The 57671-nt window shown below is 54.4% G+C and carries 51 protein-coding genes and 1 tRNA gene (2 of these 52 running past the window's edge); 41 read left to right on the top strand and 11 right to left on the bottom strand.

Annotated elements, in window-relative coordinates; translation table 11 throughout:
* From BCV73_RS16925 to BCV73_RS16915, 3 genes are all read left to right on the top strand, one after another.
* Nucleotides 1–1117, top strand: partial view of a sugar ABC transporter ATP-binding protein gene (locus BCV73_RS16925; RefSeq protein WP_089547998.1) — the 3' portion only. Its footprint begins 395 nt before the window's first position; only the last 1117 of its 1512 coding nucleotides appear in the window; its start codon lies off the left edge, out of view; it ends in the stop codon at nucleotides 1115–1117.
* Nucleotides 1118–1140: 23 nt separating this feature from the next.
* On the top strand, nucleotides 1141–2169 hold the full coding sequence (gene mglC, locus BCV73_RS16920; RefSeq protein ID WP_089547997.1) for a galactose/methyl galactoside ABC transporter permease MglC: 1029 nt from the start codon (nucleotides 1141–1143) through the stop codon (nucleotides 2167–2169).
* Nucleotides 2170–2426: 257 nt separating this feature from the next.
* The gene (locus tag BCV73_RS16915; protein ID WP_076170958.1) at nucleotides 2427–3176 is read left to right on the top strand and encodes a CAP domain-containing protein; all 750 of its coding nucleotides are present in this window, start codon (nucleotides 2427–2429) and stop codon (nucleotides 3174–3176) included.
* 190 nt (nucleotides 3177–3366) lie between these two features.
* Here BCV73_RS16915 and BCV73_RS16910 read toward each other — a convergent pair.
* Nucleotides 3367–3439 (bottom strand) — tRNA-Lys (locus BCV73_RS16910).
* A 192-nt stretch (nucleotides 3440–3631) separates the two neighbouring features.
* Between BCV73_RS16910 and BCV73_RS16905 the strand changes: the two genes are divergently transcribed.
* The 10 genes from BCV73_RS16905 to BCV73_RS16860 all read left to right on the top strand — a co-directional run bounded on the left by BCV73_RS16905 (nucleotide 3632) and on the right by BCV73_RS16860 (nucleotide 15315).
* The gene (locus BCV73_RS16905; protein ID WP_089550290.1) at nucleotides 3632–4480 is read left to right on the top strand and encodes a GDSL-type esterase/lipase family protein; all 849 of its coding nucleotides are present in this window, start codon (nucleotides 3632–3634) and stop codon (nucleotides 4478–4480) included.
* 33 nt (nucleotides 4481–4513) lie between these two features.
* Nucleotides 4514–5497 carry an ABC transporter ATP-binding protein gene (locus tag BCV73_RS16900; protein ID WP_089547996.1) on the top strand — a complete coding sequence of 328 codons (984 nt, stop codon included), beginning with the start codon at nucleotides 4514–4516 and terminating at the stop codon, nucleotides 5495–5497.
* Nucleotides 5490–6479 (top strand): ABC transporter permease, encoded by a 990-nt coding sequence (locus tag BCV73_RS16895; protein WP_076170962.1) that lies wholly within the window; start codon nucleotides 5490–5492, stop codon nucleotides 6477–6479. Before BCV73_RS16900 ends, BCV73_RS16895 begins: the two co-directional genes overlap by 8 nt.
* A gap of 81 nt (nucleotides 6480–6560) precedes the next feature.
* A complete protein-coding gene (parE, locus tag BCV73_RS16890) occupies nucleotides 6561–8543 on the top strand; it encodes a DNA topoisomerase IV subunit B (RefSeq protein ID WP_076170964.1) in 1983 nt (660 codons plus the stop codon).
* Nucleotides 8544–8554: 11 nt separating this feature from the next.
* Nucleotides 8555–11020 carry a DNA gyrase subunit A gene (gene gyrA / locus BCV73_RS16885; RefSeq protein WP_089547995.1) on the top strand — a complete coding sequence of 822 codons (2466 nt, stop codon included), beginning with the start codon at nucleotides 8555–8557 and terminating at the stop codon, nucleotides 11018–11020.
* A 276-nt stretch (nucleotides 11021–11296) separates the two neighbouring features.
* Nucleotides 11297–11701, top strand: coding sequence for a MarR family winged helix-turn-helix transcriptional regulator (locus BCV73_RS16880; RefSeq protein ID WP_076170968.1), 405 nt, complete (start codon nucleotides 11297–11299; stop codon nucleotides 11699–11701).
* 93 nt (nucleotides 11702–11794) lie between these two features.
* Nucleotides 11795–13015, top strand: a complete 1221-nt coding sequence (locus BCV73_RS16875; protein WP_089547994.1) for an MFS transporter — start codon at nucleotides 11795–11797, stop codon at nucleotides 13013–13015.
* A gap of 200 nt (nucleotides 13016–13215) precedes the next feature.
* Nucleotides 13216–13560 (top strand): YojF family protein, encoded by a 345-nt coding sequence (locus BCV73_RS16870; protein ID WP_076170972.1) that lies wholly within the window; start codon nucleotides 13216–13218, stop codon nucleotides 13558–13560.
* A gap of 20 nt (nucleotides 13561–13580) precedes the next feature.
* Nucleotides 13581–14231, top strand: a complete 651-nt coding sequence (bshB2, locus tag BCV73_RS16865) for a bacillithiol biosynthesis deacetylase BshB2 (protein ID WP_089547993.1) — start codon at nucleotides 13581–13583, stop codon at nucleotides 14229–14231.
* Between the two features lie 226 nt (nucleotides 14232–14457).
* Nucleotides 14458–15315 carry an SAM-dependent methyltransferase gene (locus BCV73_RS16860; RefSeq protein ID WP_256992884.1) on the top strand — a complete coding sequence of 286 codons (858 nt, stop codon included), beginning with the start codon at nucleotides 14458–14460 and terminating at the stop codon, nucleotides 15313–15315.
* A 193-nt stretch (nucleotides 15316–15508) separates the two neighbouring features.
* On the opposite strand, the gene BCV73_RS16855 is transcribed toward BCV73_RS16860, so the two are convergent.
* Both BCV73_RS16855 and BCV73_RS16850 read right to left on the bottom strand, forming a co-directional pair.
* Nucleotides 15509–16240 carry an RluA family pseudouridine synthase gene (locus BCV73_RS16855; protein WP_089547992.1) on the bottom strand — a complete coding sequence of 244 codons (732 nt, stop codon included), beginning with the start codon at nucleotides 16238–16240 and terminating at the stop codon, nucleotides 15509–15511.
* A gap of 3 nt (nucleotides 16241–16243) precedes the next feature.
* Nucleotides 16244–17107 carry a class I SAM-dependent methyltransferase gene (locus BCV73_RS16850; RefSeq protein WP_089547991.1) on the bottom strand — a complete coding sequence of 288 codons (864 nt, stop codon included), beginning with the start codon at nucleotides 17105–17107 and terminating at the stop codon, nucleotides 16244–16246.
* A gap of 139 nt (nucleotides 17108–17246) precedes the next feature.
* Here BCV73_RS16850 and BCV73_RS16845 point away from each other — a divergent pair, with 139 nt between their 5' ends.
* The gene (locus tag BCV73_RS16845; RefSeq protein WP_089547990.1) at nucleotides 17247–17672 is read left to right on the top strand and encodes a hypothetical protein; all 426 of its coding nucleotides are present in this window, start codon (nucleotides 17247–17249) and stop codon (nucleotides 17670–17672) included.
* 84 nt (nucleotides 17673–17756) lie between these two features.
* On the opposite strand, the gene BCV73_RS16840 is transcribed toward BCV73_RS16845, so the two are convergent.
* The gene (locus BCV73_RS16840) at nucleotides 17757–18506 is read right to left on the bottom strand and encodes a GNAT family N-acetyltransferase (RefSeq protein ID WP_143811876.1); all 750 of its coding nucleotides are present in this window, start codon (nucleotides 18504–18506) and stop codon (nucleotides 17757–17759) included.
* Between the two features lie 284 nt (nucleotides 18507–18790).
* Between BCV73_RS16840 and hpaB the strand changes: the two genes are divergently transcribed.
* Nucleotides 18791–20248, top strand: coding sequence for a 4-hydroxyphenylacetate 3-monooxygenase, oxygenase component (hpaB, locus tag BCV73_RS16835; protein ID WP_089547988.1), 1458 nt, complete (start codon nucleotides 18791–18793; stop codon nucleotides 20246–20248).
* A 357-nt stretch (nucleotides 20249–20605) separates the two neighbouring features.
* Here hpaB and BCV73_RS16830 read toward each other — a convergent pair whose 3' ends face one another.
* Nucleotides 20606–21508 carry a glucose 1-dehydrogenase gene (locus BCV73_RS16830; RefSeq protein WP_089547987.1) on the bottom strand — a complete coding sequence of 301 codons (903 nt, stop codon included), beginning with the start codon at nucleotides 21506–21508 and terminating at the stop codon, nucleotides 20606–20608.
* 222 nt (nucleotides 21509–21730) lie between these two features.
* On the opposite strand from BCV73_RS16830, the gene BCV73_RS16825 reads away from it, so the two are divergent.
* The 11 genes from BCV73_RS16825 to BCV73_RS16770 all read left to right on the top strand — a co-directional run bounded on the left by BCV73_RS16825 (nucleotide 21731) and on the right by BCV73_RS16770 (nucleotide 34342).
* On the top strand, nucleotides 21731–22660 hold the full coding sequence (locus BCV73_RS16825; RefSeq protein ID WP_076171734.1) for a carbohydrate ABC transporter permease: 930 nt from the start codon (nucleotides 21731–21733) through the stop codon (nucleotides 22658–22660).
* A gap of 65 nt (nucleotides 22661–22725) precedes the next feature.
* Nucleotides 22726–23592 (top strand): carbohydrate ABC transporter permease, encoded by an 867-nt coding sequence (locus BCV73_RS16820; protein WP_076170988.1) that lies wholly within the window; start codon nucleotides 22726–22728, stop codon nucleotides 23590–23592.
* An 80-nt stretch (nucleotides 23593–23672) separates the two neighbouring features.
* On the top strand, nucleotides 23673–25052 hold the full coding sequence (locus BCV73_RS16815; RefSeq protein WP_076170990.1) for an extracellular solute-binding protein: 1380 nt from the start codon (nucleotides 23673–23675) through the stop codon (nucleotides 25050–25052).
* A gap of 155 nt (nucleotides 25053–25207) precedes the next feature.
* Nucleotides 25208–26179, top strand: a complete 972-nt coding sequence (locus BCV73_RS16810) for a Gfo/Idh/MocA family protein (RefSeq protein WP_089547986.1) — start codon at nucleotides 25208–25210, stop codon at nucleotides 26177–26179.
* Nucleotides 26180–26614: 435 nt separating this feature from the next.
* Nucleotides 26615–27556 (top strand): ArsR/SmtB family transcription factor, encoded by a 942-nt coding sequence (locus BCV73_RS16800; protein WP_076170998.1) that lies wholly within the window; start codon nucleotides 26615–26617, stop codon nucleotides 27554–27556.
* A gap of 297 nt (nucleotides 27557–27853) precedes the next feature.
* Nucleotides 27854–29209 (top strand): ABC transporter substrate-binding protein, encoded by a 1356-nt coding sequence (locus BCV73_RS16795; protein ID WP_089547984.1) that lies wholly within the window; start codon nucleotides 27854–27856, stop codon nucleotides 29207–29209.
* Between the two features lie 82 nt (nucleotides 29210–29291).
* Nucleotides 29292–30173, top strand: coding sequence for a carbohydrate ABC transporter permease (locus BCV73_RS16790; protein ID WP_076171002.1), 882 nt, complete (start codon nucleotides 29292–29294; stop codon nucleotides 30171–30173).
* A 3-nt stretch (nucleotides 30174–30176) separates the two neighbouring features.
* The gene (locus tag BCV73_RS16785) at nucleotides 30177–30983 is read left to right on the top strand and encodes a carbohydrate ABC transporter permease (RefSeq protein ID WP_076171004.1); all 807 of its coding nucleotides are present in this window, start codon (nucleotides 30177–30179) and stop codon (nucleotides 30981–30983) included.
* Nucleotides 30980–31999: a hypothetical protein gene (locus tag BCV73_RS16780; RefSeq protein ID WP_089547983.1), complete on the top strand. Its 1020-nt coding sequence runs from the start codon at nucleotides 30980–30982 to the stop codon at nucleotides 31997–31999. The genes BCV73_RS16785 and BCV73_RS16780 overlap by 4 nt, the downstream gene beginning before the upstream one ends.
* A 29-nt stretch (nucleotides 32000–32028) precedes the next feature.
* A complete protein-coding gene (locus BCV73_RS16775; protein WP_089547982.1) occupies nucleotides 32029–33780 on the top strand; it encodes a glycoside hydrolase family 2 protein in 1752 nt (583 codons plus the stop codon).
* Between the two features lie 247 nt (nucleotides 33781–34027).
* Nucleotides 34028–34342: a hypothetical protein gene (locus BCV73_RS16770; RefSeq protein WP_076171010.1), complete on the top strand. Its 315-nt coding sequence runs from the start codon at nucleotides 34028–34030 to the stop codon at nucleotides 34340–34342.
* 108 nt (nucleotides 34343–34450) lie between these two features.
* Here BCV73_RS16770 and BCV73_RS16765 read toward each other — a convergent pair whose 3' ends face one another.
* On the bottom strand, nucleotides 34451–35095 hold the full coding sequence (locus tag BCV73_RS16765) for a cysteine hydrolase family protein (protein WP_089547981.1): 645 nt from the start codon (nucleotides 35093–35095) through the stop codon (nucleotides 34451–34453).
* Nucleotides 35096–35304: 209 nt separating this feature from the next.
* On the opposite strand from BCV73_RS16765, the gene BCV73_RS16760 reads away from it, so the two are divergent.
* Nucleotides 35305–36273 carry a LysR family transcriptional regulator gene (locus BCV73_RS16760; RefSeq protein WP_179232020.1) on the top strand — a complete coding sequence of 323 codons (969 nt, stop codon included), beginning with the start codon at nucleotides 35305–35307 and terminating at the stop codon, nucleotides 36271–36273.
* 105 nt (nucleotides 36274–36378) lie between these two features.
* Here BCV73_RS16760 and BCV73_RS16755 read toward each other — a convergent pair whose 3' ends face one another.
* Nucleotides 36379–36636, bottom strand: a complete 258-nt coding sequence (locus tag BCV73_RS16755) for a hypothetical protein (protein ID WP_089547979.1) — start codon at nucleotides 36634–36636, stop codon at nucleotides 36379–36381.
* Between the two features lie 82 nt (nucleotides 36637–36718).
* Nucleotides 36719–38113 (bottom strand): amidase, encoded by a 1395-nt coding sequence (locus tag BCV73_RS16750; RefSeq protein WP_089547978.1) that lies wholly within the window; start codon nucleotides 38111–38113, stop codon nucleotides 36719–36721.
* Between the two features lie 375 nt (nucleotides 38114–38488).
* On the opposite strand from BCV73_RS16750, the gene BCV73_RS16745 reads away from it, so the two are divergent.
* Genes BCV73_RS16745 through BCV73_RS16720 form a run of 6 tightly spaced genes read left to right on the top strand, consistent with a single transcriptional unit; the run spans nucleotide 38489 to nucleotide 44983 of the window.
* A complete protein-coding gene (locus tag BCV73_RS16745) occupies nucleotides 38489–39466 on the top strand; it encodes an ABC transporter ATP-binding protein (RefSeq protein ID WP_089547977.1) in 978 nt (325 codons plus the stop codon).
* Between the two features lie 31 nt (nucleotides 39467–39497).
* Nucleotides 39498–41117 (top strand): ABC transporter substrate-binding protein, encoded by a 1620-nt coding sequence (locus tag BCV73_RS16740; RefSeq protein ID WP_089547976.1) that lies wholly within the window; start codon nucleotides 39498–39500, stop codon nucleotides 41115–41117.
* 19 nt (nucleotides 41118–41136) lie between these two features.
* Nucleotides 41137–42081, top strand: a complete 945-nt coding sequence (locus tag BCV73_RS16735) for an ABC transporter permease (RefSeq protein ID WP_089547975.1) — start codon at nucleotides 41137–41139, stop codon at nucleotides 42079–42081.
* A 14-nt stretch (nucleotides 42082–42095) separates the two neighbouring features.
* Nucleotides 42096–42995: an ABC transporter permease gene (locus BCV73_RS16730; protein ID WP_089547974.1), complete on the top strand. Its 900-nt coding sequence runs from the start codon at nucleotides 42096–42098 to the stop codon at nucleotides 42993–42995.
* Between the two features lie 13 nt (nucleotides 42996–43008).
* Nucleotides 43009–44001 carry an ABC transporter ATP-binding protein gene (locus tag BCV73_RS16725; protein ID WP_089547973.1) on the top strand — a complete coding sequence of 331 codons (993 nt, stop codon included), beginning with the start codon at nucleotides 43009–43011 and terminating at the stop codon, nucleotides 43999–44001.
* Nucleotides 44002–44020: 19 nt separating this feature from the next.
* The gene (locus BCV73_RS16720) at nucleotides 44021–44983 is read left to right on the top strand and encodes a carbon-nitrogen hydrolase family protein (protein WP_089547972.1); all 963 of its coding nucleotides are present in this window, start codon (nucleotides 44021–44023) and stop codon (nucleotides 44981–44983) included.
* A 142-nt stretch (nucleotides 44984–45125) separates the two neighbouring features.
* Here BCV73_RS16720 and BCV73_RS16715 read toward each other — a convergent pair whose 3' ends face one another.
* Both BCV73_RS16715 and BCV73_RS16710 read right to left on the bottom strand, forming a co-directional pair.
* Entirely contained in the window at nucleotides 45126–46064 is a 939-nt protein-coding gene (locus tag BCV73_RS16715; RefSeq protein WP_076171032.1) for an aldo/keto reductase, read from the bottom strand.
* A 42-nt stretch (nucleotides 46065–46106) separates the two neighbouring features.
* Complete coding sequence (locus tag BCV73_RS16710; RefSeq protein ID WP_089547971.1) at nucleotides 46107–47105, bottom strand: Gfo/Idh/MocA family protein; 999 nt, start codon at nucleotides 47103–47105, stop codon at nucleotides 46107–46109.
* Nucleotides 47106–47233: 128 nt separating this feature from the next.
* Here BCV73_RS16710 and BCV73_RS16705 point away from each other — a divergent pair, with 128 nt between their 5' ends.
* Entirely contained in the window at nucleotides 47234–48073 is an 840-nt protein-coding gene (locus BCV73_RS16705; protein ID WP_089547970.1) for a helix-turn-helix transcriptional regulator, read from the top strand.
* Between the two features lie 191 nt (nucleotides 48074–48264).
* On the opposite strand, the gene BCV73_RS16700 is transcribed toward BCV73_RS16705, so the two are convergent.
* Nucleotides 48265–49335 (bottom strand): LacI family DNA-binding transcriptional regulator, encoded by a 1071-nt coding sequence (locus tag BCV73_RS16700; protein ID WP_089547969.1) that lies wholly within the window; start codon nucleotides 49333–49335, stop codon nucleotides 48265–48267.
* A 320-nt stretch (nucleotides 49336–49655) separates the two neighbouring features.
* Here BCV73_RS16700 and BCV73_RS16695 point away from each other — a divergent pair, with 320 nt between their 5' ends.
* The 7 genes from BCV73_RS16695 to BCV73_RS16665 form a co-directional block, all read left to right on the top strand.
* On the top strand, nucleotides 49656–50969 hold the full coding sequence (locus tag BCV73_RS16695) for an ABC transporter substrate-binding protein (RefSeq protein ID WP_089547968.1): 1314 nt from the start codon (nucleotides 49656–49658) through the stop codon (nucleotides 50967–50969).
* Nucleotides 50970–50983: 14 nt separating this feature from the next.
* Nucleotides 50984–51859 (top strand): carbohydrate ABC transporter permease, encoded by an 876-nt coding sequence (locus tag BCV73_RS16690; protein WP_076171042.1) that lies wholly within the window; start codon nucleotides 50984–50986, stop codon nucleotides 51857–51859.
* Nucleotides 51846–52685, top strand: a complete 840-nt coding sequence (locus BCV73_RS16685) for a carbohydrate ABC transporter permease (protein WP_076171045.1) — start codon at nucleotides 51846–51848, stop codon at nucleotides 52683–52685. Before BCV73_RS16690 ends, BCV73_RS16685 begins: the two co-directional genes overlap by 14 nt.
* A gap of 30 nt (nucleotides 52686–52715) precedes the next feature.
* Nucleotides 52716–54431 (top strand): glycoside hydrolase family 13 protein, encoded by a 1716-nt coding sequence (locus BCV73_RS16680; RefSeq protein WP_256992883.1) that lies wholly within the window; start codon nucleotides 52716–52718, stop codon nucleotides 54429–54431.
* 50 nt (nucleotides 54432–54481) lie between these two features.
* Nucleotides 54482–55381 (top strand): MTP-1 family protein, encoded by a 900-nt coding sequence (locus BCV73_RS16675; RefSeq protein ID WP_089550287.1) that lies wholly within the window; start codon nucleotides 54482–54484, stop codon nucleotides 55379–55381.
* A 27-nt stretch (nucleotides 55382–55408) separates the two neighbouring features.
* Nucleotides 55409–56482, top strand: a complete 1074-nt coding sequence (locus BCV73_RS16670; protein ID WP_089547967.1) for a BtaManbiosPhlase — start codon at nucleotides 55409–55411, stop codon at nucleotides 56480–56482.
* Nucleotides 56483–56588: 106 nt separating this feature from the next.
* Nucleotides 56589–57671: the beginning of a beta-mannosidase gene (locus BCV73_RS16665; protein ID WP_089547966.1), read on the top strand. The gene runs 1512 nt beyond the window's last position; the window shows 1083 of its 2595 coding nt (coding positions 1–1083); the start codon lies at nucleotides 56589–56591; its stop codon lies off the right edge, out of view.

The following is a 57671-nucleotide window of genomic DNA, read 5'->3' as shown; positions in this document are numbered from 1 at the left end:
CAAGCAGCTGGACATTGATATTGATCCGGACGTGATGGTCGGCAAGCTGTCGGTCTCCAAAATCCAGTCCATCGAAATCGCCAAGGCAGTATCCTTTCATGCGCGGGTCATCATCATGGACGAACCGACGTCGTCCTTGACCGGTGTGGAAGTCGAGCATTTATTCCGCATCATCCGTGATCTTAAGAAACGCGGGGTGGCCATCATTTACATCTCGCACAAAATGGAGGAAATTTTGCAAATTTCCGACGATGTCACGATTATGCGCGACGGCAGCAAAATCGGCACATGGCCGGCCAGCGAGCTGACCACAGAGATGATTATCGCGAAGATGGTCGGACGGGACCTGACACACCGGTTTCCGGAGAAGGAAAACGTGCCTGGCGAAGTGATTTTGAAGGTTGAGGGCGTGACTTCGCCCATTCCGAAATCGTTTAAAGACATTTCTTTTGAGCTGCGCAAAGGGGAAATTCTCGGCATCGGGGGATTGGTCGGCGCCCAGCGTACCGAGCTGATCGAAGCGTTGTTCGGACTGAGGGACATCGCCTCGGGCTCCATTTCCTTGAACGGCAGGCCGGTCAAAATCAAGTCGCCGGAGGACGCGAAGAAGCTCGGTATGGCGCTGCTGACGGAAGAACGGCGGGTCACCGGCATCTTCTCCGTTCTGCCTGTGCACGAAAACGCGGCAATCGCCAATTTGGGGAGATACCGCAAAGCGTTGTTCCTGCTGGACGGCAAACGCAAAAAGCAGGAAGCCGATCAAATGGTGGAGAAGCTGCGCACCAAAACGCCGACCACCCGGGCGCTGATCATGAACCTGTCCGGCGGTAACCAGCAGAAGGTGCTGCTGGCCAGATGGCTTTTGACCGAACCCGAAATTCTGCTGCTGGATGAGCCGACAAGGGGTATCGACGTCGGAGCGAAGTTTGAAATCTATACGATCATCAAAGACCTGGCGAAACAGGGGAAAAGCATCATCATGATCTCCTCCGAAATGCCGGAGCTGCTCGGTATGTCGGACCGGATCATGGTGATGTCCGAAGGACGGCTGACCGGCATCGTGGACGGAAGCAGCGCCACGGAAGAAGAAATCATGCGTCTGGCCGCCCAGCATTAGGGAAAGCCGAAGGAGGAACTAACATGCTGAACACCAATAAAATCAACACAGGCAGGAGATTTCAGGGATTTGCCTCGCAGTATGCGATTTACATCGTGCTGGTGCTGCTGGTCATCGGGATTACGATCTACAATCCTTCTTTTCTGTCCGTAAACTCGCTGCGGGACATTCTGATCCAGTCATCGACCCGCGCCATCATCGCGCTTGGCGTTGCGTTCATTTTGATCACGGCCGGAACCGACTTGTCGGCTGGCCGAATCGTCGGCCTGACCGCGGTTATCTCGGCATCCATGCTGCAGAGCTCGGACTATGCTGCGCGTTTTTTTCCGAATCTGCCGCATCTTCAAGTATGGCTGCCCATTGTCCTGGCGATTATCGTCGGCCTGCTGTGCGGATTGGTTAACGGGCTGGTCGTCTCGAAGCTGAACGTTCCGCCGTTTATCGCAACGCTTGGCACGATGGTTGCCGTGTACGGCCTGAACTCGCTGTATTTTGATATGGAGCCGAATAACTCCCAGCCGATCGGGGGTCTGCGCAAAGATTTCACTGCGATCGGAACGGGATATATCGGCGAAGGGCAGTATTCCGTGCCTTATATCGTGCTGATCGCCATTTTCGTGGCGTTCATCGTGTGGGTCATTTTCACGAAAACGAAGCTTGGAAAATACATGTACGCAATCGGCGGCAACATCCAGGCGGCTAAAGTATCGGGCATCAACGTCGCCAAGTACCTGATTTATATCTATGCTATCGCAGGCGCCCTCTACGGGCTGGCGGGAGTGCTCGAAGCCTCCAGAACCGGCGGCGCAACGAACAACTACGGGAATATGTACGAGCTGGACGCCATTGCGGCCTGCGTCGTCGGCGGGGTGTCGACCACCGGCGGCATTGGCACGGTGCCCGGCGTCATGGTGGGCGTGCTGATCTTCACGATCATCAACTATGGCTTGACCTTTATCGGCATCAGCCCTTACTGGCAGCTCATCATTAAGGGATTGATCATCGTAGCGGCCGTCGCTTTCGACATGCGGAAGTATGCTGCCAAAAAGTAATAGGCCATAAAGGAATCGATCTTCTCGTTATGCAAACAAGCTGCGGCATTTCATGCTGCGGCTTATTTGTGCTGGAGCTGGAGTAGTTCGGCTGAAAGAAGGACGGATGGTTGATGTAAGAAGGTTTACCAATATTTGAGGCGTAGCCAGAAGAAACAAACATGTTACAATGTGAGGGTAGATTGTTTACAACTTTGTAACCTGTGTAAACGAAATCAACTTACGATAATTCACTGCGAAAAGGAGATGTTTGCAAGATGAAAAACAGAATGATGAAGACCATCGCCGGAGGAGCTTTCGCTGCCGTACTGGCTGCAGGACTGATTGGGTCCGGATCTGCATCAGCCGCTTCTGCCACCTCCGCTCCTCAAAAACAAGATCTCGGCAGCCTGCAGGCTTACCTGGAGCAGCTGCTGCAAAATAACGGCGGTTCTTTGAATTGGAACTTCGTATACGAGCTGCCTTCCAATGGGCAAGTAAACGTACCGACAACGGGAACGGACAAGCCTACGACGACCAAACCTTCCACGCCGCAAACAAGCAAGCCTTCGGCTCCACAGACGAGCAAGCCGTCGACGCCAACAACTACGACGCCTTCGACTCCGTCCAACAACAGCGGAAGCAACACGGCGGACAAGTCAGGCTATGCCGCTCAAGTGATCAAGCTGGTTAACCAGGAACGTGCGAAAGCCGGCCTTGGTGCGCTGAAGGAAAATACGAAGCTGTCCGGTATGGCGATGGACAAAGCGAAAGACATGTACAGCAACAATTACTTTGACCACAATTCTCCAACGTACGGATCTCCGTTTGACATGATGAAGAAGTACGGCATTTCTTACAGCTATGCTGGCGAGAACATCGCCAAAGGCCAAAAGGATCCGGCTGACGTCATGAATGCGTGGATGAACAGCGAAGGCCACCGCGCGAACATTTTGAACAGCCATTACACCACGATCGGCGTGGCCTACTATAATGGGGTCTGGGTTCAAGAGTTTATTGCGAACTAATCATTCATATATCATCTAAACAAAAGGGGTGCCCCATGGCCGTTCGGCAGGGGTACCCCTTTTATTTTAAGAAAAGTTCGGTCAATCCCTCGGGAATTTGGAAAACCGGGTCTGGACGGTGAGTCAGATGATTGCATACGAATTGAAAAAAGCAGAACCCGCATGCTTCAGCATACGAATTCTGCTTTGATGGGTTATGCAGGGGTCGAACCTGCGACCTGCCGATTAAGAGTCGGCTGCTCTACCAGCTAAGCTAATAACCCGCGTCGTCTAACAGGGAATATTATAACTCCGTTTCTCCCCGATATCCACTATGTTCACAAAATCGACAAAAAAGGCTGGCGTTAAAACCGGGAATATGGCATGATTTGCAAATTGCCGGGAGAAGTTTTATGTTTATGTACATAACGTTTACGGAAACGACCGTTCAGATTGATCTGTGGAGGGATTATGTCTTGAGTTCATCGAAGTGGATTTGGCGGATTATCGGCATTCTGTCCATCGCGGCAACGCTCCTCCTCATCGCCGGCTTCGCATACGCGGTACAGGATATCAACCATCCCCAAGGCAGCAAGTTAAACCTGTCGGCTCCTTCCGCCAAACCTGAAGGAACGGCACCGGGCAATATTGAACAGAAAAAAGAGCTGAAGGCTGCGGTCATTGGAGATTCCCTGGCCAAAGGAACCGGCGACAGCACCGGGAGCGGCTTCGCGCGGCGAAGTGTGACCAAGCTTGCGGAGGCTACGGGCAAGAAGGTGACCCTGTTGAACAATCTTGGCATTAACGGGCTGACCACATCCGGATTGCTTCCGAAGTTAAAGGAACAAGGGACCCGGTACGTGCTTGGCGAGGCGGACATCATTCTGTTGTCCATCGGGGGCAATGATTTGTTCCAGGGGGCGGATCTGCTGTCAGGCAGCCAGACCGGTACCGCGGGCAACGACGGAGAGGCTGCGGATCTGGACCCTGATGAGCTGCTGGAAGCGCTGCCCCAGGCGAAGAAACAGCTGCAGCAAATTTTGGAGCAAATCCGGAAGATCAACCCGGATGCGCTCATCATTTACGTCGGGCTCTATAATCCGTTTGTAGACGTGACGGATCTTAAAGTGGCCGGTAATCAGGCCGTTTCGGAGTGGAACAGTGCCGCGCTCACGGTCATCAATAAATATGACAACATGACGCTTGTTCCGACGTTCGACCTGTTTCAGCACAGTTTGAACAAGTATTTGTCGACGGACCATTTCCATCCGAACGATCAAGGATATGAGCGGATTGCCGAACGAATTGTACAGGGAATGTTGTGAGAAAGAAGCGGGAAAGGGGCGTCAGGCGCGCATATGTCTGAAGGAAGCATCTTGAAATCGCAGGATGACGTCGTTCTGTCGGTGGAGCATGTGAAGAAGAAGATCGGACGGAAGTGGATCATTCACGATGTCACCTTCGACGTCCGGGAGGGCGAAGTGTTCGGCTTTCTGGGCCCGAACGGGGCTGGCAAAACGACGACCATCCGCATGCTGGTGGATTTGATCAAGCCGACCAGCGGTACCATCCGGGTGTGCGGATACGACGTGAACAAGAATCAGGAGCAGGCGCTCCGGTTCGTAGGCTCGATCGTCGAAAACCCGGAGGCGTATACTTATTTGACAGGATGGGAGAACCTCGAGCATTTTGCCCGGATGCAGCGCGGCATAGACCGTCAGCGTATCCAGGAAGTGGTTGACATCGTCAGGCTCGACCAGCGCATTCATGACAAGGTCAGCACGTATTCGCTCGGGATGAGGCAGCGGCTTGGAATCGCCCAAGCCCTTCTGGGACGGCCCAAGCTGCTGATCCTGGATGAGCCGACCAACGGGCTCGATCCGAAAGGAATCAAGGAGCTGAGACAGTTTATCCGTCAGCTGGCCGATGAAGGGCTCGCCGTATTTGTGTCCAGCCACCTGCTGAGCGAAATTCAGCTGCTGTGCGACCGGGTAGCCATCATCAGCAAGGGTCGCGTACTGGCCGTGGGTCCTGTTGAAGAGCTGGTATCGGAAAATGCCCAATATGTCATATGGGATCTCTCTTCCGTGGGAGAAGGCAGGTCCTTACTCAGCCGGCAGGCAGGCGTAGAGGTGATTTCGGACGCCGAAGAGGTGCTCGATGACGCCATCATCGCCGGTATGGGGCAGGAAGCGATCGTGACCCGGATGGACGAACAGCATGTCGCCTCCATCGTCAGACAGCTCGTTTCAGCAGGGATTGAAGTCAATGGCGTGCATAAAATTAATCCGACTCTGGAACAGCTGTTCCTCAAAATGACGGAAGGTGAGAGCATTGATTAACCTGCTTCCGCTGGTCAAAAACGAAACGATCAAAATTATCAAAAAGAAACGGTTTTATGTCGTATTGCTCATCCTGGTCGTCCTGGTGCCCATGTTCACCTATGCCCAGATGCGCTCGGCCGAACGGACGCGCGAGAAGTTTCATGGCGATTGGCGGCTTGAAGTTCAGCAGCAGATCACCGATAATGAAAATTCACTCAGCAGCGACCGCGTTCCGGATGAATGGAAAAAGTTCCGGAAAATTTTTATCCAGCAGCTGCAGTATTACCTGGACCATGACGTGAACCCGAACGAGCCGAACGGCGTCACCTTTACCCGCGAGTTTTTGGACAACTCCATTTCCTTGTTCATACCTCTGTTGGTAATGGCGATCGCCTCGGATATCGTATCGGGCGAGAGGACATCGGGCACGATCAAAATGCTGCTGACCCGGCCGGTCAAAAGGTGGAAGGTGCTGCTCAGTAAACTAATCGCGCTGGTCATGTACAATTCGTTAATCGTCGTGGCGACGGTCATCATCACTTATTTGATTTCGGGCGCAGTATTTGGCTACAAAGGCTTTACGATTCCGGTGTTCACCGGCTTTCTTATCCGCGGCTCGGAAGTGGATATGACCGCCGTTCATGCCGTCCCGCAGTGGGAATACCTGCTGATGCAGGCGGGTCTAGCCTGGTTCGTCAGCCTTGTCGTCGGGGTGCTCGCATTTATGGTGTCCGTGCTTGTCCGCAGTACCGCCGCAAGTATCGTCGTCATGATGGCTGCGCTCATTGCCGGCTCTATATTGACGAACATGGCGTCCGCATGGAACAGCGCCAAATATTTGTTTATGGTCAACCTGCAGCTGACCAACTACCTGTCGGGCACACCGGCGCCGATCGAGGGCATGAGCTTGACGTTTTCCCTCATCGTGCTGACGGTTTGGGGGGCTGCTGCGATTGCAATCTCTTTCCTTGTCTTTACGAAAAGGGATATCTTGAATTAAAATGGACAAGGATAACAAAACATCTGTTTGCATTTTGGATGAAATTCATCCTACATAAAGAAACACAAAGGGGGAGCATGAATGGTCGAGCAGATCGATATGTTTGCAGAGTCATCAAAGGGCGGCCCGAACGGCCAAACCGGATACGATGCTGACGACATTCAAGTGCTCGAAGGCCTGGTTGCGGTTCGCAAACGGCCAGGTATGTATATTGGCAGCACCAGCTCATCCGGACTTCATCATCTGGTATGGGAAATTGTTGATAATGCTGTAGACGAGCATTTAGCCAAATACTGCACGAGAATTGATATTACGGTACACAAAGACGGATCTATCACCGTTTTGGACAACGGACGGGGGATACCGACAGGAATGCACAAGACGGGTATCCCTACGCCGCAGGTAGTATATACCATCCTGCATGCCGGCGGTAAATTTGGCGGATCGGGTTACAAGAAGTCCGGCGGTTTGCACGGAGTAGGCGCTTCGGTGACCAACGCACTGTCGGAATGGCTTGAGGTGGAAATTTACCGGGAAGGCAAGATTCACCGGATGCGTTTTGAATATTGGCAGGACAAGAACGGCAAGGAGCACGTCGGCGAGCCGGTGACCGGCCTGGAAGTGCTGGGCAATACGAACAAGACCGGCACCAAAGTGACGTTTAAGCCTGACGCGCGTGTGTTTCAGGGCGGTATCAACGTAACTTACGATACCCTCGCCGAACGGCTTCAGGAAATTGCGTTCTTGAACTCCGGGCTGCGGATCGTCCTGAAGGACGAGCGTGCGGACCGCCAGGACGAGTTTTTCTATGAAGGCGGCGCCAGCCAGTTCGTCGAATTTCTGAACGAAGGCAAAGACGTCATGCATGACGTCATTCACTTTTATGGGGAAAAGGAAGACGTCGAGGTCGAAGTGGCCCTGCAGTACAACGCAGGATATACCGAAACGATCGCCTCGTTCGTCAACTCGATTCCTACGCGCGGCGGCGGTACGCATGAAACAGGCTTTAAAACGGCCTACACACGCGTGATGAACGATTATGCCCGCAAAAATCACCTGCTGAAAGAAAAGGACAAAAACCTTGAGGGGAACGATCTGCGCGAAGGCATGATGGCGGTCATCAGCGTTAAGATGGCCGAGGTCGAATTCGTGGGACAGACCAAGGACCAGCTCGGCAGCGCTTCCGCGCGGAGCACCGTCGATGCGGTCGTTTCGGAGAAAATGCAGATTTTCCTCGAGGAAAATCCGCAGGTGGCCCAGACGCTGATCAAAAAGGCGATCCAGGCCTCCAAAGCGAGGGAAGCCGCGCGGAAAGCGCGCGACGATATGCGCAGCGGCAAGAAGCGCAGCGAGAGCTCGAATCTGGGCGGCAAGCTGGCGCCGGCGCAGTCGAAGGATTTTACCCGTACGGAGCTGTTTGTCGTGGAAGGGAACTCTGCGGGCGGATCGGCCAAGCAGGGCCGGGATTCCAAAATTCAGGCCATCCTTCCGCTGAAGGGGAAGCCGATGAATCCGGAGAAGGCGAAGCTCGCCGACATTATGAAGAACGAAGAATACCGGATGATCATTTCCGCCATCGGGGCCGGCATCGGCAACGAGTTTGAAATCGAAGACAGCAATTACTCCAAAATTATTATTATGACCGACGCAGACACGGACGGAGCGCACATTCAAGTGCTGCTGCTGACCTTTTTCTACCGTTACATGAAGCCGCTGATCGATGCCGGAAGAGTGTATATCGCTCAGCCTCCGCTGTACAAAATTACGCGGAAATCCGGCAAGCTGGAGACGATCCGTTATGCATATAACGACGAGCAGCTGCAAAACTATCTGAAAGAGTTCGGTAAAAACTACGAGCTTCAACGCTACAAGGGACTCGGCGAAATGAACCCCGAACAGCTGTGGGAAACGACGATGAACCCGGATACCAGAACGCTGCTGCAGGTGCAGATCGAGGATGCCGCCAAGGCCGAACGGCGCGTCTCCACGCTGATGGGCGACAAGATTGATCCGCGCAAGCGCTGGATCGTGGAAAACGTGGACTTTAGAGAGTTCGAGGAATAGAAGGTGAATGGATGAGCTTATCGGAACAATTTTTGCCGGCCTTTCTGGAGGAGGTCGTCGGCGACCGCTTTGGCCGGTACTCCAAATATATTATTCAGGACCGGGCCATTCCCGACGTGCGGGACGGCCTGAAGCCTGTTCAGCGCCGGATTCTGTATGCAATGTACGATTCGGGCAACACACCGGATAAACCTTACCGCAAATCCGCCAAAACCGTCGGGGACGTCATGGGCAACTATCACCCCCACGGGGATGCGTCCATCTATGACGGCATGGTCCGGATGGCCCAGCCTTGGAAGATGGGGCATGTGCTGGTGGACGGTCACGGCAACTGGGGTTCGATTGACGATGACCCGGCCGCAGCGATGCGGTACACGGAAGCCCGCCTGTCGCCGATCGCCATGGAGCTGCTGCGGGATATTGAGAAGCGCACCGTACAGTTCAAGGACAACTTTGATAATACCGCCAAGGAGCCGGTCGTTCTTCCTTCCAGATATCCGAATCTGCTGGTCAACGGGGTCAGCGGCATTTCCGCCGGTTTTGCAACCGAAATTCCGCCGCACAATCTGCGCGAGGTGATCGACGCATGCATCGCCGTCATGCAGAAGCCGGAAATCGAACTGGACGAGATTATGACCTTTATCAAAGGTCCGGACTTTCCGACGGGCGGCCTGATCATGGGCGGCGACGGAATCAAGGAAGCGTACCAGACGGGCAAGGGACGGATTTATCTCCGGTCTAAGGCGGACATCGAGTTTTTGCGCGGCGGCAAGCAGCAAATCGTCATTACCGAAATTCCGTACCAGGTCGTCAAATCGCGTCTGGTGACACAAATGGAGAATATTCGACTCGAGAAAAAAATCGAGGGAATTTCGGAGGTTCGTGACGAAAGCGGCCGCGAAGGATTGCGCATCGTTGTCGAAATCAAGAAGGAAGCGGATGCCCAGGGCATTCTGGCGTATCTGCTTAAGAAGACCGATTTGCAGGTGACGTACAACTTCAACATGGTCTCCATCGTCAACAAGGCGCCGCAGCAGCTTGGACTGAAGGCGATGCTGCAGGCCTACATCGAGCATCAGCGCGAGGTCGTGACGTACCGGACGCAGTTTGACCTCGAGAAGGCGGAGGCCAGAGCCCATGTGCTGGAAGGTCTTGTCAAGGCGCTGAACATTCTGGACGAAGTCATCGCGGCGATCAAGGCTTCCAGCAACCGTCAGGATGCGCAGAACAACCTGCAGTGGATGTTCGGGTTTACGGAGCGTCAGGCCGATGCGATTCTGACCCTGCAGCTGTACCGTCTGACCAACCTGGAGATCACGACGCTGCAGAAGGAGCTGGACGAGCTGCAAAAGAAGATCGCCCAGTACCAGGCGATTCTGGAGAGCGACAAGAAGCTGATCGCGCTGATTCGCAAGGAGCTGCTCGAAATCCGCGACAAATACGGCGTGGACCGGCGCTCTTCCATCCAGGGCGAGGTTGAGGAAATCAAGGTCAACCTGGAAGTCATGGTCAGCTCGGAGGATGTGCTCGTAACTCTGTCCAACGATGGATACATCAAGCGGACAAGCATGCTGTCGTTTACGCGCTCCGGCGGGGAGCTGGACAGCTCGGGGGTGAAGGAAGGCGATTATGTCAACAGGGTGCTGGAGGTCAACACGCTGGATAATTTGCTGATCTTTACGCAGCGTGGCCAGTTCTTCCTGCTGCCGGTGCATCAGGTGCCGGAGTTCAAGTGGAAGGACCCGGGAACGGCGATCGTCAACGTCATTAACCTGGCGAAGGAAGACGAGATTGTCGGGGCCATCCCTGTCAACAATTTTGATCAGCCGGATAAATCGCTCGTCTTCGTGACCCGCAAGGGCCAAGTGAAGCGGACGGAACTGAAAGAATACATGACAAACCGCTCCAGCGCGGTTGCTGCTTGCAAGGTCGGCAGCGACGATGCGGTCCTGACGGTAACGATGAGCAATAACGACAAAGACATTTTGCTGGTCAGCAGGGACGGCATGAGCATCCGCTTCAAGGAGCAGGAGGTTAATGCGATGGGCCGCGTATCCGCCGGGGTGCGCGGAATTCAGCTCAAGGAAGGCGATGAGGTCGTATCCGCCTTGTGGGTAGAAGAGGACGAGGGCGAAATCCTCACCCTGACGGATCTGGGCTACGGCAAACGGACGCTGCTGGCGGACTATCTGCCGCAGAGCCGCGGCGGCAAGGGACTGGCTACGTTCGAGTTCAAGGAAGGCAAGCGGGTGAAGCCGAACGGATCCCGCATCGCGGGAGCTTTTTATTGCCGCGAGCCGCTTGAGATCACGGCCATGACCCAAGCCGGCCAAAGCTTCAGCTTCAATTCGGAGCAGGCGCCGCTCGCCGAGCGGAAATCGATCGGCAAGCTGCTCGTGCATGTGGAGAAGAAAGACGAGATTGTCGATTTGCTCGTGACCGGCTCTGAGCCGAGCCGGACGGAGTCCAAATCATAAATTATTGCTCAAAGGGCATCCCGGGCTGCGGGATGCCCTTTGTTTTTAACCGAAAATTTTTAAAAATTTCGTGGCTCCCCGAAAAGGTTCTAAATGGGCACGGGAAGGCCATCGGAGCCGCGTTTTAGGGGATGTTTTTCCTGTAAATTTACACAGTTTTCACGAACCAAGCAAAGAAATTTTTCATGGTGAAGAAGGAATTGCTTTAAATTGCGCGAAACTTAATCATGTAAATCATGACGATTACAAGATACTGAGCGAAAGGAAGGATATACAGTGCAGACTTCCGAATTTGCGAAAATGTGGTCTAAACTAAGCAAAGATTACAAATTACATATGGAAAACGAGCTCGCTCCGGCCCTGACAGAGTCTCAGCTAACTGTACTTGAAGTGCTGAGCGATCAGGAACGGATGAAGCCTTCGGATTTGACCCCGCTGCTGGCGACAAGCCCTGCCGCGGTCACCATGCTGCTGGACCGCATGGAGAAGAACGGGCTGATCCAGCGCGAGCGGGATTTGAACGACCGGCGGATCGTGTGGGTGTCCATTTCGGAAAAGGGCAAGAACGAAGTGCTCCGCGGTCTGCAGATCCGCGATGCGTTCCTGTCCGGCGTGCTGAGCCGAATCTCGCTTCACAACCAGCAGCTGCTGGTGTATCTATTGGGCAAAATCACGGCCTAAACCGCGCCGGGCGTGTTGGAAGGCGCCGTTTAGGGCATCGTATGGATAACGATGCTTGTACCCCTATTATTTCTTCAAGAGGAGTCATCATGGATGAGTAAGTTAGAGCTTTTGCGCCACCCCAAGCAAAGAAAGCTGCTCTTTAGCGCCGGCTTCAGCTGGTTGTTCGACGCTATGGATGTCGGCATCATATCATTTATCGTAACGGCATTAACGGCCGAATGGAAGCTGTCACCGCAGCAGGTCGGGGTCCTGACCAGCATGAACTCCGTCGGCATGGTCATCGGAGCGGCTGCTGCCGGTTATATGGCCGACCGGTTCGGTCGCAAGACGATCCTGCTGTGGACCCTGCTCATTTTTTCGGTGGCGAGCGGGTTGTCCGCGTTGGCCGCAAGCTTTGCCGTGCTGTGCCTGCTGCGGTTTATTACCGGTATCGGTCTTGGCGGCGAGCTGCCGGTGGCTTCAACGCTCGTCTCGGAGTCGATGCCGGCACGTGACCGCGGCAGAGCCGTCGTCCTGCTGGAGAGCTTCTGGGCGGGAGGATGGCTGGTCGCTGCGCTGGTGTCTTACTTCGTCATTCCGAAGTACGGATGGCAGATTGCGTTTGTCATCGGGGCCTTACCTGCGCTGTATGCCATATATTTACGCAAATCCATCGAAGATGCGCCGCGCTTCAAGGAACAGCAGGCAAGCGTCTCCAAGCTGTCCTTCGGGACCAAATTCAAGTCGATTTGGGCTAAAGAGCACAGCCGCTCCACGCTGATGCTTTGGATTCTGTGGTTTACCGTCGTGTTTTCCTATTACGGCATGTTTTTGTGGCTGCCGTCGGTCATGGTTCTCAAAGGCTTCAGTTTGGTCAAAAGTTTTGAATACGTTCTGATCATGACGATCGCCCAGCTGCCCGGTTATTTTACCGCGGCTTACTTCATCGAGAAGTTCGGACGCAAGTTCGTTATGGTTACTTATTTGACGCTGACGGCGCTGAGTGCGCTGTGGTTCGGTTATGCGGACACCGAAGGCATGCTGATTGCTGCGGGCATTTGCTTGTCCTTCTTCAACCTCGGTGCCTGGGGCGGCATGTATGCCTATACACCGGAGCTGTACCCGACCCGGGTGCGGTCCACCGGCGTGGGGCTGGCCACCTCGGTCGGCCGGGTCGGCGGCGTGATAGCCCCGCTTCTCGTAGGCGTCATGGTTGGCAAGGGCATCAGCATCGATACCATTTTCGGCATGTTTTTTGTCATTGTGCTGATTGGTGCAATCGGAGTGCTGCTTCTCGGTAAGGAAACCAAAGGCAGGGAACTGGCCGATTAAACGGCAATAAATATGTCATGTGTTGAAGAAGCTGTCATGGGCAGCTTCTTTCCTTTTTCGTCATGCATATTTTTGGACTTTACCACGCCCGTTCTTCCGCCCAAGATGACTAAATCTACGGGTTTGATTGTGATTTCCCGTTGTTTTGAATTATAATAAATAATGTTGCAGTTAGACGCTATCAGAATGGGGGAAGGAATATGCAGCTGATCAATCCCGGCATGGTCCAGGAGATGCTAGATTCATTGAAAAACCAGGACCTTTATATACACCTTGAAATGACAACGGGTGCTTACGCTTCACACAACGATTCATCCAAATTTACCGCATCGACGTTTATCCATAACGGCGTCGTCCGATATTCGCAAGGCTCCATCGCCGGCTTTGGCCCTTACCGGGTCGGCCTCAAGATGGAGCAGGGCTGGGTTTATTCCCAAGGCTTGACCCATTTTGAAGAAACGGAAACGGATCGGCTGATCATGGCCGGACATGACAGCGACGGCAAGCTCGTCGTGGCGCTTCAGCTGAGCCGCCAACCATTTTAACGAGAGAGAAGGTTAGACATATGGAAAAACATATCCTTGTGGTGTTTCCCCACCCCGATGATGAGTCGTTCGGCACGTCGGGGACGCTGGCTAAGCATATCCAGGCCGGAACCCAGGTGACGTACGCCTGTTTAACCCTGGGGGAAATGGCCCGCAACATGGGCAATCCCATCTTGGCGAACCGCGTGACACTTCCCGAGCTGCGCCGGAAGGAGCTGGAAGAGTCCTGCCGGGCGATCGGCATCCAGGATCTTCGCCTCATGGGTCTGCATGACAAGACGGTGGAGTTTGAGGATCAGGAGATGCTCACCAGCCGTCTGCGCGCGCTGATTGACGAAGTGAAGCCGTCGCTGATCATCACTTTTTATCCGGGGTACGCGGTTCATCCGGACCATGACGCGACCGGAGCCGCGGTTATCCGGACCGTGACGGCCATGCCGAAGAAGGAGCGGCCGAAAGTGCACTGCCTAGCGTTCTCCAACGGGTGCGAGAAGATCCTTGGCAAACCGGATGTCTTCGTGGATGTGCGCGATTTTTTACCGCAGAAGTTTGCCTCGATCCGCGCCCATCAGTCGCAGTTCCGCTGGGAGACGAGCGGACAGTCGGAGCTGGATAAAGCCGTGCTGGAGCGCTTCAGCCAAGAGCGGTTCTGGACTTATCACTTTGAATAATAGCATGAATTCCAAGACAAGCCGGACGGGCTGCTGCCATCATTGCAGCGCCCGTCTTTTTTTGTGCAGCATTATCGAAGCCGTAGGCCGGCTCATGTTGCGAAAGCACATCAAGCGCGTCTTGGCCCCAATGGAGGATATTGACAACATGGGGCTCCGGCGGATACAATTTGTGAAATCCTGTTTGGGATTTAATATGTGAGCAGAAAGGTGTGTGGCCCTGGAGATGAGCCGAGAAGAGTTGAGAAGAGCAGAGTTTGCGAGCGGAGATCGTACCGGAGAAGTCGGTACCAGAGAAGAGGGTCCCGGAGAAGCGGCGGCCGTGGCTGAGCCGTTAAACAGAGGGCTGGCCGATGAGGAGCCAAGCCGTGATCAGTTTAGCCTTTCCGAGGGAGATGCAGGGGACATCCGGCTGGAGCGGATCGTCTTCATCGGAAGAACCTATGACGAATATTTGCGGATGTTTCATTTGAAGTCCGGGGACTTGAAGGGACGAACCGTCCTGGATTGCCCCGGCGGGGCATGCTCGTTTACGGCCAAGGCGAGGCAGATCGGCATTGAAGCCGTTGCTGCGGATATAGCCTATCAGTTTGACCCTGCGGCACTTGAGGCGAAGGGAAGGCTCGATATCGGGCATGCGGTGCAGCATGTGGAGAGCCTGGGCGATCAGTACCGGTGGGACGAATTCGGCGGTCCCGAGGGGCTCCGCAGCGAGCGTACAGAGGCCTTGACCGCCACGGTCCAGGATATGAAGGAGCACCCTGATCGTTACGTTGCCGCGGTTTTGCCGATGCTGCCCTTTGCAGACCGGCAGTTTGACATGACGCTGTCGGCGCATTTCTTGTTTATGTACAGCGACAAGCTGGATTACGCGTTTCATGAGCAGACGGTGGCTGAGCTTATGCGGGTGACGAAGGATGAAATCCGGATTTTTCCGCTGGTGGACCAGAGCAGCCGCAGGTACAAGGACATGCAGAAGCTGCTGTCGTTTGCCGCCGTTAACGGATGGTCGGCCGAGGAGCGGCCATCGGACTACGAGTTCCAGCGCGGAGCATCCTCAATGCTGGTGCTGACAAGAAACTGACGGGAAAAAGAATGGCGGAACGAGAACGGTCGTTGGATGCCGGCATAATGCCGAAGTTGGATCGTAACCGTCTTTGGTCAGCTCCGCAGAACTTATTCTTATTAAATCATAAAAAAGCCGGAGAGCCTGCGTATGCAGGGCTCTCCGGCTTTTATACTGTTTGCGGCCGATTGCAGCCGCCGGGCGGGATGAATTATGATTCCTTGTCCGTCAAAGCGTTCAGGGTCGCTTCCGGCCACAAATTCCAGGGATGCTCGGCAGGCGGAAGTGAGGCAAGGACGATTTCTTCCTTTGTGACGGGATGAGGGACGCCGACGATGACAGACCACAGGGCGATCTGCTGCCCCGGCTTATTTGCCCCTTTGCCGTATTTCTGGTCGCCGTAGAGCGGACAGCCGGCATGGCTCATCTGAACCCGAATCTGATGGGACCGGCCGGTATGGAGCTCCACCTTGACCAAGCTATAGCGGTCTGCCTCTGCGATCACTTCGTAATCCAGCAGCGCTTCCTTCGCGCCGGTTGTTTCCGGCTTCACCACAGACACGGTATTGGTCTTGGCATCCTTGAGCAGGAAGTCTTTCAGGCTTCCTGTCGGCGCAGGCAGCCTCCCGTGTACGACGGCCGCATACACTTTGCGAAACTTGCGGGAGCGTACCGTTTCCGACAGACGAGAGGCGGCCTTGGATGTCTTGGCAAACACCATCGCCCCGCCGACGGGGCGATCCAGCCGGTGCACCAGGCCGACAAATACGTTGCCGGGCTTGTTATACCGGATTTTGATGTCCTCCTTGAGCAGGCTGACCAGATCGGCATCCCCGGAGGCATCTTCCTGCGTAGGAACGTTGACCGGCTTCACGATGCCTAATAAATGATTGTCCTCATACAAAATCGGAATGCGGACGTCCTGACCATCGGCTCTGCTCATGGTTTAAGACTCCCATCTTCCCAAAATACCGCACGGCAGAATCAGTCCGGAGGCGGTAATCGGCAGTCCGAGCTCGCCGCAGGAAATGCTTCCTCCAAACCGGCGGGCTGCCGTCATGGACAGGATGTTATGCAGTACGGTCGGCGAAATACCGGTCGTATACGAATTAATGAGCATAAACAATGGGTTGTCCGACATGATGCTCATGCAGCTCTCGACGAAGGGATAGAGGCTCTGCTCCAGCTTCCACATTTCCCCGCCGGGTCCACGGCCGTAGGATGGCGGGTCCATGATGATCGCGTCGTATTTATTGCCGCGGCGCTGTTCGCGCTGCACGAATTTGAACACGTCGTCCGTTATGAAACGGACCGGACGGTCTCCGAGGCCGGACAGCTGCAGGTTCTCCTTGGCCCATTGAACCATGCCTTTTGCGGCGTCGACATGGACGACTTGGGCGCCTGCGGAAGCTGCCGCCACGCTGGCTCCGCCGGTATAGGCGAACAGGTTCAGCACCTGGATCGGACGGCCCGCCCCGGCAATCTTGTCCATCATCCAGCGCCAGTTGGCTGCTTGCTCGGGGAACAAACCGGTATGCTTAAAGTTGGTAGGGCGGATATGGAACTTCAGCTTGTCGTAGGAAATGGTCCAGCGGTCGGGGATCGGCTTTTTCATGTCCCATTGGCCGCCGCCCGAAGAGCTTCGGTGGTAATGCCCGTGAACTTGGCGCCACTGCCCCGTTTCGTTGGTGAGCGGCCATATAATCTGCGGGTCGGGTCTGCGGAGAATGACGTCTCCCCAACGCTCCAGCTTTTCCCCGTCCCCGGTATCAATCAATTCATAATCCTGCCAATCGCGTGCTACATACATGAATGCATTCCATCCTTCTGTTCTTTAATTTCATTTAGCTTATATTGTACAACATTTCGTACATACAATGCACTTTCTTCATACTCGGTGCGGGTAAAGGTATAATAAAGATAACCCCTCGCGAAAGGAGGACTTGCCGGTGAGCAGCAGACGGAAAATATCGTGGATTCTCACTTGGTTTGGCTTGTTTTGCGGCATTCTTTATGTCAATCTGGCGGTCCGTGGCGGCACGAAGGATTGGTTTGGCTTTCTTGTCTTCGCCGTGCTTCCGCTTGGAATCGGACTTATACTGCGCACGAAAACGAAAAAAGCGAGAACATGGATGGAGATCACCCCCGAGATGGAGAAGAGCATTCTCCACCTGGCTGCGGAGCAGGAGAACCTGCTGACCGCAGCGGACGTTGCCTTGAATACAACACTCAGCATGGAGCAGGCCGGCGAGGCGCTGGAAGCGATGCGCCGCAAGGGACAGGTCCATTTACGGGTAGCGGATAACGGGGCGCTGGTCTATGAATTCCAGGCCGTTCTATCGATGGAAGCCAAGCTGAATGCGGAGCGGGTGTAAACCCCAGTCCACCCCGCCCCGCACAACGCAATAAACCGGCTGCGCCTTGGACATGCCAAGCGCAGCCGGTTTTTCTTGTGGCGATTATTGGGACGCCATGTACTCGTAGTAGTCCTGCTGTCTCATCACTTTGAATCCGCAGGACTCATACAGCCGGAGCGCATTGGGGTTCTGAACCGCCACCTCCAGCCATATGTCCCGCCCCCGTGCTATCGCTTCGGATACGATGAGCATCAGTGTGCTGCGGCCGATCCCCTGACCCCGAACAGATGCTTTCACCGCAAAGCCGTATATCCACGTATCGGATCCTGTATCTTCAAGAGATACCTTGCCGACGGTAACCCCATCCCGCTTAATGATGAGCGGCCGGGTTCCCGTTTCCTGCAGCAGCGATGAGTAGATTTCGGCTGATTCCTCCCGGCTCATCTCGAATCCTTCCTGATCGATGGCGATGATGTCCTCCATGTCGGCAAGCTCCGCGCTTCGCAGCTGGACCGACGGGTTCGCTTCCGCGACAGTTTGGCCGTCGTCATGCCATTTCATTTGATACTCCGAATGGCAGAACACCCCTCCTTGGGACTCGATGAAGCCTATGCCGCTGGAAGAGGAAGCCGGGGTATTCAGAAGGATGGTCTTATAGGCTGAAACGTTAGCCGAGCGGATGGCGTCCTTCCATAGATTCGTAAATATTCCCTGACGGCGGTAATCCGGATGTACCATGCCGCATACCTCGAGACCGCCGCCGAGCGGATATAAGGCGAGAAAACCGGTCAGCATATCGCCGGAATAATGAAAAAAGTCCAGCTTTGCGTCCGCGGGACGGGACTTCAGCATGCTCCAGTTTAATTTCAAAGTGATGGCATCGGCCCGCTCGCACAGCTCCTGCAGAGCGGAGATATCGCCTAGTTGACTTGGATTAAGAATAGTCTGCTTCCCCCATATTCGTTATTTTCTGCTATCATATCATGTTCCTATTTCGCGTTAAAGAGAGTGAATTGCACTTTATGCAAGGTTTTTTTGTTCATGCGAAGCCTCCATCATTAGGCGGTCATACCTCACTTCATACAGCGGCACGGAATAGGATGAATGTAACATTTCCTAGGAAGGGAGCCATCCGTATGCCGGTGAAAAACGGTAAGGAGTATATAGAGCGGATCGACCAGGCACAGCCGGAGGTTTGGCTTCGAGGTAAGAAAATCCAAGGAAAGCTGTCCGACCATGCGGCTTTCCGCGGGTTAATGAGCACTCAGGCGTCACTGTACGATATGCAGGTCGCGGAGGAGTATGCGCAGCTTCTGACATACACATCTCCGGAAACCGGGGAGCCGGTAGGCTTATCGTACTTACAGCCGAAGACGAAGGAAGATTTGGCCAGACGCAGGAGCGCGATGACGCTGTGGGGTGAGCGGCATTTCGGCCTGCTCGGCAGATCGCCGGATTATATGAACACGGCCGTTATGGCCTACGCTGCCGCCTCGGAGCTGCTGGCTGAAGCGGATGCGAAGTATGCGGACAACATGCGGAATTACTACCGGTACTGCTCAGAGAATGACATAACGCTGTCTCACGCCTTCGTGCAGCCGGCGGCGAGCCGTACCGCCGAAATGCTTGATGACGGAACGATCGTCAATACCGCGGCACGCATCGTCGACCAGACGACAGAAGGCGTCATCGTGTCAGGCGCGTTTCTGCTGGCGACCCAGGGAGTCACAGCGGATGAAATACTTGTGTATCCGCCGGCATCGTTCGTGTTTCAGGAGGAAGACAATCCTGAAACTTTTGCTTTTGCCGTCCCGAACAACCTGCCGGGGATGAAGTGGATAAGCCGGGAAAGCCTGGTCGGCGGCGATTCGGGTTACGATTATCCGCTCAGCTCGCGATTTGAGGAAATGGACACTCTCGTCATTTTCGATCACGTGCTCGTTCCATGGGAGCGTATATTCATTCTTGGCAACGACAGCCTGTCCATACGCTTCTTTGCACAGAGCGGCTTTCACGTGCATGCAGCGCACCAGGTTTGCTGCCGATACGTGGCGAAGACCGAGTTTGTACTTGGAATCATTTTGTCCATTGTCGACGCACTGGAAAGAACCGGAAGCGTGGTCACCGAACAAGTGACAGAGGTGATCGTAAATCTGGAGTTGCTCAAGGCGCTGCTGCTCGCCTCCGAAGCGGGTGCAAAGGTGGACCGGTGGGGAAGCATGATGCCCGACTATAAGCCGCTCTGGTCCGCTGCTGTCGTTTATCCCCAAATGTATGCACGGATGATGGAAATTATCCAGCTGCTCGGGTCCAGCAGCGTCATTATGATTCCGTCAGAGCAGGATTTTGAGGCACCCGGGATTGCTCCCTATTTATCGACTTATCTCAAAGGCAGCAGCATGGACGCGCGGGATAAGACTGCGCTGTTCCGGCTTGCCTGGGAGCTGAGCAGCAGCGGTTTCGGTGGGCGGCAGCAGCTCTACGAACGCTTTTTCTTCGGGGGACAGCAGGTAACCAGCAACAGGCTGTTTCAAGGCTATTTGGATAAGGAGAAATACAAGGAGCGGATTCAGCAATTTCTGCGGGATTTGTAATCGCCGTTCTACGGATCGGTCATATTCCACCCGGCCCGCTCATATATCTGTAATGGGGAACGTACGCAAGCAGCACGGGAGAGAGAAGCCGCCTGGGAAGAGCCATCCTTGCACAGAGGAGGCGGGCGGCGATGACGATCGATCAGCTGATCGCTTTATTGGCACTTGTCGTCATGATCATTGGACTTGTCAGCGGAAAAGGAAAATCATAAGCTGCAAAAAAAGAGAGCTGTCTTTCAGCTCTCTTTTTTTGCCTGCAAACCGCTTGACGCTTCTGACTGACCCAGGGCCTCCGTCCCGTAAAGATCGAATTTCATCGATGCTAAAGCGCCGCCTCTTTGCGATGCTGCCTCAGCACTAATCAGTAACCATTTGCCCTCCGTTGATGTGGATCGTCGTTCCGGTGATATACGACCCGTCGTCCGAAGCCAGCAGCACATACGTGGGTGCCAGCTCGTAAGGCTGGGCGGCACGCCCCAGCGGCACGTCGCGGCCGAAGACGGCAACCCGCTCAGGAGGTATCGAAGCGGGATTGAGAGGTGTCCATACGGGACCCGGAGCAACCGCGTTAACCCGGATGCATTGAGGGGCAAGATTTCGGGCGAGAGCGCGGGTGAAGCTGACGATCGCACCTTTAGTCGAGGAGTAGTCCATGAGCGTATCATTGCCGAGATACGCAGTCACGGATGCGGTGTTTACGATGCTGCTTCCCGGCCGGAGGTGGGGGAGGACCGCCTTGGTCAGAAGGATAAAGGACAAAATGTTCACTTCGAACGTATTGCGCAGCTGTTCTTCGGAAATGTCCATCAGTGAGGTTTGGAAGTACTGAACCCCGGCATTGTTAATGAGAATGTCGATTTTCCCGAATGCCTTCAGAGTGCTGTCTACGATATACGATGCAAAGCCTGGCGACCGCACGTCAACGGGAAGCAGAAGGCATTTTCTGCCGAGCTGGCGGATTCGCCGCTCCGTGTCCTGCGCGTCGCGGTGTTCGTTGAGATATACGATCACAAGGTCGGCGCCTTCTTTGGCAAAAGCGATGGCGACCGCACGGCCGATGCCGCTGTCCCCACCGGTGATGATCGCCACTTTGTCCTTTAATTTTCCGGTTCCGACATAGTTCGGATTTTCAGATACAGGGAGCGGGTTCATCACATATTCAATCCCCGGCTGCCCGTGCTGGTGCTGATCCGGCGGAAAAGCCACCGGAATGTCCTTGCACTGGTGAATGACGCCATATTTAGCATACGGATAGTTCATCGGCCAATCCTTCCTTAACCTTTTGATGGTACACAGTCTATTCACGGGATGGGCGAGTGTGCCAGTTATTTTTAAGTCTTACATCGAAATAACAAACGAACATAAACGGCTGTCCCGGACATAAATATGTACCAAAGCTGATGATCACCCAATGATGACGCATGTTGTTGGCATTAGGGATCCTTTTGGAAGGAGGAGGGCCGATTGATAGTAAGCAATGAGATGAATGCTGACAAGAGAATGACACCCAAACGAAAAAGATGGTTCACGCGCAATGATTGGACCGGCTATTTGTTCAGCGCCCCATTAATTATCGGCGTGCTCGCATTTGCCATCTATCCGATGTTTGCCGCATTGTTTATCAGCTTTCACCAGACGTCGGGCCTGTCGCTAAACGGAAAGTGGGTGGGGCTCAGCAATTACCGGTATGCCCTGGAGGATCCGGTCTTCTGGCAAGCGCTTACAAATACGTTTTTGATGGGCGTCTTGTCCGTGGTGCTCGGCATCGTATTATCCTTTGTGCTGGCGAGCCTGATCAACAATCTCAAATGGAACTTCGGCAAAAACTTTTTTAAGGCCGTCTATTTTCTGCCGAACGTCGTGTCGGCGGTAGCGACCAGTCTCCTGTTCTCGTTTCTGTTTTTCCCATCGAAAGAAGGGCTGCTGAACTTTGTGCTGAGCTGGTTCGGGGTACACCATCCCATTGGCTGGTTTACGAATCCGGAGGTGTCGCGCTACAGCATCGTGCTGATGAGCCTGTGGGGGGCGCTTGGCTACAACACAATCATTTTTCTGGCAGGCCTGCAAAGCGTGCCGCGCGACCTGTACGAAGCCGCTGAAGTCGATGGGGCGGGCGGGTACAAGAAATGGCTCCATATCACCATCCCTTATTTACGTCCGATCTTCGTCTTTATGCTCATCATGGGCACGATCGGCGGCATGAAGCGGTTCACTGACGTGTGGCTGATCGGCGGTACGGCAGGCAATCCGGGCGGAAGCCTGATGACGGTGGTGCTGTACATATACCGGAACGCATTTTTGGCATCGCAAATGGGTCTGGCCACAGCCGCTTCTTACCTGCTGTTCATCATCATTTTGGTGCTGACCGCAGTTATGATGCTGTTAAACCGCCGCAAAGACAGCCTCGACTGACACACTAGGGCCAATACCGACGTCATATCAGAACTACATGATACTTAAGCAAAGGAGGTCCCGCCATGATCCAAACGGCCGATTCCAAGGCGCTGCGCCGTAAAAAAATCCCTGTCAGTCAGTGGATTCTCGCCATCGTGCTGTTTCTCGGCTCCTTTATCATGATCGTGCCATTTCTGTGGATGCTCGTGACCAGCTTCGACTGGGGGGCCCGGCTGAACATTACGTTTCCGCCGAAAATTTGGCCGGAAGAGCCGTCCATACGCACGTACGAAGTGGCCTTTACGAACATTAAAATGTTCCGTTATATCATCAATTCCATCATCGTCAGCGCAGGCGTCATCGTTGTCAGCTCCCTGTCCGCGCTGCTGTCCGGTTATGCCCTCTCCAAGCTGCGGTTCAAAGGGGCGAGCCTGGTGCTTCTGCTGGCACTGAGTACGATGATGATTCCGTTTGAAATGACCATGATTCCGCAGTACCTGCTCTTCAGCAAGCTGGGGCTTCTGGACAATTATCTGGCTTTTTATTTACCGGCACTTAACTATGCCTTCGGCACGTTTTTGGCCAAAGCCTTCATCGACCAGCTGCCATCCAGTCTGCGCGAAGCCGCCATTCTCGACGGCGCCGGGGAGTTCACCGTGTTCGGCCGGGTGTATTTGCCGCTCTGCACGCCGATTATCGCCACCATGATCATCCTCCTGTTCCTGGGCGTGTGGAACGAAATGCTGTGGCCGCTGCTGGTGCTGAAGAACGCTGCCAAATATACGATCCAGATCGGCCTGGCGATGTTTACGTATAACAACGGCATCAACCAACAGCCCTCGATCATTATGGCTGCAACGGCGGTCAGTCTCATTCCTGTCGTCGTCGTATATATGTTTTTGCAGCGTTACATTATCGAAAGCATTGCTTTGTCCGGGATCAAGCAGTAAACCCGGCGAAGCGCGGCCTTGGGGCCGCACGGCACCAATGATGATTGCGAACACACTGATGATGAGAAGGGGGAACATGCATGAAAAAATGGCTTCTGCTCCTGCTGTCCTGCACGCTCGTGTTCACGCTGGCAGCCTGCTCTGAAGGGTCAGGCAAAGACGTGACCGGCGGCGTGGAAATCAAGCAAGTCTCCGACATGAAAGGAACCGTCCGGGTGGCGCTGGCCGGCTGGCAGCTCGACAACGGCATCAACGCGCAGACGGGTAATCCGACGATCGGGCTGACCGAGTACATGGATAAGACGTTCAAGAAAATGTACCCGAATATCAAGGTGGAGCTGTACCAAATTCCTTGGGAGAACGTAAAGGCCAAGCAAACGGCGATGCTCATGTCGGGGGATGCCGACGTGCTGTACACCGGGGGAGCTTTTGCCTCCCAATGGTATCAGGACGGACTGCTGCGTGATCTGGACGACCTGATCAAAGAAGACACATCGTTTGATCCCGGCATTTACCTGGACGGCATCATGAACAATTCCTACAGCACCAAGTCGCCGGACGGATCCAAGCAGTTCGGCATTCCTGCCGTGCTGGGCCGCCGCATGACGATCTATGATAAAAAGCTGTTCAGCGACTGGGGCGTCGAAGGCTTGACAGAGAAAGCGACCCCCGAAGAAATTTTGGAAAAAGCCAAAAAGATGACCGGCAAAAATCCGAAAACCGGCGAGCAGAACTACGGCGTATACTGGTCGGGCAACTCGCTGAACGGCTCCACTTTTGTGGCGCTGACCCTGGCTTTCGGAGCGAAAGGGGCCGAAGGCTCGCTGAAAGACGTAAAGTCGATCAAATGGCATCTGAACACCCCGGAAATGGTCAAGGTCATGGAATGGCTGAAGGAGGCCGCAAAGCTGCCGCCGGCCGGCTTTATCACAGCCCAGGGAGCGGAAAACTTCGGGCTTGAGAAGAACAACATCGCGATTGCGCTGGACAGCACCGGCGGCGCGACGATGAACGAATTTATCGCAAACAATAACAAGGATTTGCTGGACCGGTTCGAGCCGGTGATGAATATGGGCCCGAAAGGCGAAGGCTGGGTGGCCGTGGATCCGTTCGTCATGGCGAAGAACGCCAAGGACGTGAAAGCTTCCTGGGAAGTTCTCAAATTCCTGACCAGCCCGATGACGCAAAAATATACGTATGAGAACTTCGCGATGACACCGACGATCAAGCAGGCCGATTTTGTGAAGCCGGAAGACAAATATGTGAAAAAGGCGCTGGATATCGCCAATGTCGGGCACTCCGAGCTGATGGACGAAGCCAATCCATTCTATATGAGCGACATCGTCCCGGCCGTCAACGGCTTTATCAGCAAGGCGGCTTCCGGCAACGCGCCGGACATCCAGCAGTTCCTGGACGAACTGCAGGACCGCGCGGAGAAATGGTCCGCCAATCTGAAGTGACAGGTTAAAGCGAGTGCAGGGCCCTTCACGGGGCCTTTGCACTTCCTTTTTACCAGGAGACGCAAGGACGATATTCGAAATTGTAGCTGCCTAGAGATAGGAGCAAATGATCCCATTGCGTGTGTTTGAAAAACAGTATGTAAGGAGGTCCCATGATGGTTCGTGTTGGTTTGGTCGGGGCAGGCGGAATCGCCTCCGAGCATTTGAAGCATATTGACGATCATGATCAGGCGGAGCTGGTCGCCGTGTGCGATATTTCCGCGAAGCAGGCGGAACAAGCCGTAAAACGGCATGGTGGAGTCGCCTATACGGATATCCGGCGGATGCTGGCGAACGAGCAGCTGGATGCACTCTTTGTATGCGTCCCTCCTTTTGCCCATGGTGATATTGAAGAGCAGGCGGCAGGAAGAGGCATTCATCTGCTGGTGGAAAAGCCGCTGGGTCTGGATATGGGCATTGTACGGCAAAAAGCGGATTTTATCCGGAAAGCGGGCGTCATGACGGCCACAGGCTACTGCCTAAGGTATATGGAGCCGGTACAGAAGGCGAAACAGTACCTGGCCGGCAAAGAAATCGCCATGGTGCGGGCCCACAGGTTCGGCGGGCTGCCGGATACCCCTTGGTGGGTGGATCATGCCAAGTCGGGCGGACAGCTGGTAGAGCAGACGACCCATAATGTGGATCTTATGCTGTACTTGGCCGGAACAGTCCACAAGGTCAGTGCTGACATGGCCCTGCTGCTGAACAGAGACGTTCCCGGGATCACGACGCCGGATGCCGCTTCGGTCAACCTGGTGTTCGATTCGGGCGCAATCGGTCACATTGACACCGGTTTTCTACCCCAGCCGGACAGCCGTTCCTCCCTGGAGATCATTGGAAGGGACTTTAGATTGACGCTCGAAGGAACGTCGCTTACCATTCTGGAACCGGAGCAGACGATCATTCTTCGCGGCAAATCCGATTTCTACAAAGTCCAGGACGACGCTTTCATTCGGGCCGTTGCCACGGGTGACCAGAGCTTGATTCTGGCTCCGTATGAAGAAGCGATGCATACGCTGGAAGTGACGCTGGCTGCCAACGAATCGGCACAAAGCGGATTGCCGGTAACCATAACCAAGAGGGGGTAAATATAGAGCCCCTGAAGGAGCCTGCGGGCTCCTTTTTTGCGTATCCGGATAGCTGTAAGCCGTGCATAAACATATCGATGCCGTGCATAATCACGCCTTTTCCATAATCAGGATATGACGGTGTATTCCAGAATAGAATCTGGTAAACCGTATTCGATCTATCAATTTGGATTTTTTGGATTCAGTGATTGTATATGTCAATTCGATGAAGGAAACAGTCACAGTTAAGCCAATTTGTATCATCATTACGATGGGGACGCAGCCTTCTAAAAAGAAAAAAAATTCCGGATCGAAGGCTCCATTCTCTATCAGGAAACGGGATTCCCGGCTTTCCCTAATTCTTGTTTTCTTGCGAAGATCTTGCTTCTGCTGTCCCAAACAAGGTAAACTCAAACTTAGGCATAAAAAGAGCTGGAACAAGAAGGAAGGATTAGCATGTTGGATCTGAATGTGAATGAGCCGGATCAGCTGGTTCAGGTTGCTCATGCATTGTCCACCCGGGCGAGGGTGGATATGCTGAAACTGCTCTACACGCGGAGCATGAATATCATCGAAATTTCGGAAGCACTCAAGCTGCCGGTGTCGACAGTGGCGAACAACGTCAAAATTTTGGAGGCCGCCAAGCTGCTGACGACAGAGCTTCTGCCCGCGGCCCGGGGGGCGATGAAGGTATGCACCCGCAGTTATGATGACATCCATATCAGTCTCAACCCGGCGATCCAATCGACCAAGGAAAATTACGGCGTGTATGAGGTCGAGATTCCGATCGGATTGTACAGCGATTGCGAAGTATACCCGACCTGCGGCATGGCGAGCGGCACCGAAATGATCATCCGGGAAGACGAGCCGGCGAGCTTCTACCATCCGAAGCATATCGATGCACAGATCATCTGGTTCCGCAAAGGTTACTTGGAGTACATTTTGCCGCTGGAGCTTCCGCAAAACGTCAAAATCAAATCGCTTGAGCTGTCCATGGAAATCTGCTCGGAGGCGCCCAACTTCGATAACGATTGGCCCTCGGACATATCGGTCTGGGTGAACGGGCTTGAGATCGGGATGTGGACGAGTCCGGGGGATTTCGGGGACCGCCGCGGCAGGCTGAACCCCTCCTGGTGGCTCGATTGGACGACGCAGTACGGCCTCTTGAAAACGTGGCGGGTCGATGAGGACCGGACGACGCTGGATATGAAAAAGGTATCGGATGTAGGCATCAACGATCTTCAGCTGGAAGGGCGTCCGAATTTGCGCCTGCGAATCGGCGTGGATCCAAATGCGGTCCATAAAGGCGGGGTGAACATCTTTGGGCGGCAGTTCGGCGATTATGAGCAGGACATCAAGATGCGTATCCAATATGTTCCCCTCACGGACGAAGCGTAAAACCATTGTTACAACAAGTTTGTAACAATGGTTTTTTTGTTTCTGTTACGGGGCTTGTGGATTTTTATGGGAGAAGAGCGTGGTTAGGCAATTTCTTCTTGCTGATAAAGCGATGAAGCCCATTTGATATGCACGAGAATAGAAACAACTCAAAATTTTTATTACAAAAAAATGAAATGAATGCGTTGACAAAATAGAAGTTTAGCCGTAATATAGCCCCATAAGAACAATAAAGTTGTAATAAAACAATAACGTTGTTCTTTAGAACGACTACGGTGACGAAAATGGGGGGTACGTATGAGAAGAAAATTCAGCTTCATGTGGATCACATTACTGTCTCTGACCTTATTGCTCAGCGCCTGCGGCAGCGGTGGCAGCGGCAGCAGTGGCGGGGCGGACAGTGCAGGCGGGGACGCGTCCGGCGGTACTGGTGAAAGCGCTTCGACGGATACGGGCGGCGGCAGCGGCGAGAAAGTGAACCTTTCCTTCTGGACGCTGTTTGACGGCGGAGACGGTGATAACATGCAGGCGATGGTAGACCAGTTCAATAAAGAGCATCCCGATATTCAGGTGAAAAATACGAAGCTCGTCTGGGGCGAGTATTATACGAAGCTGATCACAGCGGTTGGCGCAGGCAACGGTCCGGATGTGGGCATCTCCCATATTTCCCGTCTTCCCGACCTGATCAATCAGGGGGTTGCAACTGAGCTGGACGATTCGGCAAAGGATGCCAACATCGACTGGAGCACGTTCAACCAGAACATTCTGGAAGCTTCCGTTTACGATGACAAGCATTATGCGGTTCCGATCGATACACATCCGTTTATTATGTACTACAATAAAAAGCTGCTTAAAGACGCAGGGCTGCTCGGCGAAGACGGCAAGCCGGTTCTGGAGCAATCTGGCGAGGGATTCATCAAGTTTTTGACAACGCTGAAAGAGAAGCTTCCGAAAGGCAAATATCCGTTTGCGCTCTCGAGCTCCAACGACGATCCATTCCGTTTCTGGTGGGCACTTTATTCGCAGCAGGGCGGCAATGACGTCGTATCCGACGACCTGAAATCAGCCGACATCGACAAAGAAAAAGCAGTAAAAGCCGCGGATTATATTAAGGACTTATACCATAAGTACAATTTCATCAAGCTGAACGACCCGGATTTCTATAAAACGTTCCAGAGCGGAAATGCGGCGATCATGATGACCGGCGTGTGGGCAACCGGAACGTGGGAGAAAACGAAAGGGCTGGAATTCGGGGCCATGCCGATCCCTAAAGTATTCGATCAGGAAGCGACATGGGGCGATTCGCATACGATCATTCTGCCGGCAACGAGCAATGAAGATCCGGAGAAGCGCAAAGCTGCACTGATTTTCGCCAACTGGATCGCCGACCACGGAGAAATCTGGGCGAAAGCGGGCCATATCCCTTCGAAGCCGGCCGTATTCGACAAGCCGGAATTCAAAGAGATGCCGTACCGGAGCGATTATGTCTCGGTGGCAAGCACCGTTAAATTCAACAAGCATTCCGACAAGAACTGGCAGATCCGCGATAACGCGCTCTTTAAATATTTGAACGAAGTTTGGTCCAACAAGATTTCGAGCTCGGATGCCGTTGACAAAATGCAGACCGAGATCGGTAAAGTTTTAAGCGAGTAACCATGAGGGTATGATCCATCAGACAGGTTTGGGGCGGCTGGCTCCAAGCCTGCCTGAGCGATGCGGGAGAGGAAGGTGAGTCATGAAGAAGCTTCGGATCGACTTGCAGGCACTGATTTTTTTACTGCCCTTTCTGATTGTGTATGTGTTGTTTACGATCTGGCCGATGATTAAGGGCGCGCAGATGAGCTTTTATAAATGGACCCTGATCCGGAAGATGAAATATGTCGGGTGGGACAATTTCCAGCGCATGTTTCATGACGACCAGTTCTGGGCTGCGGTATGGCATTCTACGATTTTCGTTTTTCTGACGACGCCGACCATGATCGTGCTGGCCATCGCGCTGGCACTTATCGCGAACCGGAAATCCAAGCTGCAGAAGCTGTACCGCAGTGCGTTTTTTCTGCCGAGCATTCTTTCGGTTTCGGTGGCATCGTATTTGGGGTTGTTTATGTTCCAGCCCTATACCGGCTTCATTAATGGGATTCTGCATGGACTCGGCATCCTGGCGGAAGGGAAAGAGATCTTCTGGCTCACTGAGCCGTCGCTGGCCTGGATTGCGGTCGCCGCTCTGACGCTGTGGTGGACGGTGGGGTTCAACTTTATTTTGTATCTGTCCGCCATGCAGGAAATCCCGGACGAAATTTATGAGGCGGCATCGCTGGACGGCGCGGCCAAAGGGCAGATGTTCTGGCGGATCACGCTGCCGATGATGAATTCGATCACACGGATGATTCTGATGCTGCAAATTATCGCTTCCTATAAAGTGTTCATGCAAATTTACATCATTACGGGCGGCGGACCGCTGGATTCGACAAGGCCGATCATCCAGTACATTTACCAGAGCGGTTTCAAAAAAAATGACCTGGGTTACGCGGCGACGATGTCCTATATGCTGTTTGCGATTTTGCTCGTATTGTCGATTATCCAGTATGTCGTTAACAACCGGAAGGAGGCGGCTTAAGGCATGAAATGGGTATACCGGATCGTTTCTGTCATCGCGGCATGCGTGTTTCTGATTCCGCTGGTCTGGATGCTGGTCGTATCGATCAAGCAGGAAGGGATGAAGGTCTCCGGTTTGTTCGACTGGTTTACGCCGCCATATTCTTTCGCGGTGTACGGACAAATTATCAGCGGCACTAAGCTGATGCAGTGGGTGTGGAACAGCTTCTTCGTCGCAGGCGTCGTCACGGTTCTGACCGTTCTAGTTGCGGCTATGGCGGCTTATGCGTTGTCCAAAATTCCTTTCCGGTTTAAAGCCATCATGTTCTTTTTCATTTTGGCGGGTCTTCTCGTTCCCGGCGAAGCAACCATCATTCCTCTGTATCAGGTCGCCAAGGACATGCATTTGCTGAATTCGTACCAGGGGCTGATCGTCACAGCGCTGGCTTCGCCGATGGCGGTAATCGTGCTTAAAGGATTTTTTGACGGCATCCCGAACGACCTGATTGAGAGCGTGCAGATGGATGGAGGCGGCGTGTGGAAAATATTCGCGGTGATCATGCTGCCGCTGACCCGGCCGGCGCTCGCGTCGATGGCGATTCTGACCTTTATCGGCTCTTGGAACAATTTCCTGTGGCCATTCCTGTCGCTGACAAACGACAAGCTGTTTACGCTGCCGATGGGAATTCCGACCTTGATGAGCCAGTACTCGGAGGATTACGTGAAGCCAATGGTTGTGAACACACTGTCGTCCATCCCGATCATTATTCTGTTTGTGATCTTTGAACGGCAAATCATCAAGGGGATCAGCCTGTCGGGGATTAAAGGGTGAGCGGCGTTGCCGTAGCCGGGATAGAGCCGAAGCGGCGCGAGCGTGCCATCGATCTGTTCAAAGGACTGCTGATTGTCGGAATGGTGTACTGCCACACGCTGCAATTTTTCAGCGATCCGGTCGTGTACCCGTCCATCAGCCGCTGGATCGATTTCTTCAACCTCATCACCTTCTCGGGGTTTGTGTTCAGCTTCGGGTATGTATCGCAGCTTGCTTATTATTCCAAGCCGTTTCGCAGCGCTTGCCCGCGGATGTTGGCAGCCGCGCTGAAAACACTGCTGGCCTTTTATGTATCCGGAACGGCGTTCAGGGTTTTCCATGACGGAGCGCCGCTCCAGTGGGACACGATTCGGCCGATCATGCTGCTGAAGGATATCCCGGGCTGGTCCGAGTTTCTGGTGTCGTTTACGTATTTGATGGTCCTCGGCTTGGTGCTGTTCGTTCCGCTGCGCTGGCTATCCGGGCGAAAGTGGCTTGGTTTTCTGGCGGCCGGTCTGCTGCTTGCAGGGACGCTGTTTCCTTATGGAGCGGTCCATGTTCCCCAGCTTGGGTTATTGGTCGGCACGAGGGATTTCGCCTCGTTTCCGCCTGTTCAATATTTTCCGTATTACCTGCTTGGGATCTTGTTCGCCAAATACCGGATTCGCTTCGACTGGCTCGTTCTCGCCGGATCGGTGCTTGCAACCGGACTGTTTGCGGCAAATTGGCGGTATGCCGGGGAGCTTCCCTCGCGGTTTCCGCCTTCGTTGTTCTGGATTATCGGTGCTGCCTTCATATTATATGTTTATTATTTGCTGGCCAGGGTATTGGAACGCATTCCGTACGCGTTTGGCTTTCTGGAGTCGATGGGGCGGAACGTGCTTTTGTATCTGGTGCTCAGCAATTTGTTGATTTTTACGGTAAAAAGCAGCCGGCCGGATCTTCTCGTCGGAAGCGGCGGTGGCTTGCTGTACGCGGCAGGATGGCTCGTCGTATGCGGATTTTGCAGCTGGATCGTTACCAAGCGTACGCCCTAAATGTGATTACTTCAAAGGAGTAGAGAGAAATGACAGAGATGCTGCGCGGCGAATATCCTCGCCCACAATTGGTTAGAGCGGATTGGCTCAACCTTAACGGAGTATGGAATTTTGAATTTGATGACGAAGCGGCCGGCGAGAGGGAAAAATGGTACGAGCATCCTTCCTTCTCGCGGACCATCCAGGTTCCGTTTTGCTATCAGAGCAAGCTGAGCGGAATCGGAGATCCTTCGTTCCATGATATCGTGTGGTACCATCGGACCTTTACGGTGCCAACAGCGTACCAAGGCAAGCGGCTGATTCTGCATTTCGGTGCCGTGGATTATGAATGCAAAGTATGGGTGAACGGCAGGCTCGCCGCTATTCACGAAGGCGGTCATACGCCGTTTGACGCGGATATTACGGACCTGCTTCAGGGAGCGGACAACTCGATCGTGGTCAAAGCCGTTGATTACAGCCGGGACGCGGCGCTTCCGCGGGGCAAGCAATACTGGGAAGAAACATCGGCCGGGATCTTCTATACAAGAACGACGGGGATTTGGCAGACGGTATGGATCGAACCTGTGCATGACCTCCATATCCGTAGGATTCGGCTGACGCCGGATATCGATACGAATGAAGTGTCCCTGCAGGCTTTCGTTCAGGGCTGGGACACCGGGGCCAAGCTTCAAGTAAAGTCGGTTATTTCTTTCGCGGGGCAAGTCGTTTCCGAAGATTCCTTTTCGGTGACGGGGAAAGACGAGATGCGCCGCATCCGCCTGCACGATTTTAACGATCATGGCTTGGGGCGCTGGTGGTCGCCTGAACGTCCAAATCTGTACGACTTGGAGCTGACCCTCTTAGTGGACGGAGAAGTGGTGGATACTGTCGCGAGTTACTTCGGCATGCGGAAAATTTCGATTGAGGACGGCGTCGTGCTGCTTAATAACCGCCCATATTATATGAAAATGGTGCTGGACCAGGGGTATTTTCCGGATGGCCTGCTGACCGCTCCTTCCGATGAAGCGCTGAAAAAAGACATTGAGCTGACGAAGGAAATGGGATTCAACGGCGCCCGAAAGCACCAAAAGATCGAAGACCCCCGTTACCTGTACTGGGCGGACCGTTTGGGCCTGCTTGTCTGGGGAGAAATGGCCAACGCGTTCCGGTTCACGGAAACCTATGCCGGGCAGATCACCCGGGAATGGCTGCAGGCGGTGGAGCGGGATTATAATCATCCCTGCATCGTGGCCTGGGTTCCGCTCAATGAAAGCTGGGGCGTAACGAATATTTTGGTGAGCCCTGCCGAGCAGCAGCATGCGCTGGCGCTGTATCACATGACTAAATCGCTGGACATGTCACGTCCGGTCATCTCTAACGACGGCTGGGAACTGGTGAAGACCGATCTGGTTACCATTCATGATTACGAATGGCGCAAAGAAGTGCTGGCGGACCGCTATTCGACCGTGGAGCAGGCGCTTCAGGCAAAACCGGGCAACCGCTGGATTCTGGTGCCGGGGTATCCTTATGAAGGACAGCCGCTGCTGCTTACCGAATTCGGCGGAATCTCATTCCAGAAGGGGAACCAGGAAGGATGGGGTTACTCCGGAGCGTCGAATGAGGAAGATTTCGAACGGCGCCTGGCCGACGTGGTTCAGGGCGCTCTCGCTTCGCCCGTGCTTCAAGGCTTCTGCTATACGCAGCTGACGGACGTCGAACAGGAAATTAACGGCTTGCTGACGTACGACCGGCAGCCCAAGATTCCGCTGGAGAAGATCCGTGAGATTGTGCAGGGACGTTGATACAGCTTTTAAAATAGAGTGGCTAATATGTAAATAAAGAGTGAAGAAGGCCCCGTTTCGGGGCTTTCTTTTTTTGTAAATGGTGGCATCGCCTAGTTAATCGGTATAAAGACTGTTATAATACAAAAGACAAAGATATGATTGATCAGGATAAAGTGGGCCCTTTCTTTGTTTAGAACCATCGCGTGACCAATGGAACTCAGGGTCCGAACAAAACCATGGTGATACAGGAAAAGGGGAATGAGAAATGGAAATGAAGCTGATTTTTACAAACAAAGGAAAAAATGCCATCGGGAACTTCGAAAACGAGGAGCTGATCGAAGTGTTCACGAGGTACAGTAAGACATTGATGAAAAAGTACGATCTTGTCGTGTCGGTTCCCTCTGAAGATAATCGCGACATTACGGCCGACGGTACCATCAATGTACATCTGAACGACGTCAAATGCGATGTTCAAACGTTTTTCAAGGAACTGGCCAGAGATGTGAAGGTTCCGTTAAAGAAACGGCTGGACGCCGGCGAGACGCTGGATGGCGTGTTTAAGGCGGAGCTGGTCAAATAAGGCATTAGAATAATCGTTAATGAAGAAAAGGGAGCCGGCGGGCTCCCTTTTTTTTGATGATCGAGCGAAAACCACACAAATAACAGCTTAACCTTTTAGAGCGGATATTCATCCGTTCACGGCTGCAGCGCCGGCTGTTAATTCCGACCAGACTTCCTTCACGTCTCCGGCATTCATGATTTTTCCGAAGTACTGCCCAATGTTCGATAGGGTCATTTCGTGGGCCTCGGCAGAGGAACCGGCGCAGGCGTCCTCGACGAGCGTCACGTTATAGTCGAGCATGAATGCGTCCCTGGCGGTCGACTCCACGCATACGTTCGTGAGGACGCCGGTCAGGACAACAGATTTGCACCCCAGAGAGCGCAGTATCAAATCGAGGTTGGTGCCGATAAATGCGCTGTATCGGTGCTTTTCCACCACATAATCGCCCTCCTTGGGCTCCAGCCCGTACAGCTCCGTGCCCCAGCTTCCCTTCTCGACGATCCGAAGCGGGTTGCCGCTGGCCGTATGCTGCAGCTCCCATGCCTGGGAGGTAGTGCCCGAATCCAACGTCATTTGCACGTAGATGACCGGCACACCGCTTGCCCTCGCTTGACCGGTAAGGTCATGGATGGGCGGCACACAGGCCTGGAACGCCGGGATATCGACGACTCCCGCGCGGCCGCAGGCCCCGTTTTCGTGGCAAAAATCGTTTTGCATGTCGATGATGATTAGGGCGGTATCCTCCGGATGAAGCCATGCATGGGTACTCAAATGATATCCCTCCAAAATAAATATTGTTGTGTTTATGTCAAACAATATAACATTAAATCCACAATTACAGGATATTGCACTTTTTTATACCCTGAATTACAAGAAATATGATATAAATAGGATAATATATGTTATTTATTCTTACACAATCGGAAATTCCTCCGACCTGCTGATCGGTAAAACCAATTTTTATGGAAGGTGGGGATGGAATGGATCTGGAGGGTCTGCATTCATTTGCAACGATCGCCAAGGAAAAGAGCATTTCCAAGGCTGCCCAGACGCTGCATGTCACCCAGCCGACGCTTAGCGCGAGAATACGCAAGCTGGAGGAGGGGATGGGAGTCAAGCTGCTGGACCGGGGGTGGGACGGAGTGAAGCTGACGCAGGAAGGGCATTATTTTCTGTATTATGCGATCCAAATGGTAAGCCAGTTCAACAATGCCTCCGCGATGCTGAACAAAGCAGACCTGCTGAAGTTCGATCGTTCCCTTGCCGAAGTGACCCGCATGGACCGGATGGTGATCGGCGTTGACACCGGACTGTCCAGCAGGTTCGTGTACCCTCTGGTTGCCGAATTGCAGCGCATTCGCCCCGATCTGAAGTGCAAGTATGTTTCCCGTTCGTCCATGCTGCTCATTGATCTGATCGAGTACGGGGTCATCGATATCGGGCTGTTTTATGATGTGAAGGAATGCCGCCATTTGCAGCCGGTGCATCTTCTGGACGACGAATGGGTGCTGCTGTGTTCGGAAGAAGCCTACCGGGGCGTGATCCGCAGGGATGATGACCTTATCGACGTGCTCAAGCATGACATGTTCGTGCTGTTCGAAAATCCGATCGCCACTTACGTGAATGTATGGGAGGTGCTGTCCAGACTGTTTGGGTCCACGCCCGACAAGTTCCAAATCGTGGACAGCAGCGATATGATGCTGGGGGTCGTGGCCAACGGCCAGGGATACACGTTCGTACCTAAATGCTACGTCCCTGAGCTGTACCTGGAGGCTTATCCCATCCGAATGATCCCTTTTGGTTCCATGCTGCCGGCTCTGCCGGTATACATGGCATACTCGGAAACCGTCCAGCTCGACGTGCCGATCGGCGAATTGCAGCGCAGGCTGCTTGCCAGATACAAGCCGGGCGCAGGGCACACCGCCGCTTCCGGCGGTTTGAATGGATAAGGAGACAAATACAAAATAGGAGCACCCTCCTGGATGAAATGAGCCGGGAGGGTGCTTTTTGGCCTGTGCGGATTCAGACGATGAAGTCGATCGGGCACGGATTCATCATGATGCGGGTACAGCGGGTGCAGCTGTCATATCGTTTCTGAACATCGGCTGAATGACGGGCTCGATACCCTGGACATCGATGTCATACAAAGTGCCAAGAAGCGAAAGGAGCGGAATGGCGGCAGATGCTGCCGCTTCTATACGCTCTTTGGCCATCGGGATGCCGATGATCGCTGCCTGCAGAACCTCGGCGGTGCTTTCTTCCGCATCCCTTTCTTTTCGGGTAGTGGTTGTTAGCTTGTATTCGTTATCCATGGTATTCCTCCTCTGGTATGGTATGTAGCGGGCTGATTCGTCTGTCCACTGATCAGGTGATGTACGGAAACCGGTTTTTCGACTAGTCCAGCTCCGGATGATGGAAATGCCAATCGGTGCTTTGTTCATACGCGTGGCCGATGCCGAGCAGTTCCGCTTCGGCAAACGGTTTGCCGATGAGCTGCATGCTGATCGGCATCCCTGCAGCCGAAAAGCCGCAGGGCATGGCGAGGCTCGGCAGGCCGGTTACGTTCGTCGGCATGGTCAGTTCGGCGAAGCGCATGCTGATTTCGACGTCGTGGATGCCGGGCGCAGTTGCCGGGAGGGTCGGTGTAAGCAGGACGTCGGCTGCAGACAGCGCCTGCATATACTCCTGCTGCAGGAGCCGGCGCGCCCGCTGTGCCTGCAAATAGTGGACGGCCGGGATCAGGCGGGCGCCTTCGATCATTCCCCGGACATCCGGTCCGTACTGCTCCGGCTGTTCCCGGTACCACTTCTCGTGAATGGAGGCGACCTCACCCATACAAATGCCGTTGCCGATTGCGCTGACACGGCTTAGGAGCGGGATCTCCACTTCAATGACATTCGCTCCAAGCAGCTTGAACTGTCCCATGGCTGCCTGGAGGGCGGCCTCCACCTCCGGATCAATGCCGTCGTAGTAAAAGGACGAGGGAATCCCGATGGTAATGCCGTGCAGATCGCCGCGCAGCATGCCGGTGAAATCCGGGACCGATACGTCGGCCGACGTATCGTCCAGCGGGTCATACCCCGCCATAGCCTGAAGGCAGATGGCGGCGTCTTGGGTCGAGCGGGTCAGCGGGCCGGCGTGGTCCAGCGACCACGACAGCGGAAAAATGCCATGGCGGCTGACCCTGCCGTATGTCGGCTTCAGGCCGACGATGCCGCAGGCTGCTGCGGGAATGCGGACTGAGCCGCCGGTGTCCGTGCCTGTGCCCATGTAGGCAAGTCCGGCCGCTACGGCCGATCCCGAGCCACCGCTTGAGCCGCCCGGCGATTTCTCCAGGTTCCACGGATTGCGGCAGGGACCGAAATGAGGGCTGTTCGTCAGCGTCCCGGCCGCAAACTCATGGGTCTGCACTTTGCCGAGCAGGACCGCGCCTGCTTCTCCCAGCTTACGGACGACGGTGGCATCCGTATCCGGCACGAATGTTTCGAGGATTTTGGAGCCGACAGCCGTCCGGATTCCCTGGGTATTGTAAATATCTTTGTGAGCGATAGGAATTCCGTGAAGCGGACCTCTGTACTCTCCTTTCATGATTTCAACTTCGGCCGCTTTGGCCTGGGCGAGCGCGAGATCGGCCGTAACCGTTACGTACGCATTCAGCCGGGGATTGAGCGTTTCAATCCGTTCGAGAAGCATCTGCGTAATTTCGACGGGTGAAATGCGGCGGCTGCGGATCCGTTCCGATAAACCGGCGATCGTATCATACAGCAGCTCCTGATGCAGGGTGGTCATAGATAACATCTCCTTTGCGAAAAAAATTGTGGATGAGTACTCTACCTCTCGAATGACTTGAACAAATGGATTCTTTAAGGATATCCGCCCATAGTTGATTTACCTTCAACATGTGTCATTTCTATGGAAGAATGATGGTCCTTGAACGCAAAAATCCAATCGTTTTTTGTATATAGGGAGGTAATTGTTAAGAAACATAACATATTTTCGCCGAAAAGGGGCTGAAACAAGGTATAGAATGTTTCGATATCCTAACATTACAGAATTTATGTTAGTATTTATCACACAAACAGCATTCCTGGCATGCTACAACAAAACCGATTGATTAAAGGCCGGGAAGATCCATTTTTCTGAAGCTGCGAAGGAGGGAATATGATGTCAAATCTTTTGGAAATTGACAGCCTTGTCACCTCATTTTCGACCAAGAAAGGGATGGTGGATGCCGTCAGGGGAGTCACCCTGCGGGTCAAAAAAGGCAAGACGACGGTTATTCTCGGGGAATCGGGTTCGGGGAAGAGCGTCATGCTCCGTTCCATACTGCGGCTGACGCAGCGCGGTTCTAATGTTGCCGGCAGCGTCCGGCTCGAAGGAGAAGACTTGCTGGGCAAATCGCCGAAAGAAATGGTGGCGATCCGCGGGAACCGGGTGGCGATGATATTCCAGGACGCCCTCTCGGCGCTCGACCCGCTGTACAGGGTCGGCGACCAGCTGAAGGAAACGATCAGGGCGCACCATAAGGTGGGGAGAAGGGAAGCGAAGGATAGGGTCATCGAGCTGTTCCGTAAGGTCGGCATTCCTTCGCCGGAAGAAAGGGTGCGTGCCTACCCGCACGAGATGAGCGGCGGCATGCGGCAGAGGGCGGTCATTGCGATGGCGCTCGGCTGCCGTCCCGATCTGCTTCTTGCCGATGAACCGACCACCGCCCTGGACGTTACCATTCAGGCGCAAATCCTCCGGCTGTTCAAGGAGCTTCAGGCCGAGTTCGGAATGTCGATCGTGCTGGTCACCCATGATATCGGCGTGGCCGCCGAAATGGCCGACGAGGTCGCCGTCATGTATGCCGGCAAAATCGTCGAGTATGGATCGGCGGAGGAGGTTCTGACCAGACCGATGCATCCCTACACAGCCGGGCTGATTGCTGCTACGCCTCAGAGCAAGCAAACGGGAAGGCTGTCCACCATCCCAGGACAGCCGCCGCTCATTACGGAAATGCCGCCGGGATGCGCTTTTGCACAGCGCTGTCCTTATGCCGAGAGCCGGTGCACGGAGAGTGTCCCGGATTACGTAAGCGCGGGACGATCGCAGCAGGCGGCCTGCTTCCAGCTTGCCGGCCGGGAAAGATACGCCCAATAAAAAATAATGGAACCCTGTGGAGGTGCCGGAGATGAAACCATACTCAAGCTTGAAAAAAACGTACGCCATCACTCTACTGCTGCTTATCCTGTGCCTCTCAATGGTTCTTAGCGGGTGCGGCAGAGGCGGAGCGGCCGCCGAAGGCTCGGCGGCGAAAGAGACTTTGGTGATTGCCATGTCCGCCGCGAACATCCCGGTACCGGACACAATGCCGACCGAAGGTTACGAAGGGATGCGTTTTGTCGGGTATCAGCTGTACGACGCGCTGGTGAAATGGGATTTGACGCAGGGCGGCAAGCCGGCCGAACTCACGGGCGGCCTGGCCGAATCGTGGGAACATTCGAACAGCGATCCGACCGAGTGGACCTTTCATCTGCGCCAAGGGGTTGAGTTCCATGACGGAACGCCGTTTAATGCGGATTCGGTCATCTTTGCCCTCGACCGTCTGTTGAAGCCGGATTCCCCGTATTACGATGCAAAAATTGCCGGTTCCACCGGCAGCTCGCTTCGTTTTATCACGAAGTACGCCAAGGCTGACGAAAACACGGTTCGAATCTATACCAACGGACCATACAGCTTTCTGCTGTACGACTTGGCCAGCATCCTGATACCAAGCCCGGAAGCGGTCAAGAAGTATGGCGGGGATTATGCGAATCATCCCACCGGAACAGGGCCCTTCAAATTCGTGAGCATGAAGCAGGGGCAGGAATTGGTTATGGATAAGAACGACAAGTACTGGGGCACGGTCCCGAAACTGGAACGGGTGGTGCTCCGGCCGATCAGCGATCCGTCCGCCCGGCTCGCGGCTATTCAGTCCGGGGAGGTCAACTGGGCCGAGATTCCGCCAACCGAATCGATTGAGCAGCTGAAAAGCATGGGATTCCAGGTGCTGACCAATACGTACCCGCACATTTGGCCGTATGTCCTGAACACGGCCGATGGCCCATGGAAAGACAAAAAGGTGCGGCAGGCGGCGAATTACGCCATCGACCGGGAGGGCATGAGCGCCGACTTGCTGGGTGGCGCCTCCATCCCGGCGACGCAGCTGATGTACAAAGGGCATGCTTGGTACAGTTCCGATGCGGAGCCGTATGCCTATGACCCGGACAAAGCCAAGAAGCTGCTGGCGGAAGCGGGTTATCCCAATGGCTTCTCAACCACCTTCCTGGTCCCGACAAGCGGATCCGGCAACATGTGGCCGGTGCAGATGAACGAATTCGTTCAGAAGGACCTGAAGGCGGTGGGGATCGACGTGAAAATCGAATCTATCGAGTGGCAGTCGCTGCTGACCCAGTATCTTCAAGGGTTCCCCAAAGACAAGGAAGTGGGCGCAATAAATATTTCCCTGCCGACCATCGCCCCGAACTCCTTCCCGAACTTCTTCTCGTCGGCGGCTCTGTTTCCGAAAGGCTTAAATATCGGCGGATACTCCAATCCGGAGCTGGATCGGATATTGAACGAGGCGCAGACCAGCTTCGACGCCGGTAAGCGGGATGTGCTGCTGAAGCAGGCCTCGGCGATCATTGCGGAGGACGCCCCTTGGATCTTCGTCGTGCATGACCTGAACTTGAGGGTGCTCGCGCCGGATATTCACGGCTTTGTTCAGCCTCAGTCCTGGTTTGCGGATCTGACGGGCATCTCCATCGAGTAAAAAAGGGGGGTATACGCGCATGGTTGCTTTTATCAGTAAACGTCTGCTTCTGTTCATCCCCACGCTGTTTGGCGTATCCGTCATCGTGTTTCTGATGCTCCAAATGGTCCCCGGCGATCCCGTCAACACGATCGTTTCTGCGGATGCGACCGAGGAAGAGCGGATGCGGGTAACACGCGAGCTTGGGCTCGACAAGCCGATTTATGTGCAGTTCATCTATTGGCTCGTCCATATGTTTCAAGGGGATATGGGAACCTCTATCATTAAGCGGCTGCCGGTCAGCGAACTGCTGCTCCCGGCTGTAGGAAATACGCTGCTGCTGGCGGCGGCTTCCGCCGTCGTATCGTTCGGCCTCGGCCTGGCCATCGGCGTTTACAGCGCATACCGTCCCAAATCGTGGGCGGCTTCCCTGTTCAACGTGCTGGGACTCGCGGGAATCGGCATGCCGAATTTCTGGGCCGCGCTGATTCTGATCGGGATATTCTCCGTCAGTCTCGGCTGGCTCCCTTCCTCCGGGATGCAGAGTATCGGGGGTGGAGGGCTGCTGGATACCTTCAGACACCTGATCCTCCCGACGATTGCGGCTTCCCTGACGACGCTTGGCGTTATGACCCGGATGGTGCGCAGTACGATCGCGGGTTTGCTCCAGCAGGACTTCGTATTCGCACTGCAGGCCAAAGGTGCGCCGGCAGGCAAAGTGCTGCGCCATGTGCTCAAGAACGGCATGCCGACCATTTTGACGGTGGCCGGGCTCCAATTCGGCTATTTGATCGGCGGCTCCGTCCTGGTGGAAACGGTCTTTGCCTGGCCCGGCATCGGCCAGTTGATCTACCAGGCGATCGGGCAGCGGGACTTTCCCATCGTCCAATCGGGCGTTCTTGTGGTAGCTGTCGCTTTTGTTCTCATCAATCTGGCAGTCGACTCACTGCATGCGGTTCTTGATCCAAGAGTAAGGCATTCTTGAAAGGAGTGGGCAGCATGGCTACCAATGTTCAATCCATTGTTCCCGATGCGGCTTCGGCCGCTAGTTTGCCAAAACAGCCCTCGCAGGCTGCCGAACGATGGCGGGCGTTCTGCAGGCGGAGAGCGGCGCTGGTCGCGCTGGTCATTCTCGCCGCGATCGTCCTCGCCTGCATCGCCGCCCCGTGGCTGTCCCCGTATGATCCTTACGCGGGTAACGTCAAAGAGAGGCTTCTCCCTGTCGGGTCGGCGGGACATCTTCTTGGCACGGATGAACAAGGCAGGGATTTGCTCACCCGGATCTTGTACGGGGGGCGGCTGAGCCTGCTGTCAGGCATCGTCCCGGTCCTCATCGCCGTTATCCTAGGAGGCGGGCTTGGAATCATTGCCGGATATTTTAAAGGAATCGTCAACACGCTCATCATGCGCACGCTGGATATTTTGTTCTCGTTCCCGGCGATTCTGCTGGCCATCGGCATCTCCGCTTCGCTCGGTCCGGGCATCAGCAACATCATGATCTCGGCGACGATCGTCTTCATTCCGCCGATTGCCCGCATTGCCGAAACGGCCGTGAAGGAGGTGAAGAAGGAGGAGTATATCGAAGCCGCGCTGTCCAGCGGGGCCGGAACGGGGCTCATCATCCGTTTTCATGTTCTAAACAACATTTTTTCCCGACTGTTTGTCTACAGCACGACCCAGATCGGCATCTGCCTCATGCTCGCGTCCGGTCTGAGCTTTCTGGGACTCGGCGTATCGCCGCCGACGCCGGAGTGGGGATTTATGCTCAACAATTTGAAACAAGTCATATTTATTGAGCCCATCGTTACGATCGTCCCAGGCATCTTTATATTCGTCACATCGCTTGCGCTCAACATCGTATCCGACGCCTTGTCGGATGTACTGGACAGCAAAGGTTAAGGAGGGATAACAGATGGAGCACATTCTTGAAGTGACCGATGTCAGCAAGACCTTTCCTCTGCGGGGGATGTTCGGACAGAGCAAGGGAGGGGTGTCCGCCGTCAACGGGGTATCCTTCACGCTGAAATCCAAGGGTACGCTCGGCATCGTGGGCGAGTCCGGATGCGGAAAGTCTACTTTGGCCCGGCTGATCATGAGGCTGATTGAGCCTGACCAAGGGCAGGTCCGATACAAGAACGAGGATTTGCTGAAGCTCGGCGGTTCCGATTTGAAGAAAATGAGGAAACGGATTCAAATGGTGTTTCAAAATCCTTATTCTTCGCTGAATCCGAAGCTGACCATTCTGGACAATGTGGCGTTCCCGCTGTGGGCGAATGGAACCGGGCGGGCTGCCGCCAGTACGCAGGCATACCGTTATTTGGATGCGGTAGGCTTGCCCAAATCCTATGCCGCGAAGTATCCGCATCATTTAAGCGGCGGGCAGAGGCAGCGCGTGGCCATTGCCAGGGCGCTTGTGCTCGAACCGGACATCGTCATTGCCGACGAGGCGGTGTCGGCGCTGGACAAATCGGTGCAGGCCCAGGTGCTGAACCTGTTTCAAGATCTGAAAAAGGAGTTCGACCTGTCGCTGATCTTTATTTCCCACGATCTGCACGTGGTGGAATATATGAGCGACGATGTCATGGTGATGTATTTGGGCGGCGTCGTGGAGAAGGGGCCGAAGGAAGAAGTTTTCGCGAATCCACGGCATCCTTACACGCAGGCGCTTCTTAAGTCGGTGCCCTCGGTGGACCTGGCCGTTCGCAAGGCGCCGGAAACCGTGCTGCTGAAGGGTGACCTCCCGAGTCCGCTGAATCCGCCGTCCGGCTGCCGCTTCCGGACGCGTTGCATGTTCGCCGAAGCGCGCTGCGCACAGAATGTGCCGGCTCTCGTTGAGGTAGGTGAGGGTCATCACGCGGCGTGCTTGCTGGTACACGAAGGAATGGCGGCCGTTCAAAATTTGTAGAAGGGTGTGTGAATATACGATGACAAATCCAAAGTTCGGCTCTAGCGAGGTTCAGGACATCGTTACTGTAGCTGCGATAAATTTTCATCCCAAATGGGGGGACAAGGCGGATAATTTGAAGCGCATGAAAGGCTGTGTGCGAACGGCGGCGAAGCAGGGCGCGGATTTGATATTGTTCCCGGAAACCGCGCTAACCGGTTACGGTGTCAAGGATGACGACCCTGAAATGCAGAGGCAGAATGCCGAAACGGTGCCCGGCGAATCGACGCTGGCCCTTGCCGAGCTGTCCAAGGAATACGGTGTGTATGTCGTGCTTGGGATGCCGGAGCGGGATGCGGCGGACCCGGATATTATCTACAATTCCGCGGCCGTGATCGGTCCGGAAGGCGTAATCGGCGCCTACCGCAAAATCCATCCGGCAGCCAAGGAGTCACTGTGGGCGACAAAGGGCAGCGAGCCGCTCATGTTCGACACGCCATGGGGACCGGTGGGGGTCGGCATCTGTTACGATTCCTACTGCTTCCCTGAACTGGTCCGGTATTATACCGCGCTTGGTTCGCGGATATATTTAAATCCGACGGCGATCCACAATGTGGAGGGATGGCAGGACCTGTATTACACGACGCTCAAATCGAGATCGCTGGAGAACGGCACGTTTATCGTCAGCTCGAACCTTGTCGGCCAGGATTACGATTCGTATTTTCCCGGCGGCAGCATGATCGTTGGTCCTGCAAGCCACATCGGCTCGGAATACAAGGGGGCGCCGGTCGAGGACAAGGAGGCGGTCGTGCTGGCGACCCTCGATTTGAGCCAGGCGGGAGGCCGGCTCCCGTTGTTTGAGCACAATTCGCTGACCGGTGTGCCGGACTGGAGGCCTGACATATACCTGCACATGCTGAGCGGCATAACCCGGAACGGCAAGTGGGCCGGCAGCTCGGAAAATAAGCTGCTCCGTAAGCCGCAGGCCGCCGTCATCGTGTAAACTCGTCTGCCGATAACGAACAAAAGCCGCCCTCTGCCTGGTCTGTTAGACTAGGGAGAAGGCGGCTTGTTGTTATGCTTGACATGCTCGTCGTCGGAACGACTTGGATGCCGCGGAACGCAGCTTACCGCTGCTGCATAGCTTAGCGTTCGTCCGAAGTCAGGTCCAGCCAGTCGAGCTCCGCACGGCTTAGCTGAATCCGGGAGCCCTCATCGCAGGAACGCAGCTCTTCAGCTGACTGGGCGCCGATCAGGGCGCAGGTCGGGAACGGCTGGTTCAGCACGTAAGCGAGGGCGATTTGGATGGCGGTCACGCCGCGCTCCGCGCCGAGCTGCTTCGCACGCTCCAGGCGCTCCCAGTTGGCGTCGCTGTAGAACACGCGGACCAGGTCGGCGTTGTCGCGGACTTCCGGCGTAAACCGGCCGGTAAAGAAGCCTCTTGCCTGGGAAGACCAGGAGAAGAGCGGAAACTGCTCGGCTTCATGCCAGGCGCAGGTTTCGGCATCGGCCGAGACGCAGCCTTTCCAGAACGGCTCGTTCGGCTTGGCAAGGCTGAGGTTCGGGCTGCTGAAGGTAAAGCCGGTCAAGCCTTTCTCGGCCGCGTAATCGTTGGCTTCCTTGATCCGCTGCCACGTCCAGTTGGAACAGCCGATGGCGCCGACGGTACCTGACTTGACATATTCGTTCAAAATTTCGATCACTTCGCCGGCAGGCACGTTCGGATCGTCCCGGTGCAGCGCGTACAAATCGATAAAATCGGTTTGCAGCCGCTTCAGGCTGGTCGTAATATCGTGCCGGATGGCTTCCTTGTTGACGCGCGGACCGTTCTGGTCGTGATGGGCACCCTTGGTCAGGATAACGATCTGATCCCGGTTGCCGCGCTCCTTCATGTAACGGCCCAGCACTTCTTCGCTTTCGCCGCCGCAGTAGATGTGGGCGGAGTCGACGGAATTGCCGCCGATGGCCAGATACGCGTCCATGTTGGCAGCGGCTTTATCGTACGAATTGTGGAAAAAGTAGTCCGTGCCTTTCATCAAACGGGAAACCTTTTTATCCAGACCTTTGACGGAAATGTATTCCATGGATAATACCCTCCTAAGCTATTGTGGTTTTTTTATGGCTCGTTACAGCGCAACCCGGGTATGCTCGCGAGCAGACAGCAAGCAGGCGTCAATCACCTTCATGTTGTGAATCGCATCATCGGGCTGGAACTGCAGCGGCGTTTTGTTCATAATGGCCCGGGCGAGCTGATCGGCCTGCAGGCTGTATGCGTTTACATGAGGAACCTCGATTTCGCTCCGCTCCCCGCGTACGGTCAAGAAGAAGTTGCCGCTGCCCGGCGTCGGTGTAACGTAGGCTGAAGGCACCTCGATGATGCCGTCCGTGCCGAGGATTTCCAGCGGATTGCGCGACGCGGCCCACATGGCGCAGTCGAAGGTCAGTGCGACGGAGCCGTCAAATTCGATGAGGCCGGAGGCCATCATATCGACATCGTCATGCTCCGGCGAGAAGAAGGCGTTCACCGTGACGGCGATCGGTTCCTTGCCGAGCAGCAGCCGAGCCGCGTTGATCGGATAGCATCCGACGTCGTAGATCGAGCCGCCGCCCCAATCCTTGCGGTAGCGGACGTTCGTTTTGTCGCCGGCGTTGTTAAAAGTAAAGGCGCTGCGGATGCCGCGGACTTCGCCGATTTGGCCCGAGTCGATAATCTGCTTGATCTTGTCGTAACGGGGGTGGTAACGGTACATGAAGGCTTCGGACAAGTATACGCCCGCTTTGGCGGCGGCTTCAGCCATTTCGGCGGCCTCGCTTTCGGTCAGGGCCAGCGGCTTCTCGCACAGGATATGCTTGCCGGCTTCCGCCGCGCGGATTGTCCACTCTTTATGAAGATGATTCGGCAAAGGAATGTATACGACGTCGATGGACGGATCCTCAAGCAGCGCCTCGTAGCTTCCGTAAGCGACCGGAATATTCAGGTCTGCCGCCGTCTGCTTTGCTTTCTCCTCGTTCCGGCTGGCGATGGCGGCGACTTCATTCAGCTCGGACTGCTGCACCCCGGGAATGACTGAGCGCTTGGCGATGCCCGCGCAGCCCAGTACGCCCCATTTCAATTTCTGGCTCATGTTCGTGTATCATCTCCTCAAGAAGCTTATTTATGATTATATTGCGATTATAGAAGATTGTATTTAAAATTAATATAATACGATTTTGCAATGCATTATAACAATATTGTCATTTGGGGTGAGGACAGGTGAAGCGTCAAAGCCATTTGCTGACCCTTCCGTCGATGCCGTTTTTCTGTTTTCCCGAATCGGTCGGTTTTTACCGGAACGATCCGGGTCACAGCGTATTCCGGGAGGCGGGGGCCTTGAACAATTTCAACATTCATTACGTGGCTGCGGGCAGAGGGTACGTGGAAGTGGAGGATGTGGTCTATGAGCTGGGGCCGGGAGAGGCCGTGCTGTATTTTCCCATGCAGCGCCAGCGGTACTACAGCAGCGAGGAAGACCCGTGGGATATCCGCTGGTTTCACTTCTACGGGAGCGGTCTGCAGGATTATTTGATCGAACGCGGTCTGCATCACAGCCTCTTATGGACGATCCGCCAATCGGCTTCGTTTGAGCAGGCGCACGAAAATCTGCTGCAGGAGGCGGAAGAGCACCGGATGCTCCACCCGGTCCGGCTCTCGACACTTACTTACGCGCTGCTGGCCGAGTTTATCGAGCATGCCACCCCGTTGTCTCCGGTCAAATCGAACAATTCGGGCAGCCGGATCCTGGAGCTGCTTCCGGTCATGCAGCAGGAGGCGGTCAAGCCGTTCATCCTGGAGGATTGGGCGGGCAGACTTGGCATATCCACCTACTACTTCTGCAAGCTGTTCCGCAGCGTAACCGAGATGACGCCGATGGAGTTCATCACCCGCTGCCGCCTGCAGATGGCGAAGCAGTGGCTGCTCGAGCGAAAGAGTGCGACGATCGGGCAGATCGCAGAGGACGCGGGTTATCCAAGCGTGAGCTATTTCAACAAGCGTTTTATGGAGCATGAGGGGATGACGCCCTCGGCTTACCGGCGGTTATACGGAGGGGCGTAAGCGTAGGGGATCGTTCGGCGGTAATCTGCGGGGATAACATTTGTCCCATAATTGAGGTCCTTCCTGTCACCTGACCGAATACCACCGTTACTCCTAGCAATTTTAAAAAGTACAGTAATAAAGCCGGTCCCTCGCAAGTAGAGGGACCGGCTTTTTTGCTTTGATTTCAGTTCTTCGCTGCCTTTTTACGGTTATTTCTCGTTCCTGTTCGCTGTTTCATGACCCTCCAGCTTCTCCATACCAGCGCTTGGCGCTGGACCGCTGGACCCCCGCTTCAGCAGTTTGGTGGGCAAGAGCAGTTCGGTATACGGATGCTCGGGATGATCCATCCGCCAGAACAGCTGCTCCACGGCCTTGCGTCCGTACAGCTTCAGGTCCACATCCATCGTCGTAATTTGGGGCGTGGACACCTGGGACAAATAACCGTTGTCGAAGCTGACGACGGAGACGTCCTCCGGCACGCTGTAACCCGATTGCTGCAGGGCCGAATTCAGGTAAAAGCCGAGCCCGTCGTTGACGCAGAACCAAGCCGTTGGGAGCTGTGGTAGCGTTTTTATTTTTTGCAAAATATAATCCGTGTTTTCTACGGCATCCTTGATTACCCATGGCTCGTGGATCTCCAGCCCGAAGTCGTTCATCGCCAGTACGTATCCTTCCCAGCGCTCGTAATAACTTGGCGAAAACGAAGTGTTGGCCAGCAGGCCGATCTTTCGATGTCCCAGCTCTGTCAAGTGACGGACGGCCTCATAAGCGCTAAACCGGTTATTGGTTAAAATGCAGTCAGCATGGATAGAGGGATGGTGATGGTCGATGAGGACCGTCGGTTTACCCATGTTTGTAATGGTATTGATATAGTCAGTTGTAATGTGAGACAGAATGAGGATGCCGTCCACGGATTGATTGAGCAGAAACGAAGGGAGAGCCAGCTTATCAGCCGACTGCTTGCTGACCGATTGGATCAGAAGATTTTTTCCCCTGCGCACCGTTTCCCGTTCGATACTCAAATAAATTTCACCAAAGAAGCTTTTCATAGAAAAGGCAAAATCAGAAGCGATCAGCGCAATATTTCCGGTCTGTTCCAGCTCGCCGGAGCGGCGCTTACGGCTTTGGGAATACACATATCCCATCCGGTGTGCCGTTTCGAGGATCAGCTTCCGCGTATCTTCGCTGACCCCGTCTTTTCCCGACAGCGCCTGGGACACGGAATTCTTCGATATATTCAGCTGCTCCGCAATATCCTGCATGGTTACTTTATCCTTCATATGACACCTCAATCTTTGTTTTGCCTGCATAATTGGAGTTCTTTCTAAGAAACTTAAAAAGAAGCCTGCCTTACAATAAATCACATTACGATAAATTGTAACGTTACAAGTTCTATAAGTAAAGAGCCTTTATATAAAAAGATTATTCTGTCTTTAATAAAGTGTTGACAAGGTTTTTGTAATGCACAATAATAGGGTTACACAAACGCTTACAAAATATTGAGTAATCTTAATTTGTAACGTTACAAAATAATGTTTCGAGTCTTTGGAATGATGCTTTCAATCTTTCGAGACAATTTTTTGAGGAGGTCAACGATTCGATGAAAAGAAAAATGCTCGGACTTCTGGCTTTGGTGTTGGTGTTATCCTCCATGCTCGCCGCCTGCGGATCCAAAAAGCAAAGCGCAACGACAGCGGATGGTGTGACGACCATTGAGTTTTGGGCGGCAGCCAATCCGACGCAGCAAGCCTTCTGGGAGAAGATGGCCAAGGCGTACGAACAGACCAATTCCAAAGTGAAAATCAACGTCAGCGTCATCAAGGAATCTCCAAGCTCCGAGGCCAGCATTCAGGCTGCGATTGCCGGGGGAAGCGCTCCGACCATTTCGGAAAACATCAACCGCGGTTTTGCCGCCCAGCTTGCAAACAGCAAGGCATTGGTGCCGCTTGATACGCTAAGCGGATTTAACGATATCGTCACCACCCGTAATATGAAAAATACGATTGAACCATGGAAATTCGCCGACGGGCATCAATACGTGCTCCCAATTTACTCCAATGCGATGCTGTTCGGCTGGCGCCTGGACCTGCTGAAGGAACTGGGGTACAACGAGCCGCCTAAAACGTACAGCGAAGCGCTTGAAGTGAATAAGAAGCTGAAAGCGAAATATCCGGACAAATACTTCTGGGCCAAAGCGGACCTCGCCGATCCGACGGCATGGAAGAGATGGTTTGACTTCTTCATGCTGTATAACGCGGCTTCCGGCGGCAACAAATTCATTGAAGGCAACAAGTTTGTCGGGGATGAGAAGGCGGGCGTCGAAACGCTGAAGTTTATTGACGATCTCCGCAAGGACAAGGGCATCCTGGCGCAAAACGTACAGGATCCGTTCGAGACGGGCACAAGCCTGTTTATCGACCTCGGTCCTTGGACCTTTACGAACTGGGCCGAGAAGTTCCCGGACATGAAATACAACCAGAACTATACGCTGAGCATGCCTCCGGTACCAGACGGCGTAGACCCGAAAGATTCCAAAACGTTTGCCGATACGAAGGGGCTTGTGATCTATGCGTCGGCCACCAAGGAGCAGCAGCAGGCGGCGATGGATTTTGTGAAGTGGGTCTATTCGGATGCGAAGAACGACGCCCAGTGGTTTGATGAAACGAAGCTGCCGCCGGCTCGCGACGACCTGACCACCAACAAATCCTTCAAGGCGATTTTGGACAAAAACCCGGAACTGAAGCCTTATGCCGAAAATGTGCCGAATGCGGTGCCGCCGATGGATAATCCGAAATATAACGATCTGCAGACCTTTATTGGACAAGAAGCCTGGAATAAAGTCGTCCGCGGGGAGATCGATCCGGCAGCCGGATGGGCGAACATGAAGAAAGCCATTGAAGGGGAACTTCAATAAAAGGAGTCTTCTAAATGAAAGAAAACAATAACCGGTTGGGCTGGCTGTTCGCCAGTCCCTACCTGATTTACTCTCTCGTGTTTTTCCTGATTCCGCTCGTGTGGTCTTTTTATTTGTCTTTTACGAACTGGGATCTGATCGCTCCCGAATATGACTTTGTCGGCTTTGACAATTTTGCCAAGGCGCTCAAATCGCCCGGCGTGCACGCCGCGTTTTGGGTGACATACAAGTTCATGATGGTGTTTGTGCCGCTAGTGATCGTGCTGTCGCTCGTCGTTTCGGTTCTGGTGCACAGTCTTCCGCGTTTGAAAAGCTTGTTTCTCATCGGCTTTTTCCTGCCGTACCTGTCTTCCGGCGTCGTATCGGCGCTGATTGTAAAAGGTTTGCTGTCTTTCAACAGCCCGGTCAACACGGCGCTGCGCAAAATCGGCATTAACATCGACTGGCTGGGGACTTCCTGGTCGGCACTCCTGATCGTCGGCATGATTATGGCTTGGAAATTTACCGGGTACTACGCGCTCATTCTGACGTCGGGCCTGGAAAGCATAGATCACGAAGTATACGAAGCGGCTGCCATCGACGGAGTTACCGGCCGGCAGCGCTTCTGGAAAATTACGCTTCCGCTGCTGTACCCTGCGCTCTATACGACGCTGATTCTCGCTTTCGGCGTCACCTTCGGCATCTTCACCGAGGTATACCAGCTGACAGGCGGAGGTCCAAACAATGCCACCAATACGTGGCAGATGGAAATTTACAGCCAGGCGTTCAAAAATCTGCAGGCCGGTTATGCGTCTGCGGTGGCGCTGCTCGCCTCGGTAGCTACCTTTATTTCGATCTTTATCATCCGGAAACTGCTAGAAAAGTGGGGTGCGCGAAATGGTTGGGTCTAAACGCAGCCGCAAGTCCAGTCTGGCCATCCGCTATATCATCGCAGGAGTTTTGCTGCTCGTGATGGTGTATCCGTATTTGTACATGGTGCTGAATTCGTTTGCCGACTGGACACAGGTGGATCGGAAGCTGATTCCGAGCTCGTATACGCTGAAGTCGTACACCTGGCTGTTTACAGGCGGCGAGACGGGAATCACGCGGCCTTGGCTGGGCGCTTTTGTAAACAGTATCATCGTGTCGCTGCTGTCGACCTTCCTCATGATGATGTTCGGGGTGATGGTCGCTTATGCCCTTTCGAAGCTGAAATGGCGCGGCAGGGATACCGTCAACAACTTCATTTTGTTCCATATGTTTTTTCCGGCCATCATTCTGCTGATTCCGAGCTTTCTCATTATTCAAAAGCTGGGCTGGTACGACACCTATTGGGCGCTGATCATTCCGAAAGGGGTCAGCCTGTGGGCGATCTTCATGTACACGAACTTCTTCAAGGCGGTGCCATCCGTCTTTATTGAAGCGGCCAAGCTGGACGGAGCAAGGGATTTTCAAATTTTGTACAAAATCATGATGCCGATGTCCAAGTCCATCACCAGCGTCGTCTTTCTGTTCCTCTTGATGGAGCGCTGGACCGAGCTGCTGTGGGATATGATCATGGTTCGCAGCGACGGGATGCTGACGCTGAACGTCCTGCTTTCGCAGATGTTCGGTCCGTACGGATCGTATCCGGGTCCGCTGTACGCGGGATCGGTGCTGCTGTCCCTGCCGATCATCATCCTGTTCATCATCTTCGGCAAAAACTTCCAGAAGGGCATGCAGGTCAGCTTGAAATAAGCCCTGCGCGATAGGAAGGAGCGGATCTCCATGGGAGAGAAGACGGTGGCTGCAGAGACACCCTGGTGGAAAAGCAGCGTTTTTTATGAAATCTACATGCCAAGCTTTTGTGACGGCAACGGGGATGGCACCGGCGATTTCCAGGGATTGACCTCCAAGCTGGATTACTTGCGGGAACTTGGAATCGGGGGCATCTGGCTGACCCCGTTTTATCCTTCGCCGCGCGTAGATAACGGCTATGACATCTCGGATTATTACGGGGTGGATCCGGTGTTCGGAACGCTGGATGACTTTGACCATTTCGTCCGGGAAGCCCACCGCCGCGGCATTCGCGTGATCGCTGATCTGGTGCTGAATCATACATCCGCTGAGCATCCCTGGTTCATGGAGTCCCGGTCATCACGGACGAGTCCAAAGCGGGATTGGTACATCTGGAAGGATGCCGTGGATGGCGGCACACCGAACCATTGGGAGTCCTTTTTCGGAGGGACGGCATGGGAATGGGATGAGGCGACCGGGCAGTATTATTACCATGCCTTCGCCAAAGAGCAGGTGGATCTCAACTGGGCGAATCCCGAGGTCAGGGAGGCCATGAAGGAAGTGATGTCGTTTTGGCTCGGCCGCGGGATTGACGGTTTCCGGCTGGACGTCATTAATTTCCTGAAGGTGTCCGGGCAGTTTAAGGAAAACCCGGTCACGGCGGATGGCGAACAGGATCACCGGTTCGACCAAAATCAGGAGGGCATTGTGGAGGCCATTCGCGATATTTGCGAATTCGCACGATCTCAGAACAAAGATGTATTGATGGTAGGCGAAGTCGGTTCCGAGGATATGGAGGTGCTGCGCCGATACAGCGGCGGAGACCTGCTGGACGTGGTGTTTAATTTTAACCTGGGCAGCCGCAAGGAACTGAAGGTCCATGAGATGTTTACCGAGCTTGTTCGGATGGAGGAGCTTCACCGGCCGGAGCAGGTGCCGACGATTTTCTTCAGCAGCCATGACATGCCGCGGCATTATAGCCGCTTTTCTTCTGGAGACGATTCCGTGGACCTGTGCACCGCCAAGCTGATGGCTGCATTGCTGCTGACCGCCAAAGGCGTTCCCTTTATTTATTACGGTGATGAAATCGGCATGCGGGACTTCGTGCCGGCGGACATCGGGCAAATGCGCGATATTCAGGGGCTGACCGCATACCGGATGGCAATGGAATCGGGGATGACCGAGGCCGATGCGCTTGCCGCCGCCATCCTCCGAAGCCGGGATCACTCCAGAACGCCGATGCAGTGGGATGGGAGCCGTTACGGCGGATTTTCACTTCACGGATCGTGGATACCCCTCGGCCCGTCGTCCCGGCAGGTTCACGTCCAGAAGCAGTGGGGGAGCAAGCACTCACTGCTGGAATTTTACCGCTCCCTCATCCGGCTGCGTGGTAAGCATAAGGCACTTCAAACGGGGAAGTACACCTTTTTGAAGCGGGAAGGGGAGTGTATTTACTATGGCCGTCAATCGGAGGAGGAAGAGATTTGGGTTGCGCTTAATTTCGGGGACCGGCCGTGCGATTTGAGCCATTTGGCTGCCGACGCGGCTGTGTACCGGTTACTGCTGACCAGCAAAGAAACGTCCGCGGATCAGAATCGCCGTCATTCACTGGTTATTGATTCCTTTGAGGCTGCGGTCTGGGCAACAACACGAACCATAACATCCAATGAATTTAACTTCGACCAGGTAGGGGGATCATCGTGTTAAACGTGAACAAAACGGAAGTAAAAACATGCCGCGTGCTGCTGGAACAGTACATGGAGGGGCGGGAGAGAACCGCTCCTGCTCACAAGGCGGAGAAGCTGGTTTTTGCCGGCGTCGGAGACCGCGATGTATACAACATCACGGCTCCGTTCGAGGATGAGGGGCGGACCGTCATCGCGGGCCGGGTGGAATCCCGCGACAGTGAGCATTCCCAGGTCGTGTTCTTCGTGGAAAACGACGGTGCTTGGGTGCCGCTTGAAGGAGCGCCGGTGCTCGAACTGCAGGACCCGTTTCATACCCGGATCGGCGGAGAGCTGATCATGGGCGGAGTTCAGATTTACCCACACCCGGAGAAAGAGGGAGCGCTCATGTGGCGCACGGCATTTTACCGGGGCGGCCGCATCGCGGATTTAAAGCTGTTTTTCACCGGTCCGGACGGTATGAAGGATCTGCGGCTCACCGGACTTCCGGACGGCGGGATCGGCGTATTCACCCGCCCGCAGGGCGATAAAGGCGGGCGCGGCCAGATCGGTTATTTCCAGGCCGCATCACTGGACGACTTGACTGTACAGGCGATTGAGGAAGCCCCGCTCCTGGAAGGCCAGTTTATCCCCGAAGAATGGGGAGGGGCCAATGAAATCCACGTGCTGAGCAACGGCCTTCTCGGCGTGCTGGGACATACGGCCTGTTACGATGCCGAAGGCGATCGTCATTATTATCCCATGATTTTTGTACTCGATCCGCAGACGGCTGCGTTTTCCGATATGATGCTGATTGCGGTGCGGGCCGATTTTCTGCCAGGTCCGGCCAAGCGTGAAGACCTTCAGGACGTTGTGTTCAGCGGCGGCATCCTGCGCCGGGGCGACGGGACGGCGGTCTTGTATGCGGGAACAAGCGATGCGGAGGCACAGCGTCTGATCATAGCCGATCCTTTTGCGAGATTCGAATCCTAGTTAATACCATGAAGGAGCTTGATCCGAATGAACATTTATCGATATCCTGAAAATCCTTTAATCACCCCTGCCGACGTCAAGCCTCATCGCGATGGCTTTGAGGTGATCGGTGCATTTAATGCCGGCATCGCCGAGTATCAAGGGGAAACACTGATGCTGCTGCGTGTGGCGGAGCGTCCGGTCAGCGGCGATCCGAACGTCGTCATCGCCCCTGTATTCAATGCGAAGCATGGTGATCTTGAACTGATTCCTTTCCGCAAAGACGATGACCGGTACGATTTCTCCGACCCGCGGGTGATCCGCAATAAATCCAAAAACGGCACGTTTGAGTATTTGACGTCCCTTTCTTATATCCGAATCGCCCGCAGCAGGGACGGCCACCACTTCACGGTGGACGATCAGCCGTTCATTTATCCGTCCAACGAACAGGAAGCGTTCGGCATCGAGGATCCGCGGGTCACGCAGATCGGCGATACTTACTACATTTATTTTTCCGTCGTGTCTCCCGTAGGGATCGGAGAATCGCTCGTGTCGACCACCGACTTTGTGACGACCCGGCATCACGGCATGATCTTTGGTCCGGACAATAAGGACGTGCTCATTTTCCCGGAAAAGATCAACGGCAAATATTACGCTCTCCATCGCCCGACCATGAAAAGCATCGGAAATCCGGAAATCTGGATCGCGGAATCCGACAATTTGCTCTATTGGGGCAATCATAAGCATCTGCTCGGCCTCCGGGACGGGATGTGGGACAGCGGCCGGATCGGCGGCGGCGCCGTGCCGTTCAAGACCGACAAAGGCTGGCTTGAGCTGTATCACGGAGCGACATCGGATCACCGCTACTGCATGGGCGCCGTGCTTCTCGATCTGAACGATCCGACGCGGGTGATCGCCCGATCCGGGAAGCCAGTGATGGAGCCTGAGGCGGAATATGAAAAGCAGGGCTTTTTTGGGGACGTGGTGTTTTCCTGCGGCGCCGTCATTGACGGTGACACGGTGAAAATGTTCTATGGCGTTGCGGACACCTCCATGGCCTGTGCGGAGCTCAGCGTGAAGGAAATATTGGACAGCCTCGAATACCTCGAAGCCAAAGTTTAGGATCGGGACACGGAACGCCAAAACAAATCATTGTTTTGGCGTTCTATTACATCAGGCCCGGACGAGCCGGTTCGGCTTGCAGCAAGGGCGAAGTGAGGGGAACAGCATGATCATCAAAGACCATTGGAAGCTGCGGGATTTCAGGGAAGGGGAGGCGAAGGATCTTGAAGTGGCCTCGCCGCTGTATGACGATTATTTTTGGATGTCGGCGGAGGTGCCGGGCGACGTCCATACGACGCTGATGCGCCACGGGCTGATCGACGATCCGTTCTATGGGCACAACGACCAGAAGTGCCGGTGGGTGGAGGAGCGGATCTGGTGGTACCGGACCGTTTTTACACTGGACGAGGCGCCGCGGCCGGACGACAAAATGCTGCTGGTGTTCGAAGGGCTGGACACCTTTGCGACCGTGTATTTGAACGGTGCGGAGCTTGGTTCCACGGACAACATGTTTATCAGCCATACGTTCGAAGTCAGCCGCGAGCTGAAGCCGGGCAAAAATGTCATCGCCGTCAAATTTGACCCGGTCCATGCGAAAGTGGGCGGGAAGGCCGTCTCCACGTTCTGGTCCGGTTTTAGCAAGGAACGGGTCTGGACCCGTAAAAACCAAAGCCATTTCGGCTGGGATTGGGGACCACGGCTCCTGTGCGCGGGAATCTGGAAGGAAGTCCGGCTCGAGAAATACGATGCTGCCAGAATAGAGCATGTCTATGCTCGGACGGCGGAGGTTGGCGAGATGAAGGCGCTGGTTGATATTTCGGTGGAATTGACTTCATGGGACCGCCTCAAAACATACAGTGTTCTTGTTCAGCTGCTCGACGGGGAGAGCGGGGAGGTGGCGGCTGCAGAGACGTTGGAGATAAGCGGAACCGCCGGCAGCGGGCTGTCCGGATTGGCCGGCGGCATAAGCCTGGCGGGCGAAACGAAACTTCGCGTATCGAAGCCCAAGCTGTGGTGGACCCATGATCTCGGCACGCCCCATTTATATGAGCTGCGGATTTCGGTGCATGCGGACGGGATCACCATGGACAAGCGCAGCCAGAAGCTGGGGATACGCACGCTGGAGCTGAAGCAGCGGGATGCCGATGGCAAACCGGCCTTCACTTTTATGCTGAACGGCGTTCGTGTCTTTGCCAAAGGAGCCAACTGGATCCCGATCGACAGCTTTATCGGCGCGGTGCCGGATGTC

This window comes from Paenibacillus sp. SSG-1 (assembly GCF_002224835.1).
In the GTDB taxonomy this organism is placed as follows: Bacteria; Bacillota; Bacilli; order Paenibacillales; family Paenibacillaceae; genus Paenibacillus_AQ; species Paenibacillus_AQ favisporus.
This window is presented reverse-complemented; position numbering and strand designations above follow the sequence as displayed.

What these genes read in the sequence shown, in the direction of transcription:
- BCV73_RS16850 (WP_089547991.1), bottom strand. Translation starts at nt 17,107, where the DNA reads ATGTATGTAGCACGCGATTGGCAGGATTATGAATTGATTGATACCGGG.
- BCV73_RS16825 (WP_076171734.1), top strand. Translation starts at nt 21,731, where the DNA reads ATGAATGCTGACAAGAGAATGACACCCAAACGAAAAAGATGGTTCACG.
- BCV73_RS16690 (WP_076171042.1), top strand. Translation starts at nt 50,984, where the DNA reads ATGAAAGAAAACAATAACCGGTTGGGCTGGCTGTTCGCCAGTCCCTAC.
- BCV73_RS16820 (WP_076170988.1), top strand. Translation starts at nt 22,726, where the DNA reads ATGATCCAAACGGCCGATTCCAAGGCGCTGCGCCGTAAAAAAATCCCT.
- BCV73_RS16915 (WP_076170958.1), top strand. Translation starts at nt 2,427, where the DNA reads ATGAAAAACAGAATGATGAAGACCATCGCCGGAGGAGCTTTCGCTGCC.
- BCV73_RS16720 (WP_089547972.1), top strand. Translation starts at nt 44,021, where the DNA reads ATGACAAATCCAAAGTTCGGCTCTAGCGAGGTTCAGGACATCGTTACT.
- BCV73_RS16900 (WP_089547996.1), top strand. Translation starts at nt 4,514, where the DNA reads ATGTCTGAAGGAAGCATCTTGAAATCGCAGGATGACGTCGTTCTGTCG.
- BCV73_RS16840 (WP_143811876.1), bottom strand. Translation starts at nt 18,506, where the DNA reads ATGCTGAAGTCCCGTCCCGCGGACGCAAAGCTGGACTTTTTTCATTAT.
- BCV73_RS16685 (WP_076171045.1), top strand. Translation starts at nt 51,846, where the DNA reads ATGGTTGGGTCTAAACGCAGCCGCAAGTCCAGTCTGGCCATCCGCTAT.
- BCV73_RS16750 (WP_089547978.1), bottom strand. Translation starts at nt 38,113, where the DNA reads ATGACCACCCTGCATCAGGAGCTGCTGTATGATACGATCGCCGGTTTA.
- BCV73_RS16735 (WP_089547975.1), top strand. Translation starts at nt 41,137, where the DNA reads ATGGTTGCTTTTATCAGTAAACGTCTGCTTCTGTTCATCCCCACGCTG.
- BCV73_RS16795 (WP_089547984.1), top strand. Translation starts at nt 27,854, where the DNA reads ATGAGAAGAAAATTCAGCTTCATGTGGATCACATTACTGTCTCTGACC.
- BCV73_RS16790 (WP_076171002.1), top strand. Translation starts at nt 29,292, where the DNA reads ATGAAGAAGCTTCGGATCGACTTGCAGGCACTGATTTTTTTACTGCCC.
- BCV73_RS16875 (WP_089547994.1), top strand. Translation starts at nt 11,795, where the DNA reads ATGAGTAAGTTAGAGCTTTTGCGCCACCCCAAGCAAAGAAAGCTGCTC.
- BCV73_RS16810 (WP_089547986.1), top strand. Translation starts at nt 25,208, where the DNA reads ATGGTTCGTGTTGGTTTGGTCGGGGCAGGCGGAATCGCCTCCGAGCAT.
- BCV73_RS16815 (WP_076170990.1), top strand. Translation starts at nt 23,673, where the DNA reads ATGAAAAAATGGCTTCTGCTCCTGCTGTCCTGCACGCTCGTGTTCACG.
- BCV73_RS16680 (WP_256992883.1), top strand. Translation starts at nt 52,716, where the DNA reads ATGGGAGAGAAGACGGTGGCTGCAGAGACACCCTGGTGGAAAAGCAGC.
- BCV73_RS16695 (WP_089547968.1), top strand. Translation starts at nt 49,656, where the DNA reads ATGAAAAGAAAAATGCTCGGACTTCTGGCTTTGGTGTTGGTGTTATCC.
- BCV73_RS16860 (WP_256992884.1), top strand. Translation starts at nt 14,458, where the DNA reads ATGAGCCGAGAAGAGTTGAGAAGAGCAGAGTTTGCGAGCGGAGATCGT.
- BCV73_RS16785 (WP_076171004.1), top strand. Translation starts at nt 30,177, where the DNA reads ATGAAATGGGTATACCGGATCGTTTCTGTCATCGCGGCATGCGTGTTT.
- BCV73_RS16710 (WP_089547971.1), bottom strand. Translation starts at nt 47,105, where the DNA reads ATGAGCCAGAAATTGAAATGGGGCGTACTGGGCTGCGCGGGCATCGCC.
- BCV73_RS16770 (WP_076171010.1), top strand. Translation starts at nt 34,028, where the DNA reads ATGGAAATGAAGCTGATTTTTACAAACAAAGGAAAAAATGCCATCGGG.
- BCV73_RS16830 (WP_089547987.1), bottom strand. Translation starts at nt 21,508, where the DNA reads ATGAACTATCCGTATGCTAAATATGGCGTCATTCACCAGTGCAAGGAC.
- bshB2 (WP_089547993.1), top strand. Translation starts at nt 13,581, where the DNA reads ATGGAAAAACATATCCTTGTGGTGTTTCCCCACCCCGATGATGAGTCG.
- hpaB (WP_089547988.1), top strand. Translation starts at nt 18,791, where the DNA reads ATGCCGGTGAAAAACGGTAAGGAGTATATAGAGCGGATCGACCAGGCA.
- gyrA (WP_089547995.1), top strand. Translation starts at nt 8,555, where the DNA reads ATGAGCTTATCGGAACAATTTTTGCCGGCCTTTCTGGAGGAGGTCGTC.
- BCV73_RS16760 (WP_179232020.1), top strand. Translation starts at nt 35,305, where the DNA reads ATGGATCTGGAGGGTCTGCATTCATTTGCAACGATCGCCAAGGAAAAG.
- BCV73_RS16855 (WP_089547992.1), bottom strand. Translation starts at nt 16,240, where the DNA reads ATGAGCAGAGCCGATGGTCAGGACGTCCGCATTCCGATTTTGTATGAG.
- BCV73_RS16715 (WP_076171032.1), bottom strand. Translation starts at nt 46,064, where the DNA reads ATGGAATACATTTCCGTCAAAGGTCTGGATAAAAAGGTTTCCCGTTTG.
- mglC (WP_089547997.1), top strand. Translation starts at nt 1,141, where the DNA reads ATGCTGAACACCAATAAAATCAACACAGGCAGGAGATTTCAGGGATTT.
- BCV73_RS16700 (WP_089547969.1), bottom strand. Translation starts at nt 49,335, where the DNA reads ATGAAGGATAAAGTAACCATGCAGGATATTGCGGAGCAGCTGAATATA.
- BCV73_RS16800 (WP_076170998.1), top strand. Translation starts at nt 26,615, where the DNA reads ATGTTGGATCTGAATGTGAATGAGCCGGATCAGCTGGTTCAGGTTGCT.
- BCV73_RS16870 (WP_076170972.1), top strand. Translation starts at nt 13,216, where the DNA reads ATGCAGCTGATCAATCCCGGCATGGTCCAGGAGATGCTAGATTCATTG.
- BCV73_RS16745 (WP_089547977.1), top strand. Translation starts at nt 38,489, where the DNA reads ATGTCAAATCTTTTGGAAATTGACAGCCTTGTCACCTCATTTTCGACC.
- BCV73_RS16755 (WP_089547979.1), bottom strand. Translation starts at nt 36,636, where the DNA reads ATGGATAACGAATACAAGCTAACAACCACTACCCGAAAAGAAAGGGAT.
- BCV73_RS16740 (WP_089547976.1), top strand. Translation starts at nt 39,498, where the DNA reads ATGAAACCATACTCAAGCTTGAAAAAAACGTACGCCATCACTCTACTG.
- BCV73_RS16730 (WP_089547974.1), top strand. Translation starts at nt 42,096, where the DNA reads ATGGCTACCAATGTTCAATCCATTGTTCCCGATGCGGCTTCGGCCGCT.
- BCV73_RS16670 (WP_089547967.1), top strand. Translation starts at nt 55,409, where the DNA reads ATGAACATTTATCGATATCCTGAAAATCCTTTAATCACCCCTGCCGAC.
- BCV73_RS16725 (WP_089547973.1), top strand. Translation starts at nt 43,009, where the DNA reads ATGGAGCACATTCTTGAAGTGACCGATGTCAGCAAGACCTTTCCTCTG.
- parE (WP_076170964.1), top strand. Translation starts at nt 6,561, where the DNA reads ATGGTCGAGCAGATCGATATGTTTGCAGAGTCATCAAAGGGCGGCCCG.
- BCV73_RS16675 (WP_089550287.1), top strand. Translation starts at nt 54,482, where the DNA reads ATGGAGGGGCGGGAGAGAACCGCTCCTGCTCACAAGGCGGAGAAGCTG.
- BCV73_RS16775 (WP_089547982.1), top strand. Translation starts at nt 32,029, where the DNA reads ATGACAGAGATGCTGCGCGGCGAATATCCTCGCCCACAATTGGTTAGA.